65 protein-coding genes, 1 tRNA gene, 1 pseudogene and 1 riboswitch (1 of these 68 running past the window's edge) are annotated in these 54,626 nt (G+C 44.0%); of the genes and pseudogenes, 8 read left to right on the plus strand and 59 right to left on the minus strand.

The window, feature by feature from the left end; all coding sequences use genetic code 11:
• The 39 genes and pseudogenes from Q8P13_04520 to Q8P13_04710 all read right to left on the minus strand — a co-directional run.
• Nucleotides 1–99 carry the start of a DUF4430 domain-containing protein gene (locus Q8P13_04520; protein MDP2671690.1) on the minus strand. 696 nt of this gene lie to the left of the window's left edge, so 99 of the gene's 795 nt are visible here — the first part of the coding sequence; its start codon is at nt 97–99; the stop codon falls past the left edge of the window.
• A gap of 27 nt (nt 100–126) precedes the next feature.
• A complete protein-coding gene (locus tag Q8P13_04525; GenBank protein MDP2671691.1) occupies nt 127–1,314 on the minus strand; it encodes a terpene cyclase/mutase family protein in 1,188 nt (395 codons plus the stop codon).
• A gap of 9 nt (nt 1,315–1,323) precedes the next feature.
• Nucleotides 1,324–1,893, minus strand: a complete 570-nt coding sequence (locus Q8P13_04530; protein MDP2671692.1) for a DUF4430 domain-containing protein — start codon at nt 1,891–1,893, stop codon at nt 1,324–1,326.
• A 37-nt stretch (nt 1,894–1,930) separates the two neighbouring features.
• Nucleotides 1,931–2,060, minus strand: a riboswitch (adenosylcobalamin-variant (AdoCbl-variant) riboswitch).
• A 183-nt stretch (nt 2,061–2,243) separates the two neighbouring features.
• The gene (locus tag Q8P13_04535; protein MDP2671693.1) at nt 2,244–2,744 is read right to left on the minus strand and encodes an SET domain-containing protein; all 501 of its coding nucleotides are present in this window, start codon (nt 2,742–2,744) and stop codon (nt 2,244–2,246) included.
• A gap of 47 nt (nt 2,745–2,791) precedes the next feature.
• Nucleotides 2,792–3,748 carry a queuosine salvage family protein gene (locus Q8P13_04540; protein MDP2671694.1) on the minus strand — a complete coding sequence of 319 codons (957 nt, stop codon included), beginning with the start codon at nt 3,746–3,748 and terminating at the stop codon, nt 2,792–2,794.
• Nucleotides 3,714–4,325, minus strand: a complete 612-nt coding sequence (locus Q8P13_04545; GenBank protein MDP2671695.1) for a hypothetical protein — start codon at nt 4,323–4,325, stop codon at nt 3,714–3,716. Before Q8P13_04545 ends, Q8P13_04540 begins: the two co-directional genes overlap by 35 nt.
• A gap of 153 nt (nt 4,326–4,478) precedes the next feature.
• Nucleotides 4,479–7,085 (minus strand): adenosylcobalamin-dependent ribonucleoside-diphosphate reductase, encoded by a 2,607-nt coding sequence (locus Q8P13_04550; GenBank protein ID MDP2671696.1) that lies wholly within the window; start codon nt 7,083–7,085, stop codon nt 4,479–4,481.
• A 111-nt stretch (nt 7,086–7,196) separates the two neighbouring features.
• Nucleotides 7,197–7,643: pseudogene (nrdR, locus tag Q8P13_04555) on the minus strand (transcriptional regulator NrdR).
• Between the two features lie 356 nt (nt 7,644–7,999).
• The gene (locus tag Q8P13_04560) at nt 8,000–9,238 is read right to left on the minus strand and encodes a Glu/Leu/Phe/Val dehydrogenase (protein MDP2671697.1); all 1,239 of its coding nucleotides are present in this window, start codon (nt 9,236–9,238) and stop codon (nt 8,000–8,002) included.
• A gap of 6 nt (nt 9,239–9,244) precedes the next feature.
• A complete protein-coding gene (trxB, locus tag Q8P13_04565; GenBank protein ID MDP2671698.1) occupies nt 9,245–10,186 on the minus strand; it encodes a thioredoxin-disulfide reductase in 942 nt (313 codons plus the stop codon).
• A gap of 34 nt (nt 10,187–10,220) precedes the next feature.
• A complete protein-coding gene (locus Q8P13_04570) occupies nt 10,221–10,658 on the minus strand; it encodes a cupin (protein ID MDP2671699.1) in 438 nt (145 codons plus the stop codon).
• A complete protein-coding gene (locus Q8P13_04575) occupies nt 10,659–11,189 on the minus strand; it encodes a glucose-6-phosphate isomerase family protein (protein MDP2671700.1) in 531 nt (176 codons plus the stop codon). It lies immediately after the preceding gene.
• Nucleotides 11,190–11,196: 7 nt separating this feature from the next.
• Nucleotides 11,197–11,823, minus strand: coding sequence for a DUF3105 domain-containing protein (locus tag Q8P13_04580; protein ID MDP2671701.1), 627 nt, complete (start codon nt 11,821–11,823; stop codon nt 11,197–11,199).
• A 31-nt stretch (nt 11,824–11,854) separates the two neighbouring features.
• A complete protein-coding gene (locus tag Q8P13_04585; GenBank protein MDP2671702.1) occupies nt 11,855–12,106 on the minus strand; it encodes a glutaredoxin family protein in 252 nt (83 codons plus the stop codon).
• 12 nt (nt 12,107–12,118) lie between these two features.
• Complete coding sequence (locus tag Q8P13_04590; protein ID MDP2671703.1) at nt 12,119–12,394, minus strand: 4a-hydroxytetrahydrobiopterin dehydratase; 276 nt, start codon at nt 12,392–12,394, stop codon at nt 12,119–12,121.
• A 12-nt stretch (nt 12,395–12,406) separates the two neighbouring features.
• On the minus strand, nt 12,407–13,405 hold the full coding sequence (locus tag Q8P13_04595) for a carbohydrate kinase family protein (GenBank protein ID MDP2671704.1): 999 nt from the start codon (nt 13,403–13,405) through the stop codon (nt 12,407–12,409).
• Nucleotides 13,402–13,890, minus strand: coding sequence for a hypothetical protein (locus tag Q8P13_04600; protein ID MDP2671705.1), 489 nt, complete (start codon nt 13,888–13,890; stop codon nt 13,402–13,404). The genes Q8P13_04595 and Q8P13_04600 overlap by 4 nt, the downstream gene beginning before the upstream one ends.
• Before the next feature lie 47 nt (nt 13,891–13,937).
• Nucleotides 13,938–14,801: a class II fructose-bisphosphate aldolase gene (locus Q8P13_04605; protein MDP2671706.1), complete on the minus strand. Its 864-nt coding sequence runs from the start codon at nt 14,799–14,801 to the stop codon at nt 13,938–13,940.
• Between the two features lie 2 nt (nt 14,802–14,803).
• On the minus strand, nt 14,804–15,778 hold the full coding sequence (locus Q8P13_04610) for a transketolase C-terminal domain-containing protein (protein MDP2671707.1): 975 nt from the start codon (nt 15,776–15,778) through the stop codon (nt 14,804–14,806).
• Nucleotides 15,778–16,170: a hypothetical protein gene (locus tag Q8P13_04615; GenBank protein ID MDP2671708.1), complete on the minus strand. Its 393-nt coding sequence runs from the start codon at nt 16,168–16,170 to the stop codon at nt 15,778–15,780. The genes Q8P13_04610 and Q8P13_04615 overlap by 1 nt, the downstream gene beginning before the upstream one ends.
• The gene (locus tag Q8P13_04620; GenBank protein MDP2671709.1) at nt 16,163–17,005 is read right to left on the minus strand and encodes a transketolase; all 843 of its coding nucleotides are present in this window, start codon (nt 17,003–17,005) and stop codon (nt 16,163–16,165) included. The genes Q8P13_04615 and Q8P13_04620 overlap by 8 nt, the downstream gene beginning before the upstream one ends.
• A gap of 23 nt (nt 17,006–17,028) precedes the next feature.
• Nucleotides 17,029–17,454 carry a cupredoxin domain-containing protein gene (locus tag Q8P13_04625; protein ID MDP2671710.1) on the minus strand — a complete coding sequence of 142 codons (426 nt, stop codon included), beginning with the start codon at nt 17,452–17,454 and terminating at the stop codon, nt 17,029–17,031.
• 72 nt (nt 17,455–17,526) lie between these two features.
• Complete coding sequence (locus Q8P13_04630) at nt 17,527–18,210, minus strand: hypothetical protein (protein ID MDP2671711.1); 684 nt, start codon at nt 18,208–18,210, stop codon at nt 17,527–17,529.
• Nucleotides 18,207–18,656, minus strand: coding sequence for an RpiB/LacA/LacB family sugar-phosphate isomerase (locus Q8P13_04635; protein ID MDP2671712.1), 450 nt, complete (start codon nt 18,654–18,656; stop codon nt 18,207–18,209). Before Q8P13_04635 ends, Q8P13_04630 begins: the two co-directional genes overlap by 4 nt.
• A gap of 3 nt (nt 18,657–18,659) precedes the next feature.
• The gene (gene gap / locus Q8P13_04640; protein ID MDP2671713.1) at nt 18,660–19,775 is read right to left on the minus strand and encodes a type I glyceraldehyde-3-phosphate dehydrogenase; all 1,116 of its coding nucleotides are present in this window, start codon (nt 19,773–19,775) and stop codon (nt 18,660–18,662) included.
• Nucleotides 19,776–19,878: 103 nt separating this feature from the next.
• Nucleotides 19,879–20,244: a metalloregulator ArsR/SmtB family transcription factor gene (locus Q8P13_04645; GenBank protein ID MDP2671714.1), complete on the minus strand. Its 366-nt coding sequence runs from the start codon at nt 20,242–20,244 to the stop codon at nt 19,879–19,881.
• A gap of 89 nt (nt 20,245–20,333) precedes the next feature.
• Nucleotides 20,334–21,263, minus strand: coding sequence for a hypothetical protein (locus tag Q8P13_04650; protein MDP2671715.1), 930 nt, complete (start codon nt 21,261–21,263; stop codon nt 20,334–20,336).
• A gap of 33 nt (nt 21,264–21,296) precedes the next feature.
• A complete protein-coding gene (locus Q8P13_04655; GenBank protein ID MDP2671716.1) occupies nt 21,297–22,412 on the minus strand; it encodes a hypothetical protein in 1,116 nt (371 codons plus the stop codon).
• 1 nt (nt 22,413) lies between these two features.
• The gene (locus Q8P13_04660) at nt 22,414–22,980 is read right to left on the minus strand and encodes a phosphatase PAP2 family protein (GenBank protein ID MDP2671717.1); all 567 of its coding nucleotides are present in this window, start codon (nt 22,978–22,980) and stop codon (nt 22,414–22,416) included.
• The gene (locus Q8P13_04665) at nt 22,971–23,270 is read right to left on the minus strand and encodes a hypothetical protein (protein MDP2671718.1); all 300 of its coding nucleotides are present in this window, start codon (nt 23,268–23,270) and stop codon (nt 22,971–22,973) included. The genes Q8P13_04660 and Q8P13_04665 overlap by 10 nt, the downstream gene beginning before the upstream one ends.
• 20 nt (nt 23,271–23,290) lie before the next feature.
• Nucleotides 23,291–23,518, minus strand: coding sequence for a DUF2061 domain-containing protein (locus Q8P13_04670; GenBank protein MDP2671719.1), 228 nt, complete (start codon nt 23,516–23,518; stop codon nt 23,291–23,293).
• Nucleotides 23,519–23,520: 2 nt separating this feature from the next.
• On the minus strand, nt 23,521–25,149 hold the full coding sequence (locus Q8P13_04675) for an FAD-binding oxidoreductase (protein ID MDP2671720.1): 1,629 nt from the start codon (nt 25,147–25,149) through the stop codon (nt 23,521–23,523).
• A 42-nt stretch (nt 25,150–25,191) separates the two neighbouring features.
• Nucleotides 25,192–26,286, minus strand: coding sequence for a DUF4147 domain-containing protein (locus tag Q8P13_04680; GenBank protein ID MDP2671721.1), 1,095 nt, complete (start codon nt 26,284–26,286; stop codon nt 25,192–25,194).
• 6 nt (nt 26,287–26,292) lie between these two features.
• A complete protein-coding gene (locus Q8P13_04685) occupies nt 26,293–26,466 on the minus strand; it encodes a hypothetical protein (protein ID MDP2671722.1) in 174 nt (57 codons plus the stop codon).
• Between the two features lie 14 nt (nt 26,467–26,480).
• Nucleotides 26,481–26,804: a hypothetical protein gene (locus Q8P13_04690; protein ID MDP2671723.1), complete on the minus strand. Its 324-nt coding sequence runs from the start codon at nt 26,802–26,804 to the stop codon at nt 26,481–26,483.
• 46 nt (nt 26,805–26,850) lie between these two features.
• Entirely contained in the window at nt 26,851–27,153 is a 303-nt protein-coding gene (locus Q8P13_04695) for a hypothetical protein (GenBank protein ID MDP2671724.1), read from the minus strand.
• Nucleotides 27,154–27,155: 2 nt separating this feature from the next.
• Entirely contained in the window at nt 27,156–27,785 is a 630-nt protein-coding gene (locus Q8P13_04700; GenBank protein ID MDP2671725.1) for a hypothetical protein, read from the minus strand.
• 76 nt (nt 27,786–27,861) lie between these two features.
• On the minus strand, nt 27,862–28,428 hold the full coding sequence (locus Q8P13_04705) for a hypothetical protein (protein MDP2671726.1): 567 nt from the start codon (nt 28,426–28,428) through the stop codon (nt 27,862–27,864).
• A gap of 43 nt (nt 28,429–28,471) precedes the next feature.
• Nucleotides 28,472–28,545: transfer RNA gene (locus tag Q8P13_04710), tRNA-Gln, on the minus strand.
• Nucleotides 28,546–28,662: 117 nt separating this feature from the next.
• Between Q8P13_04710 and Q8P13_04715 the strand changes: the two genes are divergently transcribed.
• Nucleotides 28,663–29,514: an alpha/beta fold hydrolase gene (locus tag Q8P13_04715; GenBank protein ID MDP2671727.1), complete on the plus strand. Its 852-nt coding sequence runs from the start codon at nt 28,663–28,665 to the stop codon at nt 29,512–29,514.
• Between the two features lie 13 nt (nt 29,515–29,527).
• On the opposite strand, the gene Q8P13_04720 is transcribed toward Q8P13_04715, so the two are convergent.
• Genes Q8P13_04720 through gltX form a run of 3 tightly spaced genes read right to left on the minus strand, consistent with a single transcriptional unit; the run spans nt 29,528 to nt 33,484 of the window.
• A complete protein-coding gene (locus Q8P13_04720) occupies nt 29,528–30,772 on the minus strand; it encodes a HAMP domain-containing sensor histidine kinase (protein MDP2671728.1) in 1,245 nt (414 codons plus the stop codon).
• Entirely contained in the window at nt 30,773–32,038 is a 1,266-nt protein-coding gene (locus tag Q8P13_04725) for a HAMP domain-containing sensor histidine kinase (protein ID MDP2671729.1), read from the minus strand.
• Nucleotides 32,039–32,065: 27 nt separating this feature from the next.
• Nucleotides 32,066–33,484: a glutamate--tRNA ligase gene (gene gltX / locus Q8P13_04730; protein ID MDP2671730.1), complete on the minus strand. Its 1,419-nt coding sequence runs from the start codon at nt 33,482–33,484 to the stop codon at nt 32,066–32,068.
• 89 nt (nt 33,485–33,573) lie between these two features.
• On the opposite strand from gltX, the gene Q8P13_04735 reads away from it, so the two are divergent.
• Nucleotides 33,574–34,662, plus strand: coding sequence for a hypothetical protein (locus Q8P13_04735; protein ID MDP2671731.1), 1,089 nt, complete (start codon nt 33,574–33,576; stop codon nt 34,660–34,662).
• Between the two features lie 4 nt (nt 34,663–34,666).
• On the opposite strand, the gene Q8P13_04740 is transcribed toward Q8P13_04735, so the two are convergent.
• The 12 genes from Q8P13_04740 to Q8P13_04795 are packed head-to-tail and all read right to left on the minus strand — an operon-like array spanning nt 34,667 to nt 44,738.
• Entirely contained in the window at nt 34,667–35,110 is a 444-nt protein-coding gene (locus Q8P13_04740) for a DUF4406 domain-containing protein (GenBank protein ID MDP2671732.1), read from the minus strand.
• A gap of 7 nt (nt 35,111–35,117) precedes the next feature.
• Nucleotides 35,118–35,567, minus strand: a complete 450-nt coding sequence (locus tag Q8P13_04745) for a hypothetical protein (GenBank protein MDP2671733.1) — start codon at nt 35,565–35,567, stop codon at nt 35,118–35,120.
• 12 nt (nt 35,568–35,579) lie between these two features.
• On the minus strand, nt 35,580–36,968 hold the full coding sequence (gene aspS, locus Q8P13_04750; protein MDP2671734.1) for an aspartate--tRNA ligase: 1,389 nt from the start codon (nt 36,966–36,968) through the stop codon (nt 35,580–35,582).
• A gap of 21 nt (nt 36,969–36,989) precedes the next feature.
• On the minus strand, nt 36,990–38,645 hold the full coding sequence (recJ, locus tag Q8P13_04755) for a single-stranded-DNA-specific exonuclease RecJ (protein ID MDP2671735.1): 1,656 nt from the start codon (nt 38,643–38,645) through the stop codon (nt 36,990–36,992).
• Nucleotides 38,630–38,932, minus strand: a complete 303-nt coding sequence (locus tag Q8P13_04760; protein MDP2671736.1) for an MGMT family protein — start codon at nt 38,930–38,932, stop codon at nt 38,630–38,632. Before Q8P13_04760 ends, recJ begins: the two co-directional genes overlap by 16 nt.
• 49 nt (nt 38,933–38,981) lie before the next feature.
• Complete coding sequence (secF, locus tag Q8P13_04765; protein MDP2671737.1) at nt 38,982–39,881, minus strand: protein translocase subunit SecF; 900 nt, start codon at nt 39,879–39,881, stop codon at nt 38,982–38,984.
• Between the two features lie 6 nt (nt 39,882–39,887).
• A complete protein-coding gene (locus tag Q8P13_04770) occupies nt 39,888–40,232 on the minus strand; it encodes a hypothetical protein (protein MDP2671738.1) in 345 nt (114 codons plus the stop codon).
• Entirely contained in the window at nt 40,229–41,161 is a 933-nt protein-coding gene (locus Q8P13_04775; GenBank protein ID MDP2671739.1) for a hypothetical protein, read from the minus strand. The genes Q8P13_04770 and Q8P13_04775 overlap by 4 nt, the downstream gene beginning before the upstream one ends.
• Nucleotides 41,154–42,497, minus strand: coding sequence for a protein translocase subunit SecD (gene secD, locus Q8P13_04780; GenBank protein MDP2671740.1), 1,344 nt, complete (start codon nt 42,495–42,497; stop codon nt 41,154–41,156). The genes Q8P13_04775 and secD overlap by 8 nt, the downstream gene beginning before the upstream one ends.
• Before the next feature lie 38 nt (nt 42,498–42,535).
• On the minus strand, nt 42,536–42,970 hold the full coding sequence (locus Q8P13_04785; GenBank protein MDP2671741.1) for a hypothetical protein: 435 nt from the start codon (nt 42,968–42,970) through the stop codon (nt 42,536–42,538).
• A gap of 2 nt (nt 42,971–42,972) precedes the next feature.
• Nucleotides 42,973–43,575, minus strand: a complete 603-nt coding sequence (locus Q8P13_04790) for a hypothetical protein (protein MDP2671742.1) — start codon at nt 43,573–43,575, stop codon at nt 42,973–42,975.
• A 44-nt stretch (nt 43,576–43,619) separates the two neighbouring features.
• Complete coding sequence (locus Q8P13_04795; GenBank protein ID MDP2671743.1) at nt 43,620–44,738, minus strand: DUF3048 domain-containing protein; 1,119 nt, start codon at nt 44,736–44,738, stop codon at nt 43,620–43,622.
• Nucleotides 44,739–44,873: 135 nt separating this feature from the next.
• On the opposite strand from Q8P13_04795, the gene Q8P13_04800 reads away from it, so the two are divergent.
• From Q8P13_04800 to Q8P13_04810, 3 genes are all read left to right on the plus strand, one after another.
• Nucleotides 44,874–45,179: a hypothetical protein gene (locus tag Q8P13_04800; GenBank protein MDP2671744.1), complete on the plus strand. Its 306-nt coding sequence runs from the start codon at nt 44,874–44,876 to the stop codon at nt 45,177–45,179.
• A gap of 186 nt (nt 45,180–45,365) precedes the next feature.
• Entirely contained in the window at nt 45,366–45,506 is a 141-nt protein-coding gene (locus tag Q8P13_04805; GenBank protein MDP2671745.1) for a DUF5679 domain-containing protein, read from the plus strand.
• Nucleotides 45,507–45,605: 99 nt separating this feature from the next.
• Nucleotides 45,606–46,004, plus strand: coding sequence for a hypothetical protein (locus Q8P13_04810; GenBank protein MDP2671746.1), 399 nt, complete (start codon nt 45,606–45,608; stop codon nt 46,002–46,004).
• A gap of 1 nt (nt 46,005) precedes the next feature.
• Here the strand turns inward: Q8P13_04810 and Q8P13_04815 are convergent, their stop codons facing one another.
• From Q8P13_04815 to Q8P13_04835, 5 genes are all read right to left on the minus strand, one after another.
• Entirely contained in the window at nt 46,006–47,169 is a 1,164-nt protein-coding gene (locus Q8P13_04815; GenBank protein ID MDP2671747.1) for a polymer-forming cytoskeletal protein, read from the minus strand.
• Between the two features lie 53 nt (nt 47,170–47,222).
• A complete protein-coding gene (locus tag Q8P13_04820) occupies nt 47,223–49,319 on the minus strand; it encodes a recombinase family protein (protein MDP2671748.1) in 2,097 nt (698 codons plus the stop codon).
• A 101-nt stretch (nt 49,320–49,420) separates the two neighbouring features.
• Complete coding sequence (locus Q8P13_04825) at nt 49,421–49,597, minus strand: helix-turn-helix domain-containing protein (GenBank protein ID MDP2671749.1); 177 nt, start codon at nt 49,595–49,597, stop codon at nt 49,421–49,423.
• Nucleotides 49,598–49,816: 219 nt separating this feature from the next.
• Complete coding sequence (locus tag Q8P13_04830) at nt 49,817–51,292, minus strand: hypothetical protein (protein ID MDP2671750.1); 1,476 nt, start codon at nt 51,290–51,292, stop codon at nt 49,817–49,819.
• On the minus strand, nt 51,289–51,837 hold the full coding sequence (locus tag Q8P13_04835; protein MDP2671751.1) for a CHC2 zinc finger domain-containing protein: 549 nt from the start codon (nt 51,835–51,837) through the stop codon (nt 51,289–51,291). The genes Q8P13_04830 and Q8P13_04835 overlap by 4 nt, the downstream gene beginning before the upstream one ends.
• Nucleotides 51,838–52,216: 379 nt before the next feature.
• On the opposite strand from Q8P13_04835, the gene Q8P13_04840 reads away from it, so the two are divergent.
• From Q8P13_04840 to Q8P13_04850, 3 genes are read left to right on the plus strand one after another with little or no spacing between them, the layout of a single operon-like run.
• On the plus strand, nt 52,217–53,116 hold the full coding sequence (locus Q8P13_04840; GenBank protein MDP2671752.1) for a thermonuclease family protein: 900 nt from the start codon (nt 52,217–52,219) through the stop codon (nt 53,114–53,116).
• Nucleotides 53,116–53,427, plus strand: coding sequence for a DUF3761 domain-containing protein (locus Q8P13_04845; protein MDP2671753.1), 312 nt, complete (start codon nt 53,116–53,118; stop codon nt 53,425–53,427). The genes Q8P13_04840 and Q8P13_04845 overlap by 1 nt, the downstream gene beginning before the upstream one ends.
• 13 nt (nt 53,428–53,440) lie before the next feature.
• Nucleotides 53,441–54,541: a hypothetical protein gene (locus Q8P13_04850; GenBank protein ID MDP2671754.1), complete on the plus strand. Its 1,101-nt coding sequence runs from the start codon at nt 53,441–53,443 to the stop codon at nt 54,539–54,541.
• Nucleotides 54,542–54,626 lie beyond the last annotated feature (85 nt).

A 54,626-nucleotide genomic window follows, 5' to 3' on the forward strand; every position in this document is an offset into this window, starting at 1 on the left:
TTGATCTCGATTACCCATCCCACAAGCTTCAAGAACAATTGCCGCTAATGCAGCTGAAACCAAGCCAAGCATTCGCCTCCGGCTTATAGGTCTTTGCATCACTCTCTCCTCTCTGTTGATTCCCTCTTACTTCCTGAACATCTTCTCTGAAAGAAGCGAAAACACTGCACCAAAACTAACCCCTACGAACCCAAAGATAAACCAGACTGAAGTATCAAAACCAGTGTTTGGCAAAGTATCGGCAGCCAAAACTTCACCATCCTTATCGCTACCAGTTACCTTTGGGTCCTCATTATTGTCACTTCCTGGATCGTTATTCTCATTTCCAGGCTCGTTTTCATCTGGTTGGGTTGGTTGGTTTGGCTCTTCTTGATTCGGCTCTTCGAAAGTGCCTTCGAAAACCATGACTGGAAAACTTTTCTGAGCCAAGGCAGTTAGAGAGTTGGAGGAGGTAAAAGTATCAATTCCAAAACCACCATCGATGCCTCCATTTTGCCCTTGTTTGGAAACAAGAAAGTTAAGACCATTGCTAACCACTATATCATCACCAAGCACAGCTTGGATCACCCAGGCAGTTGAAGCAGCATCAGTACCAAAACCGGTTTGGTACTCCCAACCACCATCAGCTTGTTGCAGACTAGTTAAATAGTTAACGGCATTTGTAATTGCACTGTCCAAGCCAGAATTTGTAAAACCTGCATCTTGAGCTGCTTTTAAAGCCAAAACAGCCGCTGCAGTATCATTTGAATCAGAGCTTCCTGAAGTCGAATAGCTCCAACCAAAATCTGAATTTTGATGGGCAAGGATAAAATTAACACTGTCAGAAATGATCTGTTGATTGGCACTTAGTCCGGCAGAAATCAAAGCCAAAACTCCGAAAATATCATCGTTTACCCCTGCGATTGAACCAATTTGGTTTGCACTGGCAAAACTCTGAACTTTGGCAACATAGTTGACACCACCAAAGGTAAAGGGGTTCTGCCCGGCCGCAGTTACGGCAAGTAAGTCTCTCTCCCAAGCAGTAGTGGCGGCAGCGTCTGGCTGATTATTTTTCAGGAAATCGACAACCGAGTTTCCTGAATTTTCAATAGTATTGGGATCAATTCCGGCCGCTTCTAGTCCCATGATCGTCCAGGAAGTCTCTCCCCCAAAGCCGGTAATCTGTCCGGAGCTGTCTTGTTGCGATTGTAAATAACTTACCAACGAAGTGATGTTGCCGCTAACATCGGGTGTTGCAGCCAAAGCAACGCTTGGCAGTAAACTGAGGGCAGCTAGGCAACTAACAAGGGCAGTCGAAAGTTTGGTTTTGGTCATTCTAGCCTCCTAAACTTTTTTCCAAGTAATAATATCGTTCTCATTCACAGTAACAACTGAAGCACCTTTGCTTGGCGCTTCACCGTTTACTTTGTAGGTCCAATCGCCCTCAACCCCATGCAGCTGCGTGATAAAGGCTCCCCAACTACCGTAGTTTGTGTATTTCAAAGAAAAGTTAAATTTTGTATGAGCTTCGTCCAAAACTTCAAAAACCGTCATCCCCTCGATCCAGTCAACTTGGTAGTCATAAGAATCTTCTCCAGTGTCTATTTTTAAAGAAACTGTTTTTACTTCGGGAATTTGGCTTTTGGTTGGGTTTGAAGATTTTTTGTCGGCTACCACCGCTGGTGCAGTCTTTTGGATAGTTGCTGCTTTAGTCTGACCTGAAGCTTTCTCCAGACCGTCATCTGGTTGAGTTGTATTTTCTTGGCTGCTTTTTTTATTGCTCTCTTCAACTACAGTTTTGTTTGATTCTAGATTCGAAGTTGATTTGGTACTCTGGATTTCGCCGAGGACAATAGTCGAACCAACCAAAATTATTAAAGCTGTTGTGATAAATAAAGAAACTTTGTTTTTCATCAAAAAACCTCCTTCGAGAAAGGAGGTCCTAAAAAACAAAAAACTTCTCGAGCTGAGAAGTTTGTTCTTGTCCTTTGCTCGAAGTAATTCAAAGGCTGGGTTCTGGGTCTACAGTAGCGGCACTCCCCCGGAATTACACCGGGCTTCACCAATTCCTGCTTCGCTGAAAAACTTCAGCGAGGCGAGGGTCCTTTGAGTTTTTAATTGTTAAGTGTTTATTACTTTAAAACGTGGCAATTTTTCTGTCAAGACTGCAACTTTTTCTACTTACTGCTTACCTGTGAATTTCTTGAGGAGAAAAAAGGCAACTGCGAAAAAAGAGATAATTGCTGCGCCAATACCTACAAAAATCATGACATCATTTTCCTTTTTAGATACTCTGAAAAGTAATTCTTATATCTTTCTCGGATTTCTTCTTTGTACCAATCATCGCCAGTGATCACCCGTCGACAGTTCAAACTACCACAGTCACAGTACATCTCAAAGTGCGAAGATTCGCTCATTGCATAGTCAAAAGTGATTTCTTCTCCAGGATAAATACTTCTCATCGCTACAAGTCTCAGCTTTCCAGAAAAACCTGAATTGGGGTCACAAGAATGATTGATAAAGTCGACATCTTCTAGTTCGTTTTTGTTGGTAGCCACAAAAAATTGGTCTTCCCCGGTTTGCAGCATGTAATCATAGCCCAAATCAAAAAATTTATTGGCCTCTTTGGTGGGGAGGAACTTGCCTGGTCCTTGGCGGTAGTCAACGAGCAGCTCGCCTTTTTTGATAAATTCCGAAGCAAAAAGCCCTTGTCCGATTTTACTTTGTGCCAGAACAATCTTTGGGGAAAGGAATGACTTTTTCATTTGGGCAGCTACAAAAATTATCCTGCTTTGCTTTCTGAAAGTCAAACTTAGTAATAAATTGTTTGGGTGAGATGGTAGGGCTTATCCAGTTTGGTTTTGTCTTGGGAAGCAATCCAGAGGACATTTTGCAAGTCAAGTTGGTTGAGTTTAATTCCTCTCTTTTCTAACCTCTCGGCAAGAAGTTGGCAAGCCCAAAGCATACTGGCCCGAATTTCAATTTCTTCTTCACTTCCCTGGTCTAGCTCAACTCGGTTGTCCACTTTTTCAGCCAAATCACGCCTGTATTTGAGCAAACCCAAAGTGCGCAAAATCGCTGGAACTTTGTAGTCAGCAAAGCCGTGCATCTCTTCAATCCCGACAATCGGCTCAACTAGGTGGTGCAAGTCAGCCAAAACTACTTGCGTTTTTTTGTAAAAGTAAACTTCTTTGCCTTTATACGTTGGGACATCATCAAAACCCTGAAGCTCGCTTGCTAGCCCTGCAACAAGAGTTAGGGCGTCCTTTTTGTGCTCCTCAAAGAAATTGCCAAACTTGCCCTGATACTTTTCAACCAACCTCTCCCCAAGCGCTTTCATGAGATCGTAGCGCTGTCTCAAAAGTGGAGTTTCCGGTTCCCCTCGATAGATTTCCTGGGTTTTTTCGAGACTAAGATCAGCAAGAAAATTTCCGTCACTAATGTCGTTGCCTTCTTCGAGCGCTCTCTCAAAAGCAGCAATATTGCCCCACCAACCGTCAAGCTTTTGTCCCTTGTACTCAAGCGTCCATTTACTCGGGTGACCCCAATAGCAAAAAGCTTGGTTGCCCAGAACAATCAAAAAACCAATTTCTTTTTCTTTGGGTCGGTCGGATTTGTAGCCTAGTGGATAAGCGCGGCTCCAATGAACAGTTTTTGTGGGAACAAAGTTTTTGGCATAGGAATCAATAGCTTCTTCGTCAATGGTAACTAATTGAGCCTGATCAACTACATTTTTAACCGAGTCGAGGATTTTTTCTTTGGTTAACATGTGCAAAAGATACTAGCATATTTTTGTAATAAGAAAAAAGTTGCATTAATTCCGTCTTCGCTTTCATCTGATCAACTATCGACTTAAATTTTTTCTCATTCAACTTTCCTGACTCTAAAATTTCCAAAATATCTTTCTCATCCTTTTTTCCCATTCGCTGACCGCGCCGGTGTATCAAGTAGTAAAGAAAAATATTTTCTAAAGAGGTCACTGGTAAACTAATACCTAAGTAACGTTCGTAAGTGATATTAGAGAAAAATTCTTCTGAGAACGGGACCTCAAATCTGACTCCTTCACGTACCGTAACCAACTCGGTAGTAATATCAAATTCTCCGTCCTCGATTTCAATACAGTGATTATCGTAGCGGCCGTGATAAATGTTTTTCGGTCGTCTCAGGCTGACTTTTGTTTTTAGTTGTTTTTCTAGAAAAAGATAGAGCTCTTTGATGTTGGGGTGGAAAACTCTAAAGTCGATATCTTGATGGTTACCTTGAAAGCCTAGTAGGTAAAGTCCAATTCCCGCATGTATGTAGTATTTATATTTTTCAGTTTCTAAAACATTTTTTATTTCTCTCAAGGTTCCTAAATTTATCAACTTTGGAAAGAGCTAATAATCTAAATTTAAGTTTTGAGAAAAATATTGTCAATTCTAGGAAATAGCGTTAGAATAATATAGTATCTAATCCTACGCGGTCTTCCAACTCACTCCTTACACCGTCTGATTAACCAACTAGCACTCGCTATGTCCACAATTTAAGCACTTTGCGCAGCCTTCTTCGTGGACGAAGCTGGCGACACCACATTTCGGACAGAGATCCATTCTTCGGACATTTTTCATTGAGACCGCCTGTGCACTTGTTGCCGTAAAGGCAGCCGGAGCCTCGACTTTTTCAACCGAAGCATCAGGTGTAACATGACCATTGCCGTTACCGTTGGTAACTCCACTGCTACTGTGCCCGTTTCCGTTTGTCACCCCATTGCCGTTGTGGCCGTTGCTCGCTACCACTGCGTGACCGTTGCCGTTGGTAGCACCATTGGCAGTCACTGCTCCATTGGTAGTACTAGCAATTTCATCAGTGATTTGTGGATATGTACTCTCTTTGCCGAGGTATTCCGAAACAACTTTTGAAACCGCGTCCGCTAGAGAAAAGACTCGTCCTGAGCCAAAACCGCGCTGGGAAGAACCTCCAATACCGGCAAGTTGGTTGACGACCTGCTGAGCGACTTCTTTGGGTGAGTAACCAGTTGGAATGCGTAGGGCGAGAGAAATCAGCCGACCAATGGCTTCGGCATCCGCGGTGATGTCGCTGCCAGCCTTGCCGACATTGACAAAAACTTCGAAAGGGTTACCCTCGGGATCAAGGTTGATGGTGACAAAGGCATGTCCTACCGGAGTAGCAATACGGCGGGTTACTCCGGTTAGATAATCTGGGCGTTTGCGCAGGTGAACCGGAACTTGAGCACTCGGGGTTTCCTCTTTTTCTTTCTTTTCACTGTCCATGTGGGAAAGGACTCCTTCGCGAGAGCCATCGCGCATGTAGGTCACACCTTTACAGCCGGCATCGTAAGCTTGCATGTAAAGTCTTTTGACTTCTTCGACGCTGTGTTCGTTTGGTGCATTGACGGTTTTTGAAATTGAGCTGTCAGTGTAGTCTTGGACTAGAGCTTGGACGGTCACGTGTTCTTCCGGAGTCAGGTCATTAGCGCTGACAAACCATTCGGGTGCTTTTTCCGCTTCAGGATTGGCATTTTTCCACTCCTCGTAGAGAGGGTGGTAAATGGTATGCTCACCAGTACGGTCACGACGCACCATGGCGAAATCGTAAACCGGCTCAATCCCTGAGGAAACTCCACTAACTAGAGAGGTCGTTCCGGTTGGAGCTTGAGTGAGAAGGACAGCATTGCGAATACCGTTCTTCGCAATGAGATCGCGCACTCGGCTCGGAAGTTTTTTGATGAACCAACCCTGCAAGTATTTTTCGCGCTCAAAGTTCGAAAAGACTCCTTTTTCTTTAGCTAGCAAGGCACTTTCCTCATAAGCTGTATCCCGAATCGTTTTGTAGATTTTTTCGATCACTGGTTGGGCTTCGGTAGAGCCATAGCGAAGTTTCATTTTTATCAAGGCATCTCCCAAACCCATGGTTCCGAGCCCAGTGCGACGAATCCCCATCTGCTGCTCTCGATTTTCCGGAAAATAGTAGCCGGTGACATCAACGACGTTGTCCATCATCCGAATGGCGATGTGAACTTTTTCTTCCAAATCTTCGAAATCGAATTCGCTGTTTTCTTTGACAAAGGCAGAGAGGTTCATCGCACCCAGATTGCAGACTGCCCAGGCTCCCAACGGCTGCTCACCGCAAGGGTTGGTGGCGATCAGTTTTTCGAAGTACCAAGTGTTGCTTCTTTTGTTCGATCTTTCAATGAAATGTAACCCTGGCTCAGCAGAGGCCCAGGCAGCTTCACAGATTTTGTTCCAAACCTCAGAGGCTTTGACAGTTTTGTAGACAACAACTTTTTTGCCCTCCGCCTTCCATTTGCTGATGTCCCCATCCCAGAGCTTGTCGTAGTCTGGATCAGTAATATCTGGGAAGTAGAGATCCCAGTCTTTGTCATTTTTTACAGCTTCCATGAAAGCATCGGAAACACAAACTGAGAGGTTAGCACCGTTAATTCTGGTTAAATCTTTTTTGACGGTGATGAACTCTTCAACATCCGGGTGCCAATCATCGATCATCAGCATCAAAGCGCCTCTTCGAGACCCACCTTGCTGGATGACATCATGAGTCGCCGTCGAGTAAAGCTCAGCCCAATTCACCGGTCCGGAGCTAGTGCCATTCACTTTTTTGACACGCGCCCCACGAGGCCGAAGCGAGGACAAGTTGATGCCTACACCTCCGCTGCGGGACATGATGTCGACCATAAGTTTGAGATTGTCGATGATACCATTGCGGGAATCGTGCGGTGAGGGAATGACGAAACAGTTGTAGAAAGTCACTTCGTAGGGAGTCCCAGCTCCAGAAAGAACCCGACCGCCGGGAACGTATTTAAAACCTTTGAGGGCGGAATAAAATTTCTTGGTCCATTCTTTTTGTTGTTCGGCGGTCTTTTCAACTTGGGCTAGCCCGGCAGCCACTCTCTTCCACATCTCCTCTGGATGTTTTTCGACAGAGTTGCCGGCAGCATCTTTCAAAGAGTAGCGATCGGTGAAAACTTTGGCTCTAACTCCGGCGAGCTGGGTTTGCTCGCTATCCTCGATCAAAGATTCTAGTTTCTTTTGTAGTTTCTCTGAGAAGACAAATCCCTGCTGTCTGGATTTAGATTTAGCTTTCACAGCCATTTGGCAGTACCTCCTTGATTAATTAACGTGACTAATTTTAGTCTTGTCTTTTAATGTCGTCTTCTGGGGGCGAAAACCCTCAGATTCACTCTTGCTTGCGGGTTTCCCGCTTCGCAACAAATTGCGAACTTCTTTTTCAAAAGCCTCAAGATCTCCAAAAGAGCGGTAAACACTAGCAAAACGGATGTAGGCGACTTTATCCAAAACTTTGAGTTTGTTCATGACGATCTCACCGATTTCTACTGAAGGAATCTCGATTGAATCTTTACTTCTTAGTTCTGACTCAATTTCCGAAACGACTTTTTCGATCCGATCCATCCCAATCGGTCGCTTCTCCGTGGCTTTGAGAAAACCATTAACCAGTTTCTTGCGGTCAAACTGCTCGCGTCTTCCATCTTTTTTGATGACAATCAAGTTCACCATTTCAATCCGCTCGTAAGTGGTAAAACGTTTACCACACTTGAGACACTCACGGCGACGGCGGATTGATTCGAGATCTTCTGTCTCGCGGCTATCGAGAACAGAAGTGTCAAAAAATGAACAATATGGACATTTCATAGTTTTCAAAAACTACAGCATGCTTTGGCGTGCTATAAGTTTAATTTTACAGAACGCAAAGCGATCTATAAAGACTTTCTAAGTTTCCTCGCCGAAGCGATCACAACTGCTGTTTAAAACTTTTAAAGTAACTGTCCTTTACTTGCTGGTGCGCGACTGTGAGGAACTAAAGACTCTTCATCGGATCAAATCGGTAATCCAGTCGCTAAATATTTGTCTTTTCTATCAAGTGCGAGAGGTTAGTGGTAAAAGGGGTTTTCACGAATGGAAAGCCTCAGGCACAAGATATTGAGTACATTTACCATGCTAGCACCTATATGTAGGGTTGTCAATATGAGGTGGCGCTTGCTAAAAAGCTACCAATGATGCTGTTGTTTTTGGGCTTGGGTAACTTTTCTGACCGCCAAAGAAAGAGCACCTTCCCGCAGAGTAGATTTTAACTCAGCTGCTAGTTCGAAGACCTCGGAAAAAGCTTGAGCCATTTTTTCTTCCAGTTTTTCGAAGACTTCTTCCTTGGTCCAGACTTCACCAAAGAGATTCTGATACCATTCAAAAAAACTAACCGTCACTCCGCCGGCGTTGGCCAAAATATCTGGGATGACTTGAATTCCCTCTTTGTGCAAAATTGTATCTGCTTCTGAAGTAGTTGGGCTGTTGGCCATTTCGAGAATGACTTTAGCTTGAATCTTGGCAGCATTGTCCTTGGTGATTTGATTCTCAAGTGCAGCCGGGATAAGGACATCAACTGAGAGTTCCAGCAGCTCTTCGTTGCTGATTTTCTGACCTTCAAAATTTTTCTCGACCAATTCACCGGAGTTCTTTTTTGACTCAACAACTTTGTCTATATCTAAACCTGTCTCTGAATAAACTCCGCCTTTTGAATCAGATACGGCAACTATCTTGAAGCCGGAGTCGAAAAGCTCTTTGGCAATTTCAGCTCCAACATTACCAAAGCCTTGAACCGCCACAGTCAATTCTCCTGGAAGTTTGAGTTTAGCTAAAGCTTGCTTAAGGACAAAGTAACCTCCTTTTCCTGTGGCTTCGACTCTCCCTTCGGAACCGCCGATTTCAACTGGCTTCCCGGTAACCACGGCCGGAACATTTTTACCCACCACCCGTGCGTATTCAGCCGCCATCCAGGCCATAATTTTCGGGTTGGTATTGACATCAGGAGCTGGCACGTCGATTTCAGGACCGATATCGTTGGCAATTACCCGAGTAAAAGCACGAGTTAATCTTTCTAGCTCTTGTTCCGATAATTTTTTTGGATCAACAATGATTCCACCCTTCCCTCCACCAAAAGGAACGTCCACGACCGCGGTCTTCAAACTCATTTCTAAAGCCAAAGTCTTAATTTCATCGAGAGTAACCCCTGGATGAAAACGGATTCCACCTTTGTAAGGGCCACGGGCGTTGTTGTGTTGAACTCGAAAACCTTGGAAAATTTTCAAAGTTCCCTCATCCAAACGGACGGGGATTGAAACTTCAATAATTTTGTCAGGGTTTTTGAGGATTTCAATTTCATCCGGATCGAGGTTTGCAAGCTCGGCGGATTTTTCAAGTTTGCTGAGAAGATCTTCAAACTGACTGGGCATGTTTTTTTAACCTTTTGGTTTTCTTTCTCCCAAAAACTCCTCGGCGTCCAGAGCGGCCATACAGCCAGCTCCGGCGGCGGTCACCGCCTGTTGATAGCGCCAATCGTGGACATCTCCAGCTGCAAAGATTCCCGGAACCGAAGTCTTCGATTTGTCTTTTATAGCAATGTAGCCCTTTTCATCCAGCTCAACTTTACCTTTGAGAAAATCGGTGTTGGGTTTGTGTCCGATGGCAATGAAAAGTCCTCCAAGACTGATTTCTTTTTCCTCACCGGCAGTGTTCTTTGTCCTGACCCCAGTAATTGTGTTTTCTCCAAGAACTTCAGTGACTTGAGTGTTAAAAATAATTTCGATTTTTGGGTTTTCCCGAACCTTTTCTTGTAGCGCCTGAAACGCACGTAGCTTCTCACTGCGGTGAATGATTATCACTTTGGGGCAGAATTTGGTCAGATAGACTGCCTCACGTAGGGCCGCATCCCCACCACCAACCACCGCCACTTCTTTACCCCGGAAAAAAGGCGCGTCACAAACGGCACAAGCACTCACTCCTTTGGCCCGCAGCCTTTGCTCACTCTCCAAACCTAGCCATTTGGCCGAAGCCCCAGTCGCTAGGATAACTGCCCGAGCCGAAAACTCCTCTTGGCTGGTTTTTAGTTTGAAAGGCTGGTTGTCAGTTTCAATCCCGGCAACATCTTCGTTGATAAACCTTGCCCCCAGCCTTTCAGCTTGCTTTCTCATACGCTCAACAAGCTCAGGTCCTTGCACGGCTTCCGGAAAACCAGGGAAGTCTTCGACGTCAGTAGTCCAAATCAGCTGCCCGCCTGCCTCAACCCCAGCGATAACAAAAACCGATAGATTGGCCCGCGCCGCATAAATTGCCGCCGTCAAACCAGCCGGACCAGAACCAACCACAATAATGTCATAAACGTCTTTTTCGTTAACTTCCATATACTTTTAGTTTAGCAAAGTTGGGAAGAGTTACTTATGGTTTCCAACCCCTACCAGGCTGATTTCGGACTTCTTCAGTCTCATTACTACGGTTGTAATCGTCGTCTAAACGATAAGTAGTACCTGATTCGGGAAGTGAAACCTCAACCAACTCGGAGTCTTCCAGAGCTTCCATTCGATGCCGTTGAAGGGGTTTGACTGTGTAACCCTTACCAATCTCCATGTCTATAGGAACTAGCTCGCCTTGATTGTTATCCAGCCAGTAACGGACTTTTCCACTTAGCAAAATTTGAGTCTCTTCTTTTTTGTCGTGGTATTGAAGGGAAAATCTCTTACCTTTGTTTAAATGAAGAAATTTACCTACGTAACCAGGCTCTTTCGCCCAATGTACTTCCCAACCCCAAGGTTTTTCTAGCTTTTCTGCATGTGGTTCTATTGAAAACTGACTAGCATCAAATTGATTTTTTTCCATTTAGAAAAATTTTTCTGCTTCGACCCATTCGGGCTCTGGTAAATTCTTGTAGTTGGGATTCGGCACTGCCTCAAGCTTACCATCTTTCTCGATAATATAGTAAGCCATACCTCTCTTTTCTTGAATTGGTCGGTAATCATTCTGCGAGTGAGAAGCGTCTTCCGGAGCATCGTCAGAGGAGATTAAATAAGTTTTACCTGTGTTTACAAAGGCATGTCCCCAACCAGCTGGAATTTCTACTTTGTTGCCTGATTTGACTTTTACCAGGCGCACTTCACCCACCTCTCCAGACTGGTCTCGATGCTGCAAAACCCCCACCCCCTCACCAAAAAGGAAGGTGTAGTTTTCTTTCTCGTTGTGTAAATGATAGTGGCCGTAAGTTTTGACGTACTCCTCTCCGTATTTACCCGCTTCCCAAATAGTGATGTTTGGCCTGCCCCGCAATATGTAATAAGCTGCCTCAGGCCCATCTGAATCTGGGTTTAGCAAAACTTCTTTTATTTTTTCTTTTGTGCGTGTCTCTAAAACCATTTGATTTCTAACAACCTGCTAGCGGTTCTGGGGCTGCTGATCCGTTTCGATAAAGTTTAATGTAATCAGTGATTTTTTGTTTATTAAAACTATCAAGTTTTAGTACTCTTCCCCAGCTAACTAAAGCAAGCATCGAATCGTTTTTTGCGCGAGGAGAAACCATTAGTTTAGTTTTTCCCATTTCTTGAACCAAATTTTTTATCTCATTTTTGACTGTCGAGTCATCTTTATTTTTGTAAGTAATCCAAACCGTACCATGCTCCAAACTGTGTATCACTCTCTCATCAACAATTTCATTGTCATAAACACCACATGGTTGCCAGTCCGAATAGTGCGGTCCGTTGCTCGGGGGGTTGGAATTGTAGGCTGCGTGCGGTGTTCCTGAGGCTATATGAGTACGATCACACTGATCTCCACTACAAGTCACCTCCCCAAGGGATTTGACACTAGCCTTGTTTTGATTCCTTGAATAGACAAACAAGACAACAAATCCGACTATCAACAAAACCACCGCAACTAGAGCGAGCGCTTTCACAAAGAGGTCGGCACGCCCAGACTTTCCCTTTGCTTTCTCAAGCTCTTTTCTGATTTCATCACGACGCTGCTTTTTAGTTAGTTGTTTTTCTTCTGTCATAGTTTTTTTGCTGCCAAAATGCTTATCGATCTTACCGTATTCCCAAAACAGAAATCAATCTTTCTTTGTCAAAACCCAAAATTGTTTCCCGCCCGCCTTCTTCTTTATCAATCACCGTGAAGGGTACTCCCACTTGCCCTGACATCTTGATTACTTCTTCGGCTGCTTGATGGTCTTCATCAACCAAGATATTTTCATACTTAATACCTTTGGAATCGAGAAACTCTTTTTCCATCTTACAATATGGGCAGGTGGTGGTTGTATAAATTTTGATCTTATCCATTTTTACCTCTTTCTAGGTAAGATTATCTATTATTCTGGCCAGTTTAATGTCCTTTTCCGTCACCCCACCTTCCTCATGAGTTGCAAGACTGATTTTTACTTTGGAGTAACGAATATCAATATCAGGATGATGCTGCGCTTTCTCTGCTTCGGTGGAGACTTTATTTACAAAAGTAATTGCCTCCAAAAACGACGGGAACAAAAATTTCTTTTCTATTTCCCCTTCGGAAACTTCCCAACCGGGGAAAGTAGCTAGTTGTTTTTCTGCTTCCGTCTTTTCAATTAGCATAGAGTGATTATACTAAAAACTCTCAGCTTTGAAATCCGGATTGTCGGCCAGTGTTTTTTCCATTTGCTCTTTGGTCAGCAGTCCAGCTTGTGGACCGACTTGGCCGACGACTGAAGCACCGTTGATAGATCCCCAGGCAAGACCTTCTTTCAGAGAGTGGCCATTGAAAATAGCTGCTTCACAGGCGGTTGCAAAACCATCACCCGCACCGGTTGCCTCAATTCTTTCACCGGGGAATTCTCCAATCCGATAGAAATCTTTTCTGTCATAAGCATACGAGCCCTCTCGACCATCAGTAATAACGACATTTTTTACATCCAAGTCGGCGATAATTTTCTTGAGTAAATCTTTAATGTCGATTTTTGTACTTTCCGCAATGTCGAGAACTCTTTTTGCTTCTTCGAGATTGACAAAAAAAACCTCAGTTAGCTTGAGTAACTCAGAATCCTTTTTCACGCCCACTTCCATTTGATAAGTCCCTGGATTGTAGCCGAGTTTCGCGCCAGTTTCTTTCAAGTAGTCAACCAAATCCTTGATCAGGGTACTTTCAGCAAAACTTTTGGAAAGAGAAGTGAGATAAACCCATTTGGCTGGCTCGAGTTCAGGTAGACGGTAGTTCCAGTGCTGATGGTAAACAAAAATTGTTCTCTCCCCTTCAAAATTCACGACCGCCGAGTAGTTTGACTCCATGCTTTTGTTAACGACGATGTAACTGCCATCCACACCTTCTTTTTCAATGACATTTTTGATTCGTTCACCGGCATCATCTTCGCCAACATTGACATAAATTGCAGAGTTCATCCCCAATCGGGCCGAGCCAACCGCGTTGTTGGCCGCGTTACCAGCGACCAAATGGGCGATTGAGTCCACCGCGATTTTGTCTCCATAGCTGACGCAGAGAACACAGTCCTCTTTATTGATGTTGCACTGAACATGGGCATCATGAATTTTGATGAAGGTGTCGATTGTGGCATCTCCTACCGAAATGAGGTCGTACATTTCTTTACTCATCCTTTTTTGTGTTTTCCTCTTCCGAGCAAACTGAGGTCGAGTAGACCCTGCTCTTCAACAAAGAAAGTCAAAATATCCAAAAGAAAAAGTCCCATACCAATCACTAGGTAGAGCAAGATGACAGTGAGGAGTCCGGTATCAACGCTCTGAAAGCCAGCAAAAACCAAACCAAGGCTAACTACCGCAGCCCCCATCAAAAGAAAACCCACTAAAGAAGCAATTGAGCTGATCTCACGTAAGACCACTGAGCGGTAATTAAAAAGGGCGACAGTGTCGATAAAAATCAGCAGTAGGTAGAAACCGGTCAAGAAACGGAACGCGGCCAAAGCCACTGACTCCCCGGGGTAAAAGATTGCTACATTGGAAAAACGCAAAGAGGAAAAGTAAGTTCCGTCAAAGATAGTCAGCAAGGCTACTGCTGCACTTGCAGTCAGAAAAACGATCAAGTAAACCCATTTTAGCAGTCGGACAGATTGAGGTTCCATAACTTAAGCTAATTGTAACCGATCGAAAGAGCTTTTTCTAGGCTTCTCTAAAGCTTCCCTTCGCTACCACAAATATCGATCCAAGTCTCAGCGACCTTTTGCACCGCTTCAACCACCCCTGGGAAAACTTTGTACATCGCGACATCTTTGTGTTCGGCAAGAGCTTTTTCGAGCCCTTCTCGATAGGCCACTCGAATGTCAGTATTGACGTTCACTTTGACGATATCACCTTCTTTGATCGCTTCTTTGACCTGCTCGGCGGGAACTCCACTAGCACCATGCATGGAGAGAAAGGCCGGCACTGTCTGAGAAACTTTCTTGATTAACTCAATGTCGAGCGGTGGTTGCGGTCCGGGGAAGGTACCGTGGGTGTTGCCAAAGAACGAGGCGAAAATATCAACGCCGGTTTCTTCGACGAATTTTTTGGCCCGCTGCGGATCAGTATAGCCTGATTTTATTGCCTCTTCAGTAATAGTTTCTGTGTGCTGCTCACTGCCTTCACCAACAATCTTGTCAATTTCCCCTTCGACGAGGGCCCCAATATTGTGGGCCTCAGGAACCACTTTTTTGGCAACCGTGACGTTTTCTTCGTAAGGAAGTTTCGAGCCGTCAAAATGAATCAAATCATAAGCTCCCTCAAATCCCGGTCTGGTGTCTTCGTAAGTATAAGCGTGGTCGAGGTTAACGATGATTGCCAAACCGTACTTTTTCGCAAAGTTACGGCTAATACTAGCCACGTTTTCAGCTTCCATCCACCTCGTCTCGCCAGTTGAAGATTCGATGATAACTGGCGATTTTTTATTAATTGCGGCCGCAACAATTCCCTTGAAGGTCTCGAAAGTTCCGACGTTCAGAGCGGGAATCGCGAAATTTTCTCTTTTTGCTTTTTCGAGCCATTCTCTTGCGTTCATTTTCAACCTTTCTTTTGTATAACAGTTTTTGCTGCTGCTTTTATTTTAGCTACACTCATTCCGTATTTCTCGAGCAATTGGGTGGGCTCGCCTGATTCACCGAAGGTATCTGGCATTCCCACTCGCTCAATTGGTACTGGAAAACTTTCCGATAACGCTTCGGCGACCGCTCCACCGAGGCCACCGGTGATCTGGTGCTCCTCAACGGTAACGACAGCACCCGTCTCCTTGGCTGCTTTAGCTAGACCAAGTTTGTCGATCGGCTTGATGGTGTGGTTATTAATCACCCGCGCGGAAATTTTCTCGGCAGCGAGTTGATCGGCGGCGAGCAAAGCTTGATAGAGTAACGGTCCCGCGGCAACAATCGAAACATCATCCCCGTCCCGCAAAGTTAAGATTTCACCAACCTTGAATGGTGTCTCTTCGGTGGTAATAACCGGAGTTTTTTCCCGACCGAAGCGGAAATAAAAAGGCCCCTTGTGTGCAGCCGAAGCAAGGGTGGTCTTGCGCGCTTCGTGAACGTCGCAGGGAACCTCAACTACTATGTTAGGTAGTACCCGCACGATAGCAATGTCCTCAAGTGCTTGGTGGGTCGCACCATCGGGACCAACCGAAATGCCAGTGTGGGCCCCGGCTACCTTGACATTGGCCTGCGTGTAACAAACGCTGACTCTGAGCTGATCCCAACTGCGGCCAGGAGAAAAAACTGCGTAACTGGAAACGTAAGGAATTTTTCCTGACAGAGCTAGACCGGCAGCAATGCCCATCATATTTTGCTCGGCCACCCCGACTTCGATGAAGCGCTCTGGATATTTTTTGCCAAACTCTTCCACCCGAGTTGATTCCGCCAAGTCCGCTGTTAAGACGACAACGTTTGGATTTTTCTCACCAAGCTCCATCAAGCCTTGTCCATAACCATCGCGGGTAGCAGCTTGCTCAACTTCCGGAGCAAAAAGTTTTGGATTTAGATTATTCATTAAATATCAAATAGTTTTCTATGCTCGTAGAGTTTCCAAATAACGAAGACCCCCCAGACGAGCTGGATCAAGTTCGTTCCTTCTCTTTTGCCTAAGGCATTAAAAATTCCTAGGATAGCAATGACCAAGGTGATGACCCAGGCGGCCTTGTTTTTCTGCAAAAGCCCCTGTCCCAAAAAGACAATTCCACAACCAACCACGGCGAGAAAGAGCCCAAGGAAAAGTCCCCCCACTACCCCAAGGATAGCGTGAAAAAAACCGCTAATAAAACCAACCCCCAAACCAAAGAGCAGGCCAGTGATGGTCAGCAAAACTCCAAGAGCGGTATAGACCCAACCAATGACCGTAATCGAGGTCGGTAAAGATTTATTAACTTTGAAAAAATTATTCATGTTCACTTTTTATTTTCCCTCTCAATGTGCGTAAGTCTTTTAAGGCCTCCCTAGCTTCGTCCGGCTTGGGTGGTTTACCGTGCCAACGGTAGTCAAACTCTTCAAAATCAACCCCCTTGCCCGGAATAGTGTGAGCGATGATCATGACCGGTTTTTCGTAAATCGCCTCGCCCATCCGAGCTGCGTCAATAATATCCTGCATATTGTGCCCATCAACCTCAATGACATGCCAATTGAAAGCAAAAAACTTCTCCGCCAACGGTTCTAGGGGCATGATCTCTTCTGTCATTCCGTCAATTTGAATGTTGTTGCGATCGACAATCGCGGTAAGATTGTTGATTTTGTTTTTTCCAGCAAAGAGAATTGCTTCCCAGTTTTGTCCTTCGTCGAGCTCTCCATCACTCATCAAGTTGTAGACGAGGTATTTTTTGTTGTCCATTTTGGCCGCTAGTGCCATTCCAATGGCTTGGGAAAGTCCTTGACCCAAAGGACCACCAGTGTTTTCAATACCTGGCAAAGAACCATAGTGGGGATGCCCCTGCAGGCGGGAATTTAACTTTCTTAACGTTTTTAATTCTTCAATCGGAAAAAAACCACGGTGAGCAAGAGTCGCGTACCAAACCGGACAGATGTGACCATTGGAGAGAACAACACGGTCGCGGTCAGGGTCATCCGGTTTGGACGGATCGATATTGAGGATTTCAAAGTAAAGGGCCGTAAAGACATCAGCCATTCCGAGCGGTCCAGCCGAGTGGCCCGAACCAGCCTCAACAAGCATTTTGATCAGCTCTTGTCTAATATCGTTCGCTTTGAGCTCAAGTTCTTGGACAGTCATTACATTTTTATTTTAGCAGTTAGCTACTGAACTATGATAGTTCCCTTTTGACTTGAATTCAAATGGTTGTGATAGCCCCAAGTTCCAGTTTTCGTCAGTGTGATAGTTTTTGTTTCACCCGGATTGATACTTCCTACGTTCAACTCGTTGTTGCCGGTATGAATTGGGTGGGGGTCACTGTCTAACTCAATAGTTTCGGCGCTTTCGTTGACAATTGTAACCGTATCTCCAGACTTAACTGTAATCTCTACTGGACTAAAGCTTCCCCCAACAAAGGCAATCGTGTTTCCGGCATTTTCGTTTTGGGTAGGGTTTTGAGTATTGTTTTGAGCAGAATTAGTGGTCGTGTCCCCATTCTCACTAGACTTTTTACCAGTTCCCTTCAAAAGAAAGAAACCTAGCAAAGCGACAACTGAAACCACCGCGACAGCAATTAGCAAATTCTTCAAAGAAATTCACCTCCTCGGCTCTTTAGAGATACAGTGTGAAATCATAATCCAGAAAGGGGGTTTTGTCAAAAATTAACCAGCAGTGTCAGGCACTACATCGGCAACATCATCGACAAGGGCTTGGTAGGCGTTGGCTACTCTCTGCTCATAAGTCTCGCCAGGAATCGCCTCGCCCGCAAAAATAAACGAGCCGCTAGCCAGAATGTTGGCTCCCGTCTCGGCTAGCTTTCGGGCAATTCCTGGTTGCACCGCTCCATCCACTTCAATAGTAATATCGTTTCTCATTTCTCGCAGTTTTCGAATCTTGTTTAACGACGTGTGAACAAAATGTTGTCCGGAAAACCCAGGATGAACTGAAAGAACCAGAACAGTATCAACTTTATCTATAAGGTGCTGCATTTTTTCTGCTCCTGTTTCGGGATTAAGTGAAAAACCAATTTCAACTTGATGTTGGCGTAAATGATTGATGATTCCGATCGGATCCCGTACGGATTCAAAAGGAACGACGATTCGGGTGGGTCTCAGTTTGATAAAAGGGTCGATCCAGTCTTCAAGAAATTCCACCATGAGTTGAATTTCAAAACGCAACGGGGTTCTGATCGAAGCGATATCTTTGGGTTTGACAGTTTGGTTGCGGGCGAACTTGTTGTCAACGATGTCAATCTGCACTTCATCTACCAATTTTTCGACTGCCTTTATTTTTCGTAAATAATCCTCGACACGTTTTGAAAGAATTGCCGGCAAAATCTGGATCATTCTTTTTCCTCGATTTTTTCTATTTCCTCAAGTCGACGTTGGTGTCGACCGCCTTCAAAATCTTGTTTTAACCACTCCTCAACGATCTTCCTTGCCTCCTCCTCTTTGACGAAACCGGCCCCAATCGAAAGAACATTGGCATCGTTGTGCTCTCGGGAAAGTTTGACTACTTCGGGGTTCCCCCCGTAATAGACAACCGCCCGGATGTGGTCAACTTTGTTCGCCACCAAAGCTTCCCCTTCACCTGATTTACCAAAAATTATTCCCTTGGAGCCCGGGTTCTGAGCCACTTTTTCTGCAGCCGGGTAAATCAAATCAGGGTAATCATCCCCAGGGTTGAAACTCTCCGGACCGCAATCTTCAACTTCAAGATTTTTTGAGAGTAAATAATCTCGAATTTTGTTTTTCAGTTCAAACCCAGCGTGATCGCTGGCCAAATAAATCATCGTTTAGCTTTTTGGTAGTTGCTCATTTGAATTGTTTTCAGCGGGCGGTTGGGACTGGCTGACAGCCTCCGAAACCGGGGGTTGAGCGCTAGCTTCTGCGCCAGCCCCAGAACCTGCTTGAGCAACATTGATTACCTGCTCAACCAGCCGGTGTGAGTAGCCCCATTCGTTGTCGTACCAAGCAAAAACTTTGACCATATCCCCATCAACAACTTGGGTCAGTGCAAGATCCACAATCGAACTCTCAGTTCGACCAATGATATCCGAAGAAACGATTGGCTCATTGGTCACCGCCAAAATTCCTTTGTACTTTGCTTGAGTGGACGCTTCAGTTAGGGCTTGGTTGACTTGCTCAACAGTTACTTTAGTTTTTAAGAGGAAAGTAAAATCAGAAATTGACCCGACCGGGGTCGGAACCCGGATACTCATCCCATCAAACAAACCTTTGAGTTCTGGAATAGCTTCGGTTGTTGCAATCGCCGCTCCGGTTGTTGTCGGGGTAATATTTTCCGCCGCGGCCCGAGCTCGGCGCAAATCTTTGTGGGGGCCGTCTTGCAAATTCTGATCAGCGGTATAGCTGTGGACCGTAGTCATCATTGCTTTCGCTATGCCAAATTTACTGTGGATAACGGCTGCCACCGGAGCAATACAGTTGGTGGTACAAGAAGCGTTGTTGATGATTTTTTCTTCCGGTCTGTAAGTCTCATCGTTAACCCCCATCAAATAGGTTCCAACCTTACCTCCTTTGGCCGGAGCAGAAATAACAACTTTTTTCGCTCCAGCTTTTAAGTGCTGAGCCGAACCTTCATAGTCGGTAAAGCGTCCAGTGGACTCGATGACGATATCAACCCCGAGGCTGGACCAAGGTAGTTTGGCTGGGTCTTTTTCTGCAAAAATTTCGTAGGCCCGCCCATCAACGATAATGTGCTTTTCATCGCTACCAATTTCGCGCCCGTATTGGCCATAGGCAGTATCGTATTTGAGAAGATGGGACAAAGTCCTAGCATCGGTCAAATCATTGATGCCAACTACTTCTGCTTCTGAAGAATGTTCGTCGAGGATTATTTTAAAAGCGTTGCGGCCAATGCGACCGAAACCGTTGATTGCTACCTTGATCATACTAGGCATGCTCCTTTTCGCCTCAATTCGCTGATACTTGTCGCGACGAGGCAGGTATCTATTTTAATCTGGCTTTGTTTTATTATACACTCGGAAAACCCTTCTAACCAGCCTCTTGTAGAACGTGGTTAATTAACCCCGGCAACCCCCTTGCCAGGGAATAATAGACCACTTTTTTCTTTCTTTTGGCACTCACCAAGTTGTAGTCTTTTAACAATCTTAATTGATGGGAAACCGCCGAAATATTTAGTCTGACCACGTCTGCCAGATCTCCAACACAGAGCGAGTCTTTTTTCCAGAGCACCAAAAGAAGTTGCAGCCTAGTTTCTGAATTTAGTAAATTGATCCACTCTGCAGATTCTTTAATTTTTGAACTGAAAATTTCCTTTTGCAAACTTTGGAGGGTAGAGGGGGGAGAGCTATGGGGCTTCGTTCCAAAAGTCCGGGCGGGTTTAACAATTTTTCTCATCTTTAATTATTATAGTTGAATGTTTATTCAAATGACAGTGGGGAAGAGTGCTAAGTTAAAGTTTTTTTAATAGTGAATTTAATTTGTGTTTAACCGACAGGAACTACCTTGACTCCAACCAAGTCGGGGAAGCTCTTCGTGCGCCAGTCCAAATCCCCAACCCCCTCACCTTTTATCCCACTGCTTGGTTGGGTCGGATCCTTGCGCAGCTGTTCCAACCCAACTTCTGCCGCCACGCTCTCTATATCAACAGTAGTTGGGACCACGAGTCGATATTCTTCCTTACCCTCCGGGTTGAACAAGGCCAGTTCAATCTTTCCATCTGTCTGGCTGAATTTGGCATCAATTCTCAAGCCGTTCAGGGTGTAGCTTTTTCCTTCCCCAAGATCAGCTAAAAATTCTTCCAGGCTTCCAAACAAACCGCCTTTTGGGTCCTGGTCAATCAGTGCAAGATCACCCGTTCCACCCATCACAAAGGGTTGTAGGTAATCTAGCTTTCCGTTCGGTGCGTATTCAAAGTAAAGTTGGCTGCCCCACTCCCCCGCTGGCGCACCAGGAGAAGCGGCTTCTCCTTTTATATTATGCAAACCATAGTTTAATCTAAATCCCCCATTTTCCTCGAGAAATTCCAAAGTTTCAAACTCTTGCTTTGAAGCAAATCCATATCTACCCAAGACTGCTCGACCGTATTTAGTAAAAGAATAATTTTTTCCATCGTTATTTTCTTCCGAGCGAAACCAACTGGTTAACGTAAAACCAATTCTATCGTTTTCAGTCCTGACTGCCTGGTAATAACGCCGACTAGCTGCGTAAGTTCCTTCGACACTGGTATCATCAAGAGCAACAAAAAGGTTTTCTTTTTCTAGAGCTTTAACTTTAAAGTTCTCATCTACTGGCGCTATTACATTCTGAACATAGGTTTCAAATTTATCTTCAATTTCGGTTTTCCCCTTGTCTTCTTTGTTTCCGGCTTGGGAGATACCCATTTCCTCAGGACTTGGTCCGTCAAGTTCGCTCATAGTTTTAACTATACCCTAAGTTTAGAATTTTAATCAAAAAGACACCGGGGCAAGGAAAAGAACCTGCTGCAATCTTTCCAGAGCAATGATATTGGAGCCAAACTCAACGTTTTGCCCGACCAGATTGTAAAAATTGTTTGAGTCGCTGCCTGCTTTTCCTCCGAGAATGTCTTGCAAAATTTCCAAGCTAGAAGCTCTTGACACTACCTTTTCTGGCTCTACAAAATCCGGTTTTTGATTTATTTTGTCCAGATCCATTTGGAAACTTAGCTGAACTCTTTGCTTTGGGTCCTTAAAAAATGGATTCACTCCCAAATCGTTTAGAACTTTGACCGGAATCTCGGACCGAAAACTAGCTGAGACCAAAAAGCCGCTCTTTTCCTCAACGACCAAAACCAAGTGGCTGTTTTTGGCCTCGATTTTAGCAGAAAAAAACTCATCGACTGTTTCCGGACGTAAGTCTGTTGAAAATTGGAGGTAGTTTTGACCATCCTTTCTGACGACTTCTCTCTTTAACGAGCGAAAACGAAGCTCAGAACTTTTTAGTCCCTCCTGAAGAAATCTTTTTACCTCTTTTCTTAGCTCCTCGTCGCTTTTTACTTCAGCTTGCAGACTGCTCGCCAAATCGTCCACGTCAAGGGCATACCAACGGCCATAAATCCTAGCAAGATCCAAACCAAAAAGGGGTTGGAAAAAATCAACCTTGAAAAAAAGTTTACTTTCTTTTTCCAAACTTTCCAAATTGATCAACTTGATTCCTTCTTTTGGACCCGCAGTTCCGACAAGCCTTGCTTGATATGTTTTCTCCTGACTTTTGTCAAACGCTCCCTCGAAGTTTAAATGCAGGGCTGTCTGGCCGTTTTGTGAGAGCACCAAGTCTACGTTTTCTCGAGCTGAAGTCAGTTTGGAGTTTTTGTAAAAGGCAGTTTTCAAAACTTGGTTATTGGTTTTGGGTATTAGTGGAAGAGATCCGAGAGCGACATCTACTCGATTCACCAATCCTTCCGAAACAAACCAAGGCCGCAGCTCACTGTAACTGACAAAAAGCAAAAAAGTAACTATTCCCGCAACTACTAGCAAAGCTATTTTTACTACTTTTCCTGATTTTAACTTTGACTTTGGAAGTATTTCTTCTTTTTTCTTAGACATTTTAATGTAAGGGCTCCAAGCGCAGAAATTGCAAAACTTTTAGTAACGTCTTTGTCAAAAGATTCACCGCCTCAACTCGGGCGATCACCAGAGTAAAGACAGCTCCAATCAAGGCTCCGGCCAAAACATCACTTGGGTAGTGCACTCCAACAATTACTCTTGCTAAGGAGTAAGTCAGGGCCAAAAGTAGGCTCAGGGAGCCCAAACGCTTGTTGGTAAGCCAGATAGCTGTAGCGAGAGCAAAAGCAACTGCGGATGCGTTGGAAGGAAAAGAGGAATCGGTTGGTTTGTAGTAAAGTAAGTGAGTTGGGATTTCGAGAAAGGGACGAGCGCGAAAGTAGTTCAAGTTAATTATTTTTATCAGCAAATTACTTCCCCCAACTGCAAGCGTGGCCACCAACGCTAAATTTTTCTCTTTTTTTTCTCCTAACAGCCAGAGATAAAAAAGGGTTAGAGCTAGAGAGACCGGAACAAAGTATTCATTGACCAAGAAGCGTAAAACTGGCTGTAAAACAGCTAGCTCTGAAAAAGAATTCAAAAACGAAAAAACTTCTTTGTCTAAAGCCATTTTCTTTTTAGCCTCCCCAAAATCAAGCTAGTAAACAAAGAGGTCAGCGCGCCAAGACCAAAAATAAAGAAGAGCTGGGCACCTTCAACGACCGTGTGAACATTCCTGTCTTTGGAAAAGAAAAACCAAAAGTAAGTAGCAGCGAGAAGAATTGTTCCCAATTTTAGGGCCAGCCCCTCTGACAAAAAACTAAATCTTGCCTTTGGTAGACAAGCGGCAGCGAGAAGAATCACCCCAAGGCCGGAAAAGAAGCTAAAAAGAAAGTAATCAATGACAAAAATCTGGTCCATTTTTTGGAGTTTACTTTAAATTAACTGCCTTGTGAAGTTGAAGAACCTTTTCTTCCCCAAGCAATTTGGTTCCAAACTCTTTCGTGAACGAAATACAGGGCGAAGCCGAGAACAAGTTTGGCAACGGCAAACTTCGAAGCAAAATCAAACTCTCTAGTGATAAGGTAAGCCAGAGAAAAGTCGGTCAAAAAGATGATGCTTCGCCAAGAAACGGATTTTAAAATGGAACGGGTCGAGGTTTCGTGCATAATCAGCGGTTAACTTGTTCTTTGTCGGCAACTAAGTGCTTCATTGAGTACTCGTCGCGCAAAAGCTTTTTTAATTGTTCCAAGCTGACACCGGTTTTTTTGCCTGGGTTTAAGATTCCATGAGGATCAAAGATTTTTTTGACACGCTCAAAAAGTCGGTACATTTCTTCTCCGTACAATTCTTTCAACCAGGGTGAGCGCATCAAGCCATCATTGTGTTCACCCGAAGTCGTCCCACCCAATTCAATCACCATTTTGTAAAAATCATCCGTCAGATCAAAAATTTTCTTTCGATCTTTTTCACTACTCAAATTCATAAAAGGTTGCATATGGAGATCGGCATCTCCGGCGTGTCCCCAAACTGCAATTTGCAGGTCGTATTTTTTAAAGAGTTCGTAGGCTTTCTCAAAAAAATCAGGTAGCAAGGCGGCATTGACCGTGCCGTCTTCTATAATAGGTAGGGCTTTCGCTACCCCCGGTATTGTCCACATCACTGCCGCAGCACTTCTGCGCAGTTTCCAGAGTCTAGCTTGATCCTCCGGTTTTTCTTTTTCGACCCAGTGATAGGTGTGTTTTTCCAAAATAGTTTTCGCCGCTTTGACTTTTTTCTTGATCAGCCCAGGCTCCGGATCATCAAATTCGGCGAGCAGGACAATCGAGGGTAGTTCAGCCGGAACTAGACCAACTAATAAATCAGGATTCTGTTCGTTGACAAGCATGATCAAGTTTTTGTCGACGATCTCAAGAGCACTTGGTTTGAGGTGGAGCAGTTTCAGGGTTGCGGCCCCAGCTTCATGAATGTCGCGAAAGTAACCAACCAAAAGAGCCACTTTTTGAGGCACTGGAGCAGTCTTTAAAGTGATTTCGGTGATAATACCCAGCGTTCCTTGCGAGCCGGTGAGCAGTTGCCCGAGATCAAAACGGTTGTAGCGGTCAACCTCAGCAAGAGCATAGCCAGTAGAATTTTTGCTGACATGTGGACGGGTCTCCTTGATCAATTCCCAGTTGTGAACAAGCAGATCGTCGAGCGCTCGATAGATATCTCCTTCAAAATTTTCTTGCCTTTTTTTGGCTCCAACCTCATAGCCATTTAAAGGAGCAGTTTGAACCAACTCCCCGTTGGCCAAAACAACTTTGAGTGATTCAACATATTTTCTGGTCGCACCGTACTTGACTGTCTTTTCCCCAGCCGAGTTGTTCGCTACTGCCCCACCAACCGTACAGAGCTCAATTGAGGCTGGGTAGGGTGGTAAATAACGGCCAAGTTTTTTCAAACCCGCTTGAAGTTCTCCATAGCGCACTCCCGGCTCGACTCGAACAAAATCAGGACCCACTTCAAGGATGTGATTCATGTAACGGGTCGTATCAAGAATGGCCCCGTCGTTGAGTGGGCCTCCGGCTTGATCAGTACCTTTACCTCTAGGGGTAACAGAAATTTTGTGCCCTGCCCTCGCCAGCTCATTGACATAGCGAACTAAGTTTTGGATGTCCAGGGTGTCTTTCGGGTAAACGACTACTTCTGGTTTGATCTGAAAAATACTTCCGTCAGTGGAATAGTAGTCTAAAATATCGTGGGAGTGCTCGACATCGCCTTTGAGGATATCTTTCAGTTTTTCGAGGTAGGCAGTCATCTGATTTTAGTATAGCAGTAGCGGTCAGGCAGCTGCAACGCTTCAGGGGCTGATAACGAGATAAAAATCAGAGACATTTGACTCCAGTAATCCAGTCTCAAGACTGTCCCCTAGTCTTTGGAAAAATTCAAAAGAATCGGCTCGGGCAAGAAACTCATCCGGGTTCAATCCTAAGTCCTCAGCTCGTTTTAACGAAGTTTCATCTCCGACTGCTCCGGCAGAATCAGAGTGATCGTGACCATCGCTTGCTGCCGCAATGATGACTTGGCCCTCTTTAATATTTTTTAGGTTAGCCAAAACTAGATGTTGGTTGCGTCCTCCCACTCCGGCAGCAGCCACTTCAACACTACTCTCACCACTAGCCAGTAGTACTTCTCCGGCTTGAGCGCTGTTAAGTAATTTCAAGCCTAATTCCCCTGCTTCACCCTCCAAATCCGTTCCCAAAATTTTTATTTTCCAACCTAGTTCCCCGGCCTTGCGGGCCATCGCGCCGACGACACTGGCCGGGTCTTGCATGATTATGTTGCTGACTTTCTCAAAATACTTTTCTTCTTTTGGTGTTTCGGAAAATTCCAGTCCCTCCAATTTCAATTTATCCCAGACCCCGCGTTTTTTTAATATCTTTTCTGCTTCCTCAGAAGTCGACTGATCCAAAACCGTGGCTCCCGAAGCAATAGTAGAAAGATCGTTCCCCGGTACATCGGAAAAAATCAAAGAGACTATTTTTGCTCGGTAAGCAAGTTTAGCCAGTCGACCTCCCTTTATCTCCGAGAGGTGTTTTCTGACGACATTGAGCTGCCGGATATCAGCTTCTGCCTCCATCAAGGCTTTTGAGATCTCGGCTTTTCTCTCAACTGAAATTTTGTAAGGAGCAGTCATCAGAGCTGATCCTCCCCCAGCAATAACAAAAAGGACTAGGCTTTTTTCATTACTTTCTTTGAGTAGTTGAATGATTTTCTCGGTTGCGGCTACATTTTTTTCACTCGGTTCGGGATGAGTTCCAGCGAAAGGTTGAACTTTCTTTAGCGCACCGACCCGGACATCAATAACTACCCCATCCTTCAATCTGTCTTCAAGTAAATTTTCTAGTTCGACCACCGCGTCAAAAGAACCTTTGCCAATACCGAATAAATAAATATATTCTTAATCGTTTAAATTGAGGGTCTCGCTTTTTATCTTGAGTAAGTCTCCCTCCAACCGCACGTTTTTTTTGATGACGTCTTTGGTCCGAACTCCTTCGAAACCTGCTTCGATGATTTCCAGTGCAGTTTTTCGGATCCGAGTAGTGGCCAAAGAAGAAAAGTTTTTGATAATCATTTTCCGGCTAAAAACTAAAAAAACTTGCTCACTTCGAAGTTTATTTTTCCGACGATTGGCACCCGCTTTTTGCGCCCCCTTAGCGAAGAATACATACCATAAACCCAAAGAATAAAGAAGGAGAAATAGATCATTGTCGCAAAAATACTTCGGAAAGGGTCTGGGAAAAGTCGAACCGTTATCAAAGCCAAAGCCCCGCTACCGATCAGCAAAAAGGACTGATTACCATAAAAAACAGCATAGTCAGATTTTTTGGCTAGAGCAAAAGGAAGGAAAAAAAGTACCCAAGCGGAAAAAGCAATAATTTTCTCTTTGGTCGTCGGTTTTTCCTGTTCCATTCTTTGGTTTTAAGTTTAGTTGAAGAGAGAGTCAATTACAATTGGATCAAAAGGTAGCGGCGTCGGAATCGTTGGCTTTCAGGTCTGTTTCAGCACTATCAAGGTCAGTAGTATCCAAAGTGTTCAAAGCTTTGTCGAGATCGGCGCTGGAATTGACCGTCGGAACTGCACTTGAAGTCGATGTTGGGGTGTTGGTTGATTTAGCTGGTTGGTTGTAAACAAAGAAGTAATAAACCACAGCAGCGAGCAAAAGTACCGCTACTAGCAAACCAAGTAGCAAGGCAGTCTTGTTGTTTGTTTTTTTTGGTTCTGCGCTCACTGTCGGCTTCTGAACTTGATTTTCGTCCATGGTTAGTTAGAACTTTCTGCTGAGCTAGTTGCTTCTTTTTCAGCTTTTCCAATTGCACTCTTAACCCCAACGATAAGATCCCTGATTGATCTGCGGTAGCTCTTGAGTGCTTTGACCCCGGCACGAAAGTCATCTTTGAAATTTTGAATTTGTCCTTTGGGATCAGTACCACTGCAGTCCAAACTTTCAGCAGATTGGCTTGCCGCGTCCAGTGCAGTTTGGGCGAGAGCCTTTTTCTCGGTAATAGTGTTTTTTAGATCATCATAGTTGGGAACGGTGATCCCTCTAGGTAAGACTTTGTCGGTGTAAAAGGTTTCAACCCGAGTCGCGATCAAGCCAAAAATTTCAAACTGCCTCTCGGCCCGCTTGACTAGTCTCTCCGAGCGGTTGATGATAATATTTTTTCTGGTTTCACAAACTCTGAGTTTGACCGCGTCAAGTTTTTCTTTGTGACGGGCCGAGCGAGTGGCGATACGGTCTTCCCGTTCTTGTTCAAACTCCTTGATCCTACGCTCAATCCTATCTTTTAGGTCGTGATCCTCAGGATCGTCTTTCCCTTCCTTGGCAAAAACAGGAGTAAGTGAAGTAACTACAAACAGTGAAGAGGTGAGGAGGAAAAGAAACTTTCTCATTGATAATCACTCTATCTCATTTGGCAAATTTTGTCAAAAAGAGCTTTCTTAAGAAGAGTTGAAAGGCGTCGGCAGATTAACGTGACTTTACATTCATATACCTACGCAAACAAAGGAAGGTCATCCCAAATTCAAAAATAACTAAATATAACGGGTACAAGTAGCCGGATAACTGAGATTTATCCGCGCCCAAAAAAGCAAGGGCCGAAGCTACCGCAAAAAACAACCAAAACAAAATATCCTCATCCTTCGGGTCTTCAAAAACCTTTTTGTAGGTAGGAATTCCACCAATGAAGTGGGCGAGCAAACCAATTGATAAATTTAAAAGTGGGAGTTTTGTAAACAACCAAATGCCTAAACTAATAATTAATAAAAGGCTAGCAATAAGTTCCGTCGGACCAAATGTTTTTTTAGATTTTCTCAAGGACAAAATAAGTACGATAGAACTACCGAAAAGTCCCAATCCAGCCAACAATATTACTGAAAAACTGTTTTTCAAAGCAACAACACTGGCAAAGGCATTGACAGATAAAAGTAACCAAACAACTCTACTGTAGATACTCGGATAGTATTTGTTCTGAAAAATTGATTTTATGCCAACGTAGTAAGAAGCAGCTACAAACAAACCTATGAGAAAGTTCATAAACTTAGTATATCAGCTGCGGTTGGGGAGTGAATTATTGATTTGGCTCGGGGGCAGGGATTCGAACCCCGATAAGCAGATCCAGAATCTGCTGTCCTACCGTTAGACGACCCCCGAAAGTGAATGTATTTTACCAGATTGCCACTCCAGCCTCAAATGCTTTAGAATTTATTTATCTTAAAATTTATTCGAAGAAATTGGAAAAAACTAATTGGGTTACTAGTAATTGCGCTTGTGCTTGGGTATTTAGCATTTTCTTTGTTTGCCGCCCATACTCTCACCAAACCACTGAGTCGTTATTTGGACAAGTCGCCAAAATTAATTTCCGAAAAATATGAGGATATAAATTTCACCACGGAAGATGGTTTAAAACTAACCGGCTGGCTTTTAAAGCCGCAAAATCAAAGTGAAAAACTAATCATCTTTGTTTCTGGTCTACGGGGCAATCGTACTGATGAAGGCTACGACACGGTCAGAATTTCTCAAGAACTACTGGCCAAAGGCTATAATATTTTACTTTACGATCCTCGCGCTCGTGGAGACTCAAAGGGAACTCGCTACACTCTAGGCGACAAAGAAGCCAAGGATGTGGTTGCTGCAGTTGCCTTTGCCAAAAACCGTGGTTTTCTCCCGGAAAAAATTGGTTTGGTTGGCAATTCCACAGGAGCAATCAGTCTTCTGATGGCAATTGATAGAGTCAACGATGTAGGGGCGGTTGTAATTGACAGCGCAGCTGCTCGTTTTGGCCCGATCATAACCTCTCGTCTTTGGGTTGAAACTCACGTTCCTTTTTTCTTTGAGCCAGGTATTTTCTTTTTTGCCAAGACTTTTTTTGGGGCAGATTTTGCCGCAATCAAACCGATCGAAAAAGTAAAACTTGTTCCTAGCCGAAAATTCCTCTACCTTCACACCACCAACGACCACTCGGTTTTACCAAAAGAAAGCGAGGAACTCTTGGCCAGTTCCAACTCAGGTAGTAAACTTGTTCTCTTTCCCGACGGAGGACACATCGAAACTTACAAAAAGAACCCGGCTCTGTATCGAGACCAGGTTTACAAATTTTTGGACGAAGAGCTCGGCCCGTAGAAAATTGTTTTTTTTAATAACTAGTCGTTGGGAAAATCAGAGTAAAAGTAGTTCCTTTTCTTCTAGCAGTCTTTACCTCCAAATCCCCTTTCATTGCCTTCATCAAACTCTTGGCTACGTACAAGCCTAAACCCAAACCTTTGATTTCTTTGTCATTGGTTGCTTGGGTATAAAGTTTATCAAAAAGGTGTTTCTTTACTTCATCACTGATCCCCGCACCACTATCTTCAACGCTTAAGGTTAACCTGCTCAAACTGCGCTGCGAGCCAATTTTCACTCTGCCATACTCTGGGGTAAAACGCACCGCGTTCTCAACCAAAATTGTCAGTATTTCGATCAAGCGCTCCGGATCAACTGAGACCTGATAGTTAGCTGGTACGGAAACTACCAAATCAATCTTCTTTTCTTTGGCATCAGTGGAGATTCCTTTGAGAGCGTCTTCAACTGTTTTTTTCACATTGATAGTCTGGATATAAAACCTGATTTTGCCAGTTTCCAAACGAGAAACTTCCAGCAGTAAGCTGACCAAATTTGCCAATTTGTTCGCTGTATAAAAAGCTTTTGAAAGTTTGGCATTAGCGGCAGCCTTCACCGAAGACTCATTTAGCAAAAGCTCAAGGTAACCCCGAATGGCGGTAATCGGACTACGCAACTCATGAGAGATGATGAAAACAAACTCATCTTTGAGCTTACTCACCTCTTCAAGTTGCTCAATCTTGACATCTTCTTCCTTCTTTTTTGAGTTCGAAACTTCAGAAGAAAGTAGTCTTCCGTAAGAAGCAACCAAACCTATTGCCCAAATATGGAACCCCAAAACTGAAAGTACTTTTGGTCCGGCTGTTTCTAAATCAGCTAAACCCTGGATAGTGATAAAACTAAAAGCGCTAGCCACTATTCCGAAGGTAAAGGAAAGGGGCATGTTGGCTGCAACATTCAGAATAGGCAGGAAATAAAGAAAAAGAAAGTAGCCGTTCAAGCCACCCGTGAAGTTAACCACCAAAGAAATAGCAACGACATCGACCACAGCCTCGATAAAATTTTTAGTTCGGCCGGTAAAATCTTTTGGGGTGAGACGATGCCAAACGACCGAAAAGGCAGCAGTGCTCAAGGCGATCAAAATAACAATTGGTCGGTTTATTTCAAACGGAAAGGGTAGCTGAATGATGATCAGTCCCATAATGACAGTAATATAGGTAAAGTACTCACCCAGTCTTTCCTGTCTTTTCAGATTTTCTTTCGAGATAGAGTCTTCTGTCATTTAAATTTTAATAGTGAATTTAAAGCTAGTCCCTTGATCAACCTCTGACTCAAACCAAATTTTTCCTCCTTGTCTTTCAACTAATTGTTTGGTAATAAAAAGGCCAAGTCCAGTACCTTTGGGTTCAGCCCGATCGCCACGATCAACCCGGTAAAATTTTTCAAACAAGTGCTTTTGAGCTTCTTGGGGAATTCCAAAACCTTGATCTTGCACCTCTACTACGACCATACCTTCCTTTTTTTCTAGACTCACCTTGACCTCTTTGCCCGGATAAGAGTACTTGATTGCGTTGTCGACCAAGTTGGCAATCACCTCGTGAAGTCGACCTGAATCGGCTTGAACAATAAGTTGGTTTTTTGGCGGCTCATAAATTAGCTTGATGTTTTTTTCGTGGGCGGGAAAAGTAAAGTCCGACATAGTTGAGGCGATAACTTGTCCCAAATCGACATCCTTGATCTCAAGATTTAGCTTGCCTGACTCAAGCCTCGAGAGATCGGAAAGATCACCCACCAAACTTGCCAAGCGGTCAGAATTTTCCTGGGTTTTTTGCAAAATGTCATTTTGTTCTGCTTTGAAGTTTTTTGCTTCTTGAGCTAAATCCTTGAGGTACTCTTGGAGAAACCCAATCGGCTCTTTAAGTTTGTTGGAGATAATAAAAACAAACTCATTTTTTACCTGATCAACAGCCTCAACTTTCTCCATTTTTGCTTCTTCTTCACGCCCCTTCGCCGCCTTTTCCTCCTGGAAAATAAGCCACCCGTAGCTGGTCGTCAAAAGCAATCCCCAAGTATGCAAAAACCCCATGCTAATACTTTTGCTTCCCAAACTAGGATCAGCACTTCCCAAAAAAGCTTCCAAGCCGATGAAAAATGTAGCCAAGACTACAACGGCAACTGTTTTCATCATGGTCATACTTGCCGCGGTCGTAATAGAAGCGACATAAAAAAGAAAAATCACTGCGCTCTGCGAACCTCGAGTGAAATGCACCACAACCTCAATGAAAAAGATGGTCAACAAGGCAAAAACAAAGTTTTTAGTTTCTCCGGAGAATTTTTTTGGTAGAAGCCGAAACCAGGCCACACTCAGCCCGGCAATGATGGCAATTGAGATATGAAGACTTCTTTGGTCAAATGTGAATTGGAAGGGTAAAAAGGAAAAAAAGAAACCGCCAACAATCGCTATGTAAGTAAAAATTTCTGCTAGAGCCTCAAAGTGCAGGTATTTTTCTTTCGCACTTTCCTCTATTCTCGCATCGGCAGTTTCCATTCTTCCTTTATGTTAGCAGGAAAAGCCTTAATCAGAAAGCTTGGCTACTACCTGACCTAGTCTCGCTAAAGTTTTTTCTTTGCCAAGAGCTTCGAGAGTATCGAAAAGAGGCGGTGTTGCTCTACTTCCAGTGGCAGCAAGGCGAAGTGTCATAAACAAGTCACTATTTGACCAATCAATTTCTTTTTGCTTATTTTTAATAGCTTCTTCAATTTTGTCTTTTTCCCATGAATTTAACTGCTTTAATGGTTTTTCAAAAATTTCCAAGACCTTCTTTGTCTCTTCCTTCGTTTTGCCCTTTTGCACAAGAAGATCAACAGCAATCTCGCTATCTTCAAAAAAGTAACTTACTAGTTGATCAAACTCGGACAGCTTCTTCATTCTCTCCTTGACCAAAGGTAAAACCAATTTCATTTGTGCTTCTGAAAACTTGGTAAATTTTCCTTTTATTAACGTGCTTGCCAAGTCTGTTTCAGAAATTTTTCGGATATACTCTCCGTTGAGCCAATCAAGTTTTTGGTTATCGAAAACTGGTCCCGCCGGGTCTACCCTTTTTAAATCCAGTTTTTCAACGAATTCCTCAAGACCAAAAATCTCTTTCCCGTCTGGCATCGACCAGCCCATCAGAGCAAGAAAATTGCGTAGAGCTTCGGGCAAATAGCCTTGCTGCCGATACCAAAGAACTGAGACTGGGTTTTTCCTCTTTGAAAGTTTTGATTTATCTGGATTGCGCAGCAGAGGCAAATGAGCAAAAACCGGTAACTCCCAGCCAAAAGCTTGGTAGAGGAGGACATGTTTTGAGGTAGATGAAAGCCAGTCTTCCCCTCGAATCACGTCAGTGATCTCCATCAAGTGATCGTCGACCACGGCAGCAAGATGATAAGTGGGAAAACCATCGGATTTCAACAAAACTTGATCATCAATGTCAGAGTTTTTGAAAGTGACTTTGCCCCGGATCAGATCTTCAAACGAAGTTTCTCCTTCTTTGGGAACTTTGAGACGGACAACTGTTTTTGTAAGCTGCGTGGGAGGGTTTTCCCTGCACTTTCCGTCGTAATGAGGTACTTGTCCTCTGGATTGTTGTTCCTCCCGAACTTTTTGCAATCTTTCTGAGGAACAGTCACAATAAAAGGCTGCGCCTTTTTCCACCAGTTCTTGCGCATGTTTTTTGTAAATTGAAAGTCTTTCTGATTGTTTGTAGGGCCCAAAGTCTCCTCCTTGTTTCGGACCTTCGTCGGCTTTGAGACCAAGCCAGTCGAGAGCTTCGTAAATTTCTTCTTCGGCTCCTTGAACGAGTCTGGTCTGATCGGTATCTTCAATACGAACGATGAAATCTCCCTTGTTTTTTCGAGCAAAGGCGTAGTTGAACAGCGCCGTGTAGGCAGTACCAATGTGAGGGTCTCCCGTCGGAGAAGGAGCGATTCGGACTCGAGTTTTCTTTGACATGAGACGATTATAGCTTCTCAAGTAAGTTTTAAACAAGTTGGGCCGAACTTGAAGCTCGGAGTACCTTTCCGTTATACTAAAAAGAAGAGATGAACCTGTCCCAAACCGCCATTGAAGCACGTTTGATCATCCGCTGGGCTCTGATCGCTATCGGAGGAATCATTTTTCTCTGGTTTGTTTTTATCACCACTCGGGCGATTGTTCGAGCTCTTTTGCCCAAAGAGCCCGTTCTTCCGACGGTAGCATTTGGAAGGTTGCCGACCCCGCTTGCTACCAACGGTGCCATTTCGGGGGCCTCAATCGAAATTGACACTCCTGATGGCAGTCTTCCCTCTTTTCCCTCAATGGTCAAGGTTTACGCAATACCCCAACCAAGTGGAAAAATCAATTCTTTGGATATCGCCAGCAAAAGAGCGGGCCAATATGGAATCAACGGCAATCCTAAGGCTCTTTCTTCTACTTTGTACCGCTGGCAAGACAAGGAAAGACCAGCACTCACTATCACTATCGATATCGTCACCGGTAATTTTAACTACAAATATGATTGGGTCGCAGATCCCAAAGTACTCCCCAAATCTTTTGACAAAGACGAGCTTCTCGCCGCTGGACCACGAGCACAAACCTTTCTTGGGCAGGGTTTTTCGGGCTTCAATGATTTTAAAGACGGTGAAGTAAAATCAAGCTATGTCCATATTTCCGGCTCAGAAAGAAGCACGGTTTCTAGCCCTTCGGAAGCGAATGCAGTTGAGGTCGATGTTTTCCGCAAAAAACTTGAGAGTAAATATTCCGTCGTCAGCTTCCACCCAACTCAATCTTTGATGAGAGTCTTGGTCGTTCCAGATGTACCCAACAACAGTAGCGTTGATATACTCCAGGCCAGTTTTACTCATTGGGCAGTTGACTTTGACAATGGTTCGACCTACCCACTGAAAACTTCTTCGCAGGCTTTTGACGAGCTAAGGACGAATCGCGCTTATATTGTTTCAGGAAAACTGCAAGGTTTAGCTCGAGTAAAGGTAACTGATGTGCAACTTTCTTATTTAGAAACAGAAAACTACTCTTCCTACTTACAGCCGATTTTTGTTTTCAAGGGCCAAGCACAATCCGGAAAAACCAAAGCTGATTTCATCGCCTATGTCCCCGCCGTCAGCTCCGATTGGCTACGATCAATTAACTAACTATTTAGTCTTCCCTGATAAAATGAATTTTTAAAGCTAGTTTTTTTGCTGTTTTGTACTCGTCGGTAGCGCCTTTTGATTCTTGCCACCTTGGAGTCATAAAAATATGTGATACCCAACCACTATTTAGAATTTGCCTCCAAAAATCCTCAAAACTTTCAGCTGGGAGCTCAAAAGCATTGAGACGGGCAAAAACTTCGTTTGAGAAGACATCAACTGCTGAAAAAATTGGAAATTCTCTTTGTGCACGAACTTTGGCAGTGTAACCATCGAGAACCTCAATGTTTTTCTGAATTTTATCTGGTCCATCCGAAGTAATAATTCCTGAAACATAGCCAATAGACTTTTTCTTCCCATCCCCAGCAACGTGAAAGGCCTTGAAAACACCCTCTAAAACTTCTGCCAGGGTGCTTGCCTCTTTCACATGTTCTTGCAGCAACTCGGTCATAAACTAGTTAGATTTTAACCCTTTCCAAATCATTCTCAACAAAAATTGGGTTAAGCCCAAGTATTTCTTCCTTTAACATTAACTCGTCTGCAACGTAATTTAAAATAAAAATTGGCTTTTTGTGCAAGTAAGCAACTAACATCTCCAAGAGCACGTTTCCCCCAATGTAACCTTCAATATCCTTTTTCGTATGATTCAAAACTAGAATTGCGTCCGATTCAATTACTTTTTTGAAATGTTGTTTCATCAATTTGGTTTTTATTTTGTAATCGTCGGGGTTGTTCAGCCAAGTGCGTACTTTCGAAACGTCGAAATCATTACTTCTTTGCATTTTGCGAGCGATAAAAGGGATTTTAACTTTAAAACCAAGTTTCTTGAGTTCTTTTTCTGTACTTAAAACATCACGATAAAAATAAGCGCTGGAACACAGAGTGATTGTCTTTTTAGAAGTTTTCATGACCAAAAGAGCCTATTTTTTGTCCAGTTTTAAACCTAGTTCTTTGAGTTGCTTTTCATCGAGGCGGCTGGGTGCATCCATGACGGAGGTCTCCCCAGAAGAAGTGACCGGAAAAGCGACAACTTCACGAATCGAGCTTTCTCCGGTGAAAACGGCCGTCAAGCGTTCCAGACCAATCGCGATACCACCATGAACCGGTGCCCCATACTCATAAGCTTTCAGTAAATGACCGAAGTCAGATTCAATTTTTTCTTTCGAGTAACCCATGATTTTTAGAGCTTGTCTTTGAACCTCTGGTTTGTTGATACGAATACTTCCAGAGGCCATCTCAAAGCCATTGCAAACCAAATCGTACTGCAGGGAAGAAATTTTGGCGATCTCTTTTTCCGCTTTTAATTTTTCTTCGTCCTCTGGCTTTGGAGCGGTAAAGGGGTTGTGAGAAAAAGTCCAGGCTTTTTCCTCCTCATCTCTTTCAAAAAGAGGGAAATCGAGAACAAAGGCAAAGGCGAGCTCCTCAGTCTGGTTTTTGTTGCGGAGATCAAATTTGTCGGCTCCAAACTGCTTCATTGCTTCGGTATGGGTGAAACGAGGGAAAGGTTTTTCCAAAATCTTTTTCCCCATTTTTTCCGCGACAAAGGTTATCATTTCTTCGACTAAATTAAGGATGTCCTCTCTTTCAACAAAAGCCATCTCGAGATCGATCTGGGTATGCTCCATCTGTCGGTCAGCTCTCAAATCCTCGTCTCGAAAAGCGCGGGAAAGTTGGTAGTATTTTTCGAAACCGGAAATCATGAGCAACTGTTTATATTGTTGTGGGGCTTGAGCAAGAGCGTAGAAGTTTCCTTTTTGGTGTCGAGACGGAACAACAAAATCACGGGCGCCTTCCGGAGTTGTTTTAGTTAGGTAGGGAGTTTCAATTTCAACGAAATTTTCTTTGTTCAAAAACTCTCGAGCCGCGACCGCGATACGGTGGCGGGTTTTTAAATTAGTCTGCAGACGCTGCCGGCGTAGATCGATATAGCGGTACTTCATGCGCACCAGCTCATCTATCTCTGTTCCGGGAGTGTCAATGGGAAAAGGTAGTTCGTTGGCTTTGTTGATGAGATTAATTTGTTTCAGAGTCAGTTCAACTTTTCCTGTTTCCAAGTCTGGATTGACGTTTGCTTGAGGACGAGCTTTAACTTCTCCTACTACCTCAACGACGTCCTCCGCTCCCAGACTGTTGGCGGTTTCATAGGCCTGTTCTTCTTTTGGAGTCGCGACACTTTGGATCAGCCCTGAAGCATCACGAAGATCAAGGAAAATTATTTTACCGTGGTCACGTCGCGAATTTACCCAACCGGCAAGTTTCACTTCCTCCCCACCCTTTTCTGCTGCTTTGACGATAGGAATTCTTTTCATCGAAGGCCATTCTAGCTTTTTTCAGCTTGCTTGTCCAGCCTCGGCTAAATCTTTGATTCTAAACTCAAGATTGGTTCTCCCTCCCCAAGTATTTTTTACTAAATTGAAGACAATGTCTTTTTTTCCTTTTTTAAGGGGTTCTTCCCCAAAACCAAATGCAATCGCCGGAAAGATTCTCCCGTCTGGCAAACGCGAGGTCAAACGCAAATGATTTTTCTCTTTACCAACTGGCTTTTCTTCAAGAACTTCAACCTCTCGAAGCAAAAAAACAGGTTCTGGGTTTCCCATTCCGAAAGGTTCTAAATCTCGAACTGCCTCAAAGAGTTGGTCGTTAATTTCTTCAGCCTCAACCTGCGCATCTATTTTTAAAACCGGCGTTAGTTGTTCTTCAGTCAAAAGCTCCTCCGCAGTTTTAATCATCTTCTCCCGAAAAGGAGCGATCTTGGCTCTATCCAAAGAAAATCCTGCTGCCATGGGGTGTCCTCCGTGGGAAAGTAAGATGTCGGCGTGTTTATGAATTGCCTCTGTAATATTAAAACCCTTAATTGATCTGGCTGACCCCTTGCTAACTGGCAACCCTTCACTGATGACCGCCGAAGGACGGTGAAACCTTTCCGTCAGTCTTCCGGCAACCAGACCAACTACTCCTTGTTCATAATTCTTTGAAGAAACGACGAAAAACTTGGCTCCCAAATATTCTTTCTCTACCTGCTTTTTAGCATCTTCCAAAGCTGACAAGGTTGCTTCTTGGCGAAGCCGATTGGTTTGTCCGAGTTTTAATGCCAACTTGCTGCCTCGCTCTGGATTTCTTGTCAGCAAAAGTCGAAGAGAATCTAGGGCGCTTTCCATCCTTCCCATAGCATTGAGCCGAGGAGAAATGACATGGCCAATCTCGTAAGTTCCAATACTATTACTCAACCCTGCTTCCTCGTAAAGGGACTTGAGGCCGATCCGCTTGGAGGCGGCTAGGTTCAAAAGTCCGTTTTTGACAATGACTCGGTTTTCCCCAAGCAAAGGTACCATATCCGCTACCGTACCGAGGGTAGCTAGCTCCAAGTTTTTGAAGAACTGTTCATCTTGATCTTTCCCATATTCCGAAAGTAGGGCGGTCGCAAGTTTGAAGGCTACCCCACTCCCCGCCAAAGTGGTGGTGTGAAGGGTAGCGAAAGAAGAAGGGAGAACTTCTTGCGCCTGATGGTGATCGGTAATAATCAAATCTAGTTTTAGCTCTTTAGCATAATTTGCTTGCTCGATCGCAGTAATACCACAGTCTACGGTGATAACAAGCTTGGCACCTTCGCTAGACAAAAATTTTAAGGCTTCGTTGTTTAGACCGTAACCCTCACTGTGGCGCGAAGGAATATAGGGCAAGATTTTTGCTCCTAGTAAATCGAGGCTCTCCCAAAGGATGGCGCAAGCAGTGATACCATCGACGTCGAAGTCACCGTAAATATAGATTAGCTCTTTTTCGGTGATTGCTTTTTTTATCCGGGCAAGAGCTCGCCCTAGATCAGGAAAAAGTTTTTCCGGATCAGTCAGAAGATTTAAATGGGGGTGAATAAATTTTTCTTTAGAGTTCGAATCTTTTAGATTACGGTTGAGAAGTAGTTGATTTTTTAAATCTCTCTCAACCCGTGGAAAAACTTCCCAGTGCTTTGGCTCTAAACTACTCGCCATAAATATTGCTCTAGATCAACTTTATCCCCAACAACTTCCACCCCTTCCCTTTCCAAACGAGCTTTTTGAACCCCTGTTCCGCCAAAAGCAAAAGAAGGGGCGAGTCGGCCTTTCATATTGACCACTCGATGACAGGGAATTGCCTCTTCATCAGGATTTTGATGAAGGTAATTACCGACCAGACGGGGATTTGTCACTCCGGAAAGCAGGGCCAGTTTTGAGTAGGTCAGAACCTTTCCCTGGGGAATTTCTGAAGTTATTTGATAGACAATTTCTCTTTTGTTCATGGAAAACAATTTTACCACGGCAAAAACCAATCTAAAACGGGCATACTGACTACTTTTTCCTTCTTCTGTCCGTCCACTCCTGCCAAAGTACTAGAATCGGGGCGGCGTTAAAGATCGAAGAATAGGTTCCAGAAATGACTCCAACCAAAAGAGCGACAACAAACCAGCGGATTGAAACCCCACCGAAAAGCAACAGGGCGGAAAGAACAAAAACAACGGTCAGAGACGTATTCAGTGAACGACCGATGGTCTGCATGATTGAGTGGTTGACCGTTTCAGCAAAGCTTGGATAGGTCCGTTTGTTCAAATTTTCCCTGATACGGTCAAAAACAACAATCGTATCGTGGACCGAGAAACCAATGACAGTGAGTAGGGCGGTAACAAAAAGTGAGTCGATCTCAACTGCGAAAAAATGTCCCAAAATAGAGAAAACACCCAGGACCAAAAAGGCATCATGCAGCAAAGCAACGATCGCCGCCAGACCAAAACGCCAACTTGAGGCCGGGGCGGGAAGAGATCTAAACGCCCAGGAAATGTAAATCACGATCATGATTGAAGCTATCACCAAAGCAAGCAGAGATTTACGCAAAAGCTCAGCTCCGACTGTCGGTCCGACCGTTTCGTGGCGCAGCTCGGCCACCTTACCGTACTTCTTGTTTAGAGCAGAGATAAGGGTTTTGTAATTCTCGTCAGAAAGAGGCTTGGTCCGAAGCAAATAGCTTGATTGGCCAGTAGTCTGCACAGTGGAGACTTCAATCTTTGCTTCTTTGCTGACTGTTACTAGTTCACTTCGTTCCACTGTTTTCTCTAGGCGTATCTCAACTAAGGTCCCTCCGGTAAAATCAATTCCCAAGTTTAGCCCCCAAATCATTAGAGAAATCAAGCCGGGAAGAATGATCAGTCCGGAAAAAGCAAAGTACCAAAATTTTTTTCCAACTACATTTAGCATAGTGTTTTATCCTTTTGCGCTCTTGCGCCTTTTATTTACTTCCATTTCCAGCATTTCAAAAACTTCTAGCTCAAGTTCGGCGACCAGGGTGGTTATTTTTTCATCTAAGTTTTCGACCCGATCCTGCAAAAAACCAATCACTTCAGTTTCAGTGGCATAATAAAACTTTTCCAAAAAACTAGTCCGTTCGTCATCGGCGAGCAGATCCAACAAACCTATCAAGAGATGCTGTTGATAAATTTTAGCTAGTAAGTCAAGTAAATGCTCTCTTTCATGCTCTGCCAAGTCTAGCTGGGTGAGTTTGTTTTCGATATTTTCTTTGTTTGCAAAGCGTTCGTAGAGAGTAATCATTGCAAAACTCCTAAGGGCTTGGAAGCCTCACTATCATCAAGAAAAAGGAACAGAACTCCTTGTTTGGCTTTGGGTGGGTAAAGCCCCAAACCATCCATCACTTCTGGACTTCCTCCAAAATGCTTGCCAGTGCTAAGTGCAGGGCCAGCATCGGCAATGTCTCCAATCACTGCTTGCCCCGTCAAAGGGTTGATGGCAAGCATTCTCCGATGTTTAAACCATTGCCAGGCATTTGCTTGTCCCCAGTTCGGAGAGTCGAAGGTTTGCACCACCAGATAAAATTTTTCCATTTCAGCGTCACGTGCGGTCAGGCTTTGGCGGTTGGGAGCAAAATACCCATAGGCACCTCGACCACCTGCCATTCCAGTCCGACTGTAGTTTGCGCGCGCTACTTCCGAATCAAAGTGCGAATCAAAAGTATCCCCTGGATAGCGAGTCAAGTGAGACTCTGTGCCAATGTAACCATAGCTAGTGTTCAGTCGGTAACCTTGCAGTTCTGCTTTGACTCGAACGCCCAAGATTTTATAGACTGCTTGCTCAATTTTCCTTTCTTCCTCTTTTGTTAAGGGTCTTACCTCATGGGGAAGTTTCCCCAAAAGTTCTTTTCTCAACTCGTCTGTTCTGTCTTTCCCCGCTGTAACACTCGGCTTTATTGTTCCGGGAAGTAACTCTCTCTGCTGAAAAACTCCCGGTAGCTCTTTGGTTGGACTCAACCCTGAAGAAAGGAGCATCACTCCCGCCGCTGTTCCGGCTACGACACTTCGTCCTGTCTGACGCGCCACGTCCTCAACATTGATCCCCTTTTCTCTGACCCAAGTCAGACTCTCACCGTGTTTTTCTTCAAACACTGTGAGCAGGTCTTTGTATTTCTTTTCAAAACTTGAAGCCAAAAGTTTAAAGGCTTCGGTTTTTGCTTTTGTTTTAGGCATTTCGATAAACTAAGCGCAAAAAGTTTCTGGTCACGACAATAGCGGTAAACATTGAAACCAGAATCCCTATAGCCAAGGCGAGAGCAAAACCTTTCACTTGACCGGTTCCAAGCCAAAACAAAATACCGCTAGTGAGAAGTGAAGAGACATTCGAATCACGAATCGAGTTCCAAGCCCGGGAAAAACCAATCTCAGTCGCATTTATCTTTGATCTGCCTTCTCTGAGTTCCTCTTTCATTCTTTCAAAAATCAAGATATTAGCATCCACCGCCATACCAATCGAGAGAATAAAGCCAGCAATTCCGGCTAGAGTCAGAGTGACCGGGATAGTTTTGAAGACTGCCAAAACAATCAGGGCATAGACCAAAAGAGCCAAGTCAGCTAGTAGACCAACGACGCCGTAATAAATCAGCATGAAGGCAGCCACGATACTGATCCCGACTATTCCGGCGAAAAGACTTTTTTCCACAGACTCTTTACCCAAAGTTGCACCAATTGATTGATCAGAAATGATGTCAATTTTTTTCACTGGCAAAGCCCCGGCGGAGAGCTGAATTGCTAGGGTTTTGGCCTGATCAGGAGAATCCATACCACTGATCTGACCTTTGTCACGAATTTCACTCTGTACTGTAGCATAGTTGATGATTTGATCATCCAAAAAAGTCATCAATGGCTTTTGAATCAGCTCACGGGTAACTTTGGCAAACTTATCTTGAGAAGAAGATTTAATTTCAAAATTTACAACTGCCCCAGGAGTGGTTCCTTGGCCAGCGGAGTTAAAACCGGCATCCGCCCTTTGCAAATCTTTGCCGGTAACCCCTGTGGGTTCAGTATTTTCCAAGGTTGGTATCACCTCGGGTTTTGTGTAATCGACCCCCGCTTTAAATTTTCTAAACTCAAGCTTGGCGGTTTGACCCACCAGTTTTTTGGCTTCATCTGGGTTGTTTATCCCAGGCAGTTCAACAATGATCCGGTATTCTCCGGCAACTTTGGCGGTTTGCACCAGGGCTTCGGCGACCCCAAGCCCATTGACCCGTTTTTCAATCACCTCTTTGGCTGCCTCCAAAGCTTTGTCGCGATCGGCTGCGGCTACATCGGACATGTCCGCTCGCAAAGTCAAGGCAGTCCCACCCTGAAGATCAAGACCAAGTTTGACATCAAATTTTCTGGCGAAGCTTATCCCAAAACGACTTAGGTTGAGGTCTGGGCCTTTGAGAACTCGATCAACTTTGATTGGCCCGAGGTTAAATTTGACTGGTACGCTTGGCCAATCAATAAGAATAGAAGCAAAAACTATCAGTCCAATGAAAAGAAGGACAAATCTGGGTTTCTTCATCGCAGAGAATTATAATAGTAACGAAGCTAGAGAGTCAATCAGGCAAGAGTTTTGATAAAGTCCTCGATTGAGGGGTAGGCTTCCTCAAAAATTAGATATAAACTTTCCGTCTCTTTTTGCTCTCCAACCAAAATGCACTTCTTTCCCATCCCAAAAGCAACTCCAGCTTCCAGATGGGCTGATTTCCCGGCTGGAAGCAGTAGAATCAAGGCCGAAGATTCTTTCAAAGCATTCATACCTACGTCAAAAATTTCCTTAACGTGAGGGGAGTTTTTCCAGTTGGGTATGCTTTCGAATTTTTCCATGAATTGTTCTGGAGAGTAATTTCTTTCCCATTCCTGAAGTTTATACTCGGCTCCATCACTATCAACAAAGCAATAAACCGTTTTTCCTTTTGCCTTTATTTTCCCCGCAAAGTCTACAACCGTTTCCTTATTTCTCCACCTTGAAGCAATAAAGTAATCGTACTTCATCTTTAGCGGCTCATCTCTTCTTCGTCACCGAGAAGCATAACGTGGGGTTTTTCGAGAATTCCAACGACAAAGGGGTCACGGCGGTTTTTGCGGAAGGCGAACTCATCTTCAGTCATAACAGTGTAGTTTACTTCCCGACCCACTTCTTCTTCCGCCTCTTTAACTAGTTGGGCTAGCTGAGGCAAAACTACACTACCAACCACCAGAAGGTCAACGTCGGAAGCACCAAGCGGGTAGCGACGGATGTAGCCCCCGGCCAGAGTGGCAAATTTTATCTTGCCGAGCTTGCCTCGCTCGTGAATGATAGCTCCGCCAAGTCCAGAAGCCTTAGCCATCATACGAGACAGTTCGTCGAAAAATGAGTAGTCTTTGCGAAAACCGTAGAATTTACGGTTGGCCCGCGCTTCAGATGTAACCATACCCGCTTTTTCCATACGCGATAGTTCCGCCCGAACCGCGTTTATCTGCTCATTGACTGCTCTGACCAACTCCCGAACGTAAAAAATCTTGCCGGGGTTGGTAAAGAAGACCTGGAGAAGTTTGATCCTGGTCTTGGAAATAAAAAGATTTTTCAGGGCAGGATTACTTGCAGCTTGGTCTGTCATTTATCCTCCTTGGGCAAGTAAATCAAAATTATAATTTACTCTTATCATTTAAAAGAGACTGAAGAGCCAACAGGAACTATCTCAATCCAAATTTTGCCTCGATTGAGTTCTATCTCTTTGTTTCTTTTGTCATAAAATCGAGTTCTTCCTTCCCGTGAGCTTTTTTTCCACGTTCCGGTAAAAACTTTGCCGTCAGTAAAAATCTTGACCTTCCCTTTGCCAATTGTGCTCATGTGCAATCGACCGTGACCGCCGGAAACCGCTAGTTGTGTCGGGACATACTCAACAATGATATTTTTTGCTGTTAGTTGTTTTTTGGTTGCAGCATCAGTATGAACTAGGCCACCGTTTTTGCGCAAGTAAAGATTGGTCTTTGGGTCATAAATCCAATCAACATCATAACTTCCGATAGAATAAGAAGAGCCAAACTTTACTTTCAAAGAAAACTTTTTCGGCCGCTCCTCAGGCTCAGCTTCCTTATCTTTAAACAACCAAGATTCGATTGAGACTGGACCGGTATACCCTTTTTTTGCGGCGGCGGCGCGAAGCTTTGTGGTCGTTGTGTAAACATTGTGAGGGGCAAAACGAAAAGTTACTCTTTCATAGGTAGGCGCACCAAGACCAAATTGATCAAGGTCTTTGATACCGTACTGACGCACTTTTGCTTGTGCCTCGGGACTACCTCCGATATGAGCGTAGCCTGCCTTGTACTCGCTGAGCCAATCAAGAAAGTACGGCCGGTTACTACGCACTGGTCCCAATTGTGTATCGGGAGCTAAATAAATATTTAATGTGCGAGTAATGCCACCTTCAGCCAAGGCTTCATAGGTAATCTCGGCTTTAGCCATCCCAGTTTGAGGACGAGCGTCTGTATGGTTTTCAATCACCACTGCCAAAGGCAGCCGATTCTTCCATCTGTTTGCCTCAGTTTGAGTGTACAAAACCCCATTCAAAGGGTCAGGGACGTCTCTTGCTTCTTTTGGTTTGCCAGTCAGAAGTGTTCCGAGAGGAGAAAAAACTTTCTGCAAACTTTTCTCGATATAGCTGCGCCCGAACCAAAAGCCAAGACCGCCCAAAAGAACAATGAAGGAGAGGAGAACGACCACCACAAAAAATTTCTTGATCTTTGAAAGTTTTTTAAACCTTTTGATCCAATAAAACATTTATTCTTTGTTTCCCACCCAATCTAAGACTTCTGGGTACTAGTATTACCCATCAGCTTAAACTTTTTGATTTTGTTTTGCAAGACTTACCTACTTGCAGGCGAGGGTAGGCTTGTGCTAAAGTGGCCAGCAGCAATGCCGAAAAAAACTAGGGAAGAAAAAATTTTGGCCCGCTTACGCCGCCTGGAACAAGCCAAACAGTCTCCGGAAGGCGTAGCCCCCATGCCAAACTCCACAACAGCCGAGGCGACTTCATCTGCTTACAATATAAAAAACCTTCACAAAACTGAAAAAATCCCTGAGCCAGCAAAAGTCAGGACCGAAGTCGTGGACTATTCTTATGTAAAAACCGACCTACGGAAGACCGCTGTTTTGACAGCTGCTGCGCTGGTCATCGAGATTGGTTTGAGCCTGTTTTTGGGAGGAAAATCTATTTTTTGAGGTAGATTAGGCACATTTGCGCTTGACAGCCTCAGGTAGGTGTGCTAAGCTTTTTTTCGAGGCTGTTTAGCCTCATTTACGTTAGATTTTTAGTCACTTAGTCACTGCTCGAAGGGAGGTGACAGAAAAGATCAGAAAATCAAAGTTGAAGAACCACACTTTGATTTTTCCATATCTCAACTAATTATGGCTTCAATGTATTGTGTAAAATGTCGTGCAAAGAAAGAAGTTGCTAACCCAGAGCAAGTCACCATGAAAAATGGCAAAAAAGCTCTTCGAGGAACATGTCCAGACTGCGGAACCAAGATGTTCAAGATTGGCGGCTAGTTCTCTTTTGTACCATTAACAGAAAGGCCCCTAGTGATAGGGGTTTTTCTGTTTTGAGAAGTCATTGACAAGAAAACCGTTTGCTATTACGATTTAACAGTGAAAATTCTGCCGCTACTTGAATCGAGAAATGGTTTCGGGGTCCTTCTTTCTCTCGCTCTTTTCCTTTCAGCACTTATTACCAGCCTGCTTGCATTAAACACACGCAGCATTTATTCTCTTGCCGCCGCGGAAACACCCCTTGCCGCTTGCTATATCTCCCCAACTCCAAGTTCGGTGGGAGAGGATTTTAATATTTTCGGCTCAGGGTTGCCTAGCTCAAGTCCTTTATCTCTCAAAATGTCGGAGTCAGGAAACCAAACCTTCCTCTCTTCCCTAACCAACCCATCAGGAGAGCTTGCCGCAACTTGGCATTCAAATTTTGGTGGTACCGCCATCATTTACATTTATGATTCTTCTGGAACCCTTCTAACCAGCTGTTCTTTTGAAGTACTCTAATCTATTTTCCGGCGGAGAGAGTTTTTGCTGAAGAGTAATTCTTCTGAAGCGTCAACAAGACGGCTCCCAGTCCAAAAAGTAAAACAAAGAAAGCAACTATCCCTGAAACAATAGGGACAAAGCTAATAATTGTAAAGACAACCAGTCCCAGAAAAAAGGTTAAAAACCTTCCTGCCTGGCGGCCGCCTTGGTTGAGAAGAGCCTGACCAGCCCAGTAAACAACAAAGATTCGCACTACAAACAAACTTATCAAGTAAAGTGCGAGAAGAATCAGAGCAAGAGGAATCCCAACGATCGAAATCAACAGAAGCACAAAAGCAATTGGGGTCAGTATCAACGCCAAAAGCCCAAAACCGAGAGAGGCAAGTGGTCTTGCTTTCAGTGTTGCGACCGTTTCGTCGGCAAATTTTGGGAAAAAATGAAGCAAAAGAAACCCGAGAATCAAAATAGAAACAAAACTAATTATTTTCAAAAAGAGATTTACCCCCGCCAAAACTCCCAAAACCTTTTCTGTAGAAACCTGGGTTCGGGCAGGAAAAGTTTTCTTGGAAACAGTGCCTGCTACTTTCGCGTTTGAATCCAAAGAGAGATCGCGGTCACTCCAGTAGGTTATACTTCCACCTACTTTAGCTTTTGAGGTCAGACGTAGTTGCCCCGTCCCTGCATTTATATCACCGCCAACGGAATTCGAAATTGTTACATTTCCTGCACCCAGATAAACATCTTTAGCAATGCTTCCGGCTAAACTTAAATTTCCGGCTCCCGCCACTACCCCACCGGAAACTTCAGACTCCCCAGTCAAATCGACATTTCCTCCTCCAACAGTCAGGTTGCGACCAAGCTTTCCGCTGATAGAAACTTGTCCACCAGCCACACGCACATCTTGACTGACCTGCCCGGAGATTGTGACTGTACCACCAGCGGCGATGACGTCTCCATTAACCTTGCCGTCAATGAGGACTTGACCGGCGAAAGCATAAAGATCCCCGTTAATAGTTCCGGAAATTTCTGCACTATCACCAAAAGCAAAATAGTCTTTTTCAACTGTTTCTCCGGACGCAACGACAACTCTTTTGGGGGTTTCTTCTTTGGAATCCTTAGCAAAGGAGACAGGGGCAATGAAGAGCAAACTCAGCGCAGATAAAGCCAACAAAACCTTTTTCATCTCGGCAAGCTTAAGTTTTAATTGACTAAATTGTCAATAGCCAAGGGAGCAAATTAGTTTAGTTCCACTTTGTATTGCAAGGCTTCGGCGAGATGCGAGGGGGTAATTTTTTCTTTGGCATCAAGGTCAGCAATCGTTCGCGAGACTTTAAGAATACGGTAAAAACTGCGGGCGGAAAGATTCATTTTGTTGATCGCCGCCGAAATGAGTTCTCGACACTCTGGCTCAAGACGACAAAATTCTTTGACTTGTCTCGCAGTCATCTCGGCGTTAGAAACGATACCAGTACTCTTGAAACGTTTTTCTTGCTCGTTTCTGGCTAGTTGCACTCTTTTCCGGATTTGGGCCGAGCTTTCACCAGCTGGTATATCAAGCAAATCTTTGGTTTTCACAGCCGGAACACTGATGTGCAAGTCAATACGGTCGAGAATCGGCCCGGAAATTCTCTTTTGATAGCGGGTTACTTGTCCGGGCAAACAGGTGCATTCTTTGGTTGTATCACCAAAGAAACCGCAGGGATGTGGCTTTACATAAAGACCTACAGAGGCTCCAGAGTCGTATTTATAAACAATCTCGACCCGACCTCTGAAAATAAACACCTTATCAATAATCCTTCCGACCATTTCCTTCCGAACCATGGGTTCAGTCGCCGCTTCAAACATTTCAAGTAACTGCCTTAAAGTTGAAAGAACATCCTTTCGTTTTACCTGGTCGTTAATTAGAAATTGTATTTTTTCAACTTCTTGTTCTAACAGAGCTCTTTCATTTTTTTGTACTTCGTACCGCCTATCAAACACATCGCGAATTATTCCTCCATCCTCAAACAGTTCTACCAACCTATCAACTTTACTATCGTATTCCTGTAGGTGTTTTTGGGCAACCTTAAAATGAGCCGTTAGTGATCCAGTTGATTGTGCTTCCTCCAAAGACAATTCGTTACTAACATCCTCCTGTCGGAGCTCTTTCAACCTGGTTTTCAATTTTGTGAGCACGAGATGTTCCAGTTTTGGGGCCGCCAAAAGATGTCTTCTACAAGTATTACCTCTGACGTAACTACTATCAATGAAGTCGCTTCTTACATAAACCTGACCATTCGGTTTCTTAGCCCTTCTGGTTTTCAGATAGGCCCTCTTTTGGCAATCACCGCACCATATTTTTCCAGCCAGCAATGAATCCGAAGCAAGTTGTCTACCAGTAACTTTAGATCTTGATTTCACCCTGTCTTGAATCTTATTGAAAGTAGCCTCATCAATAATACTCGGAACGTTTTTAGCTTCTTGTTGTACCCACCTATCAGGAGCAGTAAATACTCGTTTTTGTTTGCCGCTAACTGTTTTTCCTTGTTTGTATTTACTTCCGAGTTTCCGACCCCATCTCACTTTCCCAACCAAAGCGGGGTTGGTTAAAATGTTTTTTATTGTCGCAGACGACCAACTCCCTGGGCCCAGTTTACCTGTCGGGGAAGGGATTTTATCTCCAACAAGACTAAAAGCAATTTTACGAAAACTTCCACTAGAGAGGTATTCATCAACAATACGTTTAGCCACAACCGCTTTTGAAGGAATTAACTCAAAATGCCAATCGTACACCTGCTTACCATCAGCAAGAGTTTCAATCTTTGGTACTTTTTTAAGCCAAAAGGGAGCGAACACCATCTTGCCTCTTTCGGCTAATCCTCTGAATCCAGACCTAACTCTTTCACCCCGTGTTACGTTCTCTTGTTGGTCTTGGACTCCCGCTAAGGCGGCTGTCATCTGTTGGACATAATTACCACCCCAGTAGTAATCAGTAGGTGTAATTGGTTCAACCGCAACGTTTCTCATGTAAACTTGGATGTTTGCAGTTTGAGCTAATCTCCTGTGAAACCTAAGAATTAAATCTGCTTCCCTTGCTAACCTTGATGAGTGGTAAACAAGTACGATGTCAAACTTTCGGAGTAAGCTATTTAGCGGTTTTACATCCTCCAGTAAACTTGCGGCTGCGGGTCTGTCTTCAAACTCAATATCACCGAATACCCCTGGCTCGATGTAGGGCTCAACAAAAGCCCAACCTCTCTGTTCACAAATATCTTTTGCCCATTTTACTTGGTCAAAAATTGAAACTTTTTCCTCGGCAGCTTGGTCTAACGTGCTAACACGGGCATAAACCACCGCTTTTAAGGTCGGGGCTTGTATTGTCGGTCTGTAGCCTAAATTTAGTCCATCCTCCATCTGTCTTTGCTCCTTATTAACTATGTGGCGGCCACACAGCTTTAGTGTTGGGACATAAATTCCAACAAGTCGTCTTTCTTGAATCGGAGAGTCCGACCGTGTTTGTAACCCTTGAGTCCTTTTTTCAGCCACCAACGTCGGAGTGTTTCGTAATGAACACCCAACATGGTAGCGGCTTCTCGAAGGGTTAGGAATTCTTTTTCGACTGGTTTAGACATTTTGATTACTCCTTAATTAAATAATACATCACTTGTCAATGCTGTTATCTACTTGTTTACTAGCCTCAAGAGCCGACAGAGCTAGCTGTGTGAAATTTCGTTTTCCGACCTGATTAAAATTATCAACCACGTCTTGAGACGAGCAGACAGAACACCCACACCCAGATTTTGCCAAGTCGTCAAGTGTCTGCCGCTTCTTATCTACCAAAGTCCCTCGTCTCATAACCCCCTCCTGCTTAACTCTTGGTACGAAGTCTCTAGTTCTTGACCGATTAAATTACGATTTGGATTATCATCAGGAGCGGCTTCATATTGTTCTAACAAAGTGTTAATCCTGGACTGTAACTCCTCAACCGATAATTTTTTAACGTCAAAGTTTACCCCACCATGCCACTCACTATATTGTTTTGACGTTTCCTTACCTGTCGAAACATTGGGTCGGGTAGTAGGGTAAGTTAGTTTTTCTCTTTTGTTTAGAGGGTTTTCCTCCTGATAAATCAGCCCAGAAGTCTCTAAAACAGGAATGATTTGCTGTCTTAGCTGCCAGTCCGCCAAGTGTCGCTGGTAAACTTCAAAGTGCTTTTTCAGGATTTCGTTTCTTGATACCCCAAGTTTTACCCCACCCCCTAACTCACTATATTTATCGGTATAGGCGGGGACGATCACTTCCTTAAAAAGGTTAAAGACATAAGGTGGTAAGTTTAACTCCTGGCTTTCCGAAATCGAATCCCAAAGCTTGAATGCTTCCCGAACATCGTCCTCGTTGGCAACAAGTAATCCGTTTTGTCTTTCCCTGAACCACAAGTTAAGCAACGCAAAGGTTTTTATCAGGTTGATGATGCGGCCGACATCCCGTTGGTGGCGGGGTTTGTAAATCTTAATCCTGTCGGAAAGCAGTTTTTGAATCAGTTGCGGCGAAGCGATCTTGACGTCTTTGATCCCAGCTTGCTTGATAGCCTTGATACGGTCTTTTAGCATTTTTCTGACTGGGTCGAGGTCTAGGCTGCTTTGGTACTCGGTAACGTTTGATTCTCGTTTAATCCGCTCCGATATAGCTTCACGGATTTTTTCTTGATTCGTTTCTGGTGAAAGTAACAGGAACCTCGTGGTTTCTTGCTCATCGAGGTTTAGCCCAACTGTGCAAAAGATGACCACAGGGAAACCGATCAATTTTATATTCTTTGTCCTTAAACCCTGCCGTTGATTCTTGTCCGTAATTTTCAGTTCGATTACCTTTTTGTCGTGTGAAAGTAGCGGCCTTAAATGTTCCAACAGTTGCGTGTGGGGTTGGTCTAGGAATATCAAAATTTTACGTGACAAGTCAGCCCTGTAACTTTTAGACTCTGGGTCGTAAGAGCTTTGATCGTGAAAGAAAGCTGTTGGTGAACAATAACCAACTTCAACCACATCCTCCTCTGGAAACAATTTGGCAATCTCCATCGGGATAAAGCTTTTGCCGCTTGAGGACGGTGCGTTGAAGGAGATGTTTAGCTGAGCGTCTTCCGTGTAACAAGAGAGCTGGGTCAGGAAAGTAATAAGCTTGTTTACCTCGTCCTTTTTAATCGTCAGACCAAGTATTTTTATCAGTTCTTGGCTAGTGATGGGCCCAAACTGGGACACGTCAATTTGTTCCTCTTGCTTCTGCTCAACCTCTTGTTCGGCTTTATCAATCAGATCAAAGGCTTCGTCGCTCATGCCAGCCTCCTAACCGCGACCTTGAACTCCAAGTTTTCCAACCTCATCAGTAGATCAAGGCTGTCTCCACCCTGGTTGCAGCCGAAGCAGTACCAAGAGTTGTTGTGGGTGTAAATTGTGAAGGATGGGGTTTTTTCTTGGTGAAGTGGGCAAAGTCCCACAAATCTACTTCTGCTCACTTTTCTCAGTTTTCCAGCGAAAAGTTCTTCTATGGGGATTTGTCGGGCGGTTTCAACTTTCCTTTCCCAATCTTTGTTCTCACCTTTGTTGAGAAGTAGCATGGCACGATCAATGCTTTTACGTTCTTTTTTGATCCTGGCTAGCCATGAGGCGGTTCGATAGGTCGCTATCCTAGTAAGGAACCAACTAACGAACTCATCATACTTTTGGTAGCTTCTTTTTGCGGCGGCGACTTTCAAGTCCAGCAGGGCTTGGGTTTTTTCCTCATCCTCATTCAGACTCCAGGCCTTTTCATTCAGGACAGGAACGGCGTCTTTACCAAAGACTTCGACCGCTTCCAACAAGGAGACTTTATTACTTTCCATCACCGTCTCCTTCCTCAGAGTTTGGGACTAGAACATAACCCTTGCCTCCACAGCCTTGGCAGATTTTTGAACCAAACTTGACCGTACCGAAGCCATTGCAAACCACACACCGAAACGGGACGAACTTTGGTCTAACTTGGACGTTTTCAGGGTTGTCGTTATTCTGTCTGTCCATCTTTTCCTCCAACAAAAAAACAGGCCTAAAATTCTCATTTTTATTTTCATTCTTATTACTTGAGAATTTTTCGGTCTGCCTTTGGCAAACTGTGGGGGGATTTACGAGCCCTTGTCCTCTTTATTTATTTTTACTTTTATAAGTATACCATAGTGTCGCCATCCTTGCTTATGCTTGGTAGAAGTGCGATAATCTGGCCATCTTATGCCAAAAATTAACGCCGAGGAAATAAGAAAACTGTTTGAAGGTAAAAAGAAATTCTTTACTATCCCTATGGCCATAATCTTGGGTCTAGGTTTACTTCCAATCACAATCGGGTTAGGTATCGGCTACTTAGCTTACAAAAAGATTCCCAACACTACCCAAAGAAATGTTGCCCTGGGAGTCATTGCTTTAGTTACTTTGGGAGCCACCTTTGCTTGGTTTAACATGTCCTCCACCGAGCCTGAACCTCAACCTAGCCAACAAACAACACAATCAAATGAAACCAAAGAGAAAGCAAAGATTGAGAATGTCTTTAAGGTCACTAAGGTAGTTGACGGCGACACTATTGAAATTGAAGGTGGGAAACACGTCCGCTACATCGGGATTGATACTCCAGAAACAGTTGATCCCAGAAAAGAAGTCCAATGCTTTGGCCAGGAAGCCTCCGACAAAAACAAAGAGATGGTCGAAGGGAAAGAAGTTAGGCTTGAGAAAGATGTTTCCGAAACTGACAAATACGACCGACTCCTCCGTTACGTTTATGTTGGCGATACTTTTGTTAATGACAGCCTTGTTAGGCAAGGTTACGCTAGAGCTTCGTCTTACCCACCAGACGTAAAACACCAAGACCAGTTCACCGAAGCAGAGAAGGAGGCTAGGGAAAACGATCGAGGCCTGTGGTCAGAATGTGAGAAAAAAGAGGAAGCAGCACCCCCAACAACAACCCCACCGCCAACAACTAGTGGGAATTGTGATCCTTCCTACCCTGATGTTTGTATTCCGAAGTACCCACCTGACCTAGACTGCGGCGACATTACTTACAGGAAGTTTAAGGTCTTACCTCCTGACCCACATGGGTTTGACGGAAAGGACAACGACGGGGTCGGTTGTGAAAGTTGATGGATTGGGGAATTTTTTTAATCGTCTTATTCTTTGGTTGGATAATAATAGCCTTCATTAACGACTCAAGATTTTCCAAAGATCATAAAATTCTAAGTAAGCTAACGATAGTAATTGTGGGTATTGCTGCCCTTGTAATAGGTTTGGCTTGGGCAGAGGAGTCCCCACGAACTCCAACAAGAACTAGAAGTACCACACCTTACATTCAACAATCAGAACCAAGTGCACTCTGTCGAGATGGAACATTAAGTTACAGCTCCAATCGGCGGGGAACTTGCTCCCATCATGGCGGAGTAAGTGTTTGGTACTAATTAAGGAAATACTATGACTGACGATGAGATTTTGAAATTAAGAAAAGAATACAAACTCCACGAAGTCGTTGAAGACAGACTGGTGAAGTTGTTTAAGGAACTTTCTCCAACGAACTACACCTTGAAAGAAGGGATTGGCCTTACAAGCGGCCGCACCGACACAAGCCACTATATCGGAGGCGGAAAAATAATTCACGTTGAGGTAATAGCCTCCGCCAACATGGTTGCTAAGGATTTACTTAATCTCCACCAGAGTGTCGCCGACGGTAAGGTTGTTGTGTTGATGGATGAGGAAATTGATCCAACAGTAACCAAGGAGTATTTTTCGGATCATGCCACCGACAGGTTTCCCAGACTTTCAATCAGCGAAGTTCTGGACGAGGACAAGAAAGAGGCTGTTCTTGTAAAGCTAGCCGACATTGTCCAGGAAATTGACAAAACCACCGTTAAGTTCAAAAACGAATCACAGAAAAAGTTTGACCAATTCCTCAAGGACTTGAACCGACAAGGAGAGTTGATAACCTATGACTTCGGGTTTTTCCCTAGAAAAAATTTGGGGGTTTTCCAGAAACTCTCGGACGCAGAAAAACTCTATCACGAGCTAGACCCACTTGGATTTTCCGCCGCCGCAGGTCTTCATAGAGGGTATGGTTTATCGTGGGAGTTCGGGAACGACGGTAAGTTTTTGCGGTTAGGATACTCTGACAAGGACAACAACTTGATCCCCTTTGTCTCTGTTGGAGACTACGGTGAGGTAATTCACACCAGCTCCTACCACAAGGAGGGCTTTACCGAAATTCATAAACCTACACTCCTAAGCTTGTTGAATCCCGTAGTTGAATTTTACAAAGAGCTAGTCAAAAAGAAAGGCTACAAAGGAATGGTGGATGTAATCGCACACTTTAGCGGTTTCGAAGGTCTGAAGTGGGTAACTACCAATGACCCCGCCGCACTAATAATTAGAGGTAAAGCCTTCTACAGCGATGAAATTACTTGTCCAGTATTCTCAATTACAGCAGAGGATTTGCAGAAGCCTGAGAAAGTCCAAAGTTTAATTGGTGAGATGCTCCTAGTCTTGGAGAGAAACAGCAATAAAATTCCTTGGAGCAGGTAGTATTCAGCACCTGCTATAATAAGTCAAACTGCCAGAATTACCTTACAAGCAAGTTAAAAGCTTGGTGTAAGTAGCGTAGCTACAT

Source organism: bacterium, from assembly GCA_030704665.1.
Taxonomy (GTDB): Bacteria; Patescibacteriota; Microgenomatia; order Woykebacterales; family RBG-16-39-9b; genus JAUYID01.

What these genes read in the sequence shown, in the direction of transcription:
- Q8P13_04525 (MDP2671691.1), bottom strand. Translation starts at nt 1,314, where the DNA reads ATGACCAAAACCAAACTTTCGACTGCCCTTGTTAGTTGCCTAGCTGCC.
- Q8P13_04530 (MDP2671692.1), bottom strand. Translation starts at nt 1,893, where the DNA reads ATGAAAAACAAAGTTTCTTTATTTATCACAACAGCTTTAATAATTTTG.
- Q8P13_04535 (MDP2671693.1), bottom strand. Translation starts at nt 2,744, where the DNA reads ATGAAAAAGTCATTCCTTTCCCCAAAGATTGTTCTGGCACAAAGTAAA.
- Q8P13_04540 (MDP2671694.1), bottom strand. Translation starts at nt 3,748, where the DNA reads ATGTTAACCAAAGAAAAAATCCTCGACTCGGTTAAAAATGTAGTTGAT.
- Q8P13_04550 (MDP2671696.1), bottom strand. Translation starts at nt 7,085, where the DNA reads ATGGCTGTGAAAGCTAAATCTAAATCCAGACAGCAGGGATTTGTCTTC.
- Q8P13_04560 (MDP2671697.1), bottom strand. Translation starts at nt 9,238, where the DNA reads ATGCCCAGTCAGTTTGAAGATCTTCTCAGCAAACTTGAAAAATCCGCC.
- trxB (MDP2671698.1), bottom strand. Translation starts at nt 10,186, where the DNA reads ATGGAAGTTAACGAAAAAGACGTTTATGACATTATTGTGGTTGGTTCT.
- Q8P13_04570 (MDP2671699.1), bottom strand. Translation starts at nt 10,658, where the DNA reads ATGGAAAAAAATCAATTTGATGCTAGTCAGTTTTCAATAGAACCACAT.
- Q8P13_04575 (MDP2671700.1), bottom strand. Translation starts at nt 11,189, where the DNA reads ATGGTTTTAGAGACACGCACAAAAGAAAAAATAAAAGAAGTTTTGCTA.
- Q8P13_04580 (MDP2671701.1), bottom strand. Translation starts at nt 11,823, where the DNA reads ATGACAGAAGAAAAACAACTAACTAAAAAGCAGCGTCGTGATGAAATC.
- Q8P13_04585 (MDP2671702.1), bottom strand. Translation starts at nt 12,106, where the DNA reads ATGGATAAGATCAAAATTTATACAACCACCACCTGCCCATATTGTAAG.
- Q8P13_04590 (MDP2671703.1), bottom strand. Translation starts at nt 12,394, where the DNA reads ATGCTAATTGAAAAGACGGAAGCAGAAAAACAACTAGCTACTTTCCCC.
- Q8P13_04595 (MDP2671704.1), bottom strand. Translation starts at nt 13,405, where the DNA reads ATGAGTAAAGAAATGTACGACCTCATTTCGGTAGGAGATGCCACAATC.
- Q8P13_04600 (MDP2671705.1), bottom strand. Translation starts at nt 13,890, where the DNA reads ATGGAACCTCAATCTGTCCGACTGCTAAAATGGGTTTACTTGATCGTT.
- Q8P13_04605 (MDP2671706.1), bottom strand. Translation starts at nt 14,801, where the DNA reads ATGAACGCAAGAGAATGGCTCGAAAAAGCAAAAAGAGAAAATTTCGCG.
- Q8P13_04610 (MDP2671707.1), bottom strand. Translation starts at nt 15,778, where the DNA reads ATGAATAATCTAAATCCAAAACTTTTTGCTCCGGAAGTTGAGCAAGCT.
- Q8P13_04615 (MDP2671708.1), bottom strand. Translation starts at nt 16,170, where the DNA reads ATGAATAATTTTTTCAAAGTTAATAAATCTTTACCGACCTCGATTACG.
- Q8P13_04620 (MDP2671709.1), bottom strand. Translation starts at nt 17,005, where the DNA reads ATGACTGTCCAAGAACTTGAGCTCAAAGCGAACGATATTAGACAAGAG.
- Q8P13_04630 (MDP2671711.1), bottom strand. Translation starts at nt 18,210, where the DNA reads ATGATCCAGATTTTGCCGGCAATTCTTTCAAAACGTGTCGAGGATTAT.
- Q8P13_04635 (MDP2671712.1), bottom strand. Translation starts at nt 18,656, where the DNA reads ATGATTTATTTGGCCAGCGATCACGCTGGGTTTGAACTGAAAAACAAA.
- gap (MDP2671713.1), bottom strand. Translation starts at nt 19,775, where the DNA reads ATGATCAAGGTAGCAATCAACGGTTTCGGTCGCATTGGCCGCAACGCT.
- Q8P13_04645 (MDP2671714.1), bottom strand. Translation starts at nt 20,244, where the DNA reads ATGAGAAAAATTGTTAAACCCGCCCGGACTTTTGGAACGAAGCCCCAT.
- Q8P13_04650 (MDP2671715.1), bottom strand. Translation starts at nt 21,263, where the DNA reads ATGAGCGAACTTGACGGACCAAGTCCTGAGGAAATGGGTATCTCCCAA.
- Q8P13_04655 (MDP2671716.1), bottom strand. Translation starts at nt 22,412, where the DNA reads ATGTCTAAGAAAAAAGAAGAAATACTTCCAAAGTCAAAGTTAAAATCA.
- Q8P13_04660 (MDP2671717.1), bottom strand. Translation starts at nt 22,980, where the DNA reads ATGGCTTTAGACAAAGAAGTTTTTTCGTTTTTGAATTCTTTTTCAGAG.
- Q8P13_04665 (MDP2671718.1), bottom strand. Translation starts at nt 23,270, where the DNA reads ATGGACCAGATTTTTGTCATTGATTACTTTCTTTTTAGCTTCTTTTCC.
- Q8P13_04670 (MDP2671719.1), bottom strand. Translation starts at nt 23,518, where the DNA reads ATGCACGAAACCTCGACCCGTTCCATTTTAAAATCCGTTTCTTGGCGA.
- Q8P13_04675 (MDP2671720.1), bottom strand. Translation starts at nt 25,149, where the DNA reads ATGACTGCCTACCTCGAAAAACTGAAAGATATCCTCAAAGGCGATGTC.
- Q8P13_04685 (MDP2671722.1), bottom strand. Translation starts at nt 26,466, where the DNA reads ATGATTATCAAAAACTTTTCTTCTTTGGCCACTACTCGGATCCGAAAA.
- Q8P13_04690 (MDP2671723.1), bottom strand. Translation starts at nt 26,804, where the DNA reads ATGGAACAGGAAAAACCGACGACCAAAGAGAAAATTATTGCTTTTTCC.
- Q8P13_04695 (MDP2671724.1), bottom strand. Translation starts at nt 27,153, where the DNA reads ATGGACGAAAATCAAGTTCAGAAGCCGACAGTGAGCGCAGAACCAAAA.
- Q8P13_04700 (MDP2671725.1), bottom strand. Translation starts at nt 27,785, where the DNA reads ATGAGAAAGTTTCTTTTCCTCCTCACCTCTTCACTGTTTGTAGTTACT.
- Q8P13_04705 (MDP2671726.1), bottom strand. Translation starts at nt 28,428, where the DNA reads ATGAACTTTCTCATAGGTTTGTTTGTAGCTGCTTCTTACTACGTTGGC.
- Q8P13_04720 (MDP2671728.1), bottom strand. Translation starts at nt 30,772, where the DNA reads ATGACAGAAGACTCTATCTCGAAAGAAAATCTGAAAAGACAGGAAAGA.
- Q8P13_04725 (MDP2671729.1), bottom strand. Translation starts at nt 32,038, where the DNA reads ATGGAAACTGCCGATGCGAGAATAGAGGAAAGTGCGAAAGAAAAATAC.
- gltX (MDP2671730.1), bottom strand. Translation starts at nt 33,484, where the DNA reads ATGTCAAAGAAAACTCGAGTCCGAATCGCTCCTTCTCCGACGGGAGAC.
- Q8P13_04735 (MDP2671731.1), top strand. Translation starts at nt 33,574, where the DNA reads ATGAACCTGTCCCAAACCGCCATTGAAGCACGTTTGATCATCCGCTGG.
- Q8P13_04740 (MDP2671732.1), bottom strand. Translation starts at nt 35,110, where the DNA reads ATGACCGAGTTGCTGCAAGAACATGTGAAAGAGGCAAGCACCCTGGCA.
- Q8P13_04745 (MDP2671733.1), bottom strand. Translation starts at nt 35,567, where the DNA reads ATGAAAACTTCTAAAAAGACAATCACTCTGTGTTCCAGCGCTTATTTT.
- aspS (MDP2671734.1), bottom strand. Translation starts at nt 36,968, where the DNA reads ATGAAAAGAATTCCTATCGTCAAAGCAGCAGAAAAGGGTGGGGAGGAA.
- recJ (MDP2671735.1), bottom strand. Translation starts at nt 38,645, where the DNA reads ATGGCGAGTAGTTTAGAGCCAAAGCACTGGGAAGTTTTTCCACGGGTT.
- Q8P13_04760 (MDP2671736.1), bottom strand. Translation starts at nt 38,932, where the DNA reads ATGAACAAAAGAGAAATTGTCTATCAAATAACTTCAGAAATTCCCCAG.
- secF (MDP2671737.1), bottom strand. Translation starts at nt 39,881, where the DNA reads ATGCTAAATGTAGTTGGAAAAAAATTTTGGTACTTTGCTTTTTCCGGA.
- Q8P13_04770 (MDP2671738.1), bottom strand. Translation starts at nt 40,232, where the DNA reads ATGATTACTCTCTACGAACGCTTTGCAAACAAAGAAAATATCGAAAAC.
- Q8P13_04775 (MDP2671739.1), bottom strand. Translation starts at nt 41,161, where the DNA reads ATGCCTAAAACAAAAGCAAAAACCGAAGCCTTTAAACTTTTGGCTTCA.
- secD (MDP2671740.1), bottom strand. Translation starts at nt 42,497, where the DNA reads ATGAAGAAACCCAGATTTGTCCTTCTTTTCATTGGACTGATAGTTTTT.
- Q8P13_04785 (MDP2671741.1), bottom strand. Translation starts at nt 42,970, where the DNA reads ATGAAGTACGATTACTTTATTGCTTCAAGGTGGAGAAATAAGGAAACG.
- Q8P13_04790 (MDP2671742.1), bottom strand. Translation starts at nt 43,575, where the DNA reads ATGACAGACCAAGCTGCAAGTAATCCTGCCCTGAAAAATCTTTTTATT.
- Q8P13_04795 (MDP2671743.1), bottom strand. Translation starts at nt 44,738, where the DNA reads ATGTTTTATTGGATCAAAAGGTTTAAAAAACTTTCAAAGATCAAGAAA.
- Q8P13_04800 (MDP2671744.1), top strand. Translation starts at nt 44,874, where the DNA reads ATGCCGAAAAAAACTAGGGAAGAAAAAATTTTGGCCCGCTTACGCCGC.
- Q8P13_04805 (MDP2671745.1), top strand. Translation starts at nt 45,366, where the DNA reads ATGGCTTCAATGTATTGTGTAAAATGTCGTGCAAAGAAAGAAGTTGCT.
- Q8P13_04815 (MDP2671747.1), bottom strand. Translation starts at nt 47,169, where the DNA reads ATGAAAAAGGTTTTGTTGGCTTTATCTGCGCTGAGTTTGCTCTTCATT.
- Q8P13_04825 (MDP2671749.1), bottom strand. Translation starts at nt 49,597, where the DNA reads ATGTCTAAACCAGTCGAAAAAGAATTCCTAACCCTTCGAGAAGCCGCT.
- Q8P13_04830 (MDP2671750.1), bottom strand. Translation starts at nt 51,292, where the DNA reads ATGAGCGACGAAGCCTTTGATCTGATTGATAAAGCCGAACAAGAGGTT.
- Q8P13_04835 (MDP2671751.1), bottom strand. Translation starts at nt 51,837, where the DNA reads ATGGAAAGTAATAAAGTCTCCTTGTTGGAAGCGGTCGAAGTCTTTGGT.
- Q8P13_04840 (MDP2671752.1), top strand. Translation starts at nt 52,217, where the DNA reads ATGCCAAAAATTAACGCCGAGGAAATAAGAAAACTGTTTGAAGGTAAA.
- Q8P13_04845 (MDP2671753.1), top strand. Translation starts at nt 53,116, where the DNA reads ATGGATTGGGGAATTTTTTTAATCGTCTTATTCTTTGGTTGGATAATA.
- Q8P13_04850 (MDP2671754.1), top strand. Translation starts at nt 53,441, where the DNA reads ATGACTGACGATGAGATTTTGAAATTAAGAAAAGAATACAAACTCCAC.